This window comes from Thiocapsa sp. C2-2m, assembly GCF_041903745.1.
Taxonomy (GTDB): domain Bacteria; phylum Pseudomonadota; class Gammaproteobacteria; order Chromatiales; family Chromatiaceae; genus Thiocapsa; species Thiocapsa roseilacustris.
Genome location: NZ_JBBWVD010000009.1, coordinates 115,184 through 169,763, shown reverse-complemented (window position 1 = coordinate 169,763; position 54,580 = coordinate 115,184). Strand labels below are relative to the sequence as shown.

At 63.9% G+C, this 54,580-nt stretch carries 56 protein-coding genes (1 of these 56 only partly in view); 18 read left to right on the top strand and 38 right to left on the bottom strand.

What is annotated here, in order from left to right:
* Nucleotides 1-464: 464 nt before the first annotated feature.
* The 4 genes from AADX97_RS09130 to AADX97_RS09115 all read right to left on the bottom strand — a co-directional run bounded on the left by AADX97_RS09130 (nt 465) and on the right by AADX97_RS09115 (nt 3,100).
* Nucleotides 465-587, bottom strand: coding sequence for a hypothetical protein (locus AADX97_RS09130; RefSeq protein ID WP_374238552.1), 123 nt, complete (start codon nt 585-587; stop codon nt 465-467).
* Nucleotides 588-706: 119 nt separating this feature from the next.
* Nucleotides 707-1,477, bottom strand: a complete 771-nt coding sequence (locus tag AADX97_RS09125) for an ATP-binding protein (RefSeq protein WP_374233282.1) — start codon at nt 1,475-1,477, stop codon at nt 707-709.
* On the bottom strand, nt 1,474-2,097 hold the full coding sequence (locus AADX97_RS09120; protein WP_374233283.1) for a metallophosphoesterase family protein: 624 nt from the start codon (nt 2,095-2,097) through the stop codon (nt 1,474-1,476). The genes AADX97_RS09125 and AADX97_RS09120 overlap by 4 nt, the downstream gene beginning before the upstream one ends.
* A 4-nt stretch (nt 2,098-2,101) precedes the next feature.
* Complete coding sequence (locus AADX97_RS09115) at nt 2,102-3,100, bottom strand: zinc-dependent alcohol dehydrogenase family protein (RefSeq protein ID WP_374233284.1); 999 nt, start codon at nt 3,098-3,100, stop codon at nt 2,102-2,104.
* A 256-nt stretch (nt 3,101-3,356) separates the two neighbouring features.
* Between AADX97_RS09115 and AADX97_RS09110 the strand changes: the two genes are divergently transcribed.
* The 4 genes from AADX97_RS09110 to AADX97_RS09095 all read left to right on the top strand — a co-directional run bounded on the left by AADX97_RS09110 (nt 3,357) and on the right by AADX97_RS09095 (nt 6,331).
* Nucleotides 3,357-4,931: a GNAT family N-acetyltransferase gene (locus AADX97_RS09110; RefSeq protein WP_374233286.1), complete on the top strand. Its 1,575-nt coding sequence runs from the start codon at nt 3,357-3,359 to the stop codon at nt 4,929-4,931.
* A 25-nt stretch (nt 4,932-4,956) separates the two neighbouring features.
* Nucleotides 4,957-5,190: a GreA/GreB family elongation factor gene (locus tag AADX97_RS09105; protein ID WP_374233437.1), complete on the top strand. Its 234-nt coding sequence runs from the start codon at nt 4,957-4,959 to the stop codon at nt 5,188-5,190.
* A gap of 635 nt (nt 5,191-5,825) precedes the next feature.
* Nucleotides 5,826-6,053, top strand: a complete 228-nt coding sequence (locus AADX97_RS09100) for a DUF433 domain-containing protein (protein WP_374233287.1) — start codon at nt 5,826-5,828, stop codon at nt 6,051-6,053.
* Nucleotides 6,053-6,331 (top strand): DUF5615 family PIN-like protein, encoded by a 279-nt coding sequence (locus AADX97_RS09095; RefSeq protein WP_374233288.1) that lies wholly within the window; start codon nt 6,053-6,055, stop codon nt 6,329-6,331. Before AADX97_RS09100 ends, AADX97_RS09095 begins: the two co-directional genes overlap by 1 nt.
* Before the next feature lie 639 nt (nt 6,332-6,970).
* Here AADX97_RS09095 and cynS read toward each other — a convergent pair.
* The 7 genes from cynS to AADX97_RS09060 form a co-directional block, all read right to left on the bottom strand.
* Nucleotides 6,971-7,414, bottom strand: coding sequence for a cyanase (gene cynS / locus AADX97_RS09090; protein ID WP_374233289.1), 444 nt, complete (start codon nt 7,412-7,414; stop codon nt 6,971-6,973).
* 13 nt (nt 7,415-7,427) lie between these two features.
* Nucleotides 7,428-8,363, bottom strand: coding sequence for an ABC transporter ATP-binding protein (locus AADX97_RS09085; RefSeq protein WP_374233290.1), 936 nt, complete (start codon nt 8,361-8,363; stop codon nt 7,428-7,430).
* Between the two features lie 5 nt (nt 8,364-8,368).
* Entirely contained in the window at nt 8,369-9,211 is an 843-nt protein-coding gene (ntrB, locus tag AADX97_RS09080) for a nitrate ABC transporter permease (RefSeq protein WP_374233291.1), read from the bottom strand.
* A gap of 3 nt (nt 9,212-9,214) precedes the next feature.
* A complete protein-coding gene (locus AADX97_RS09075) occupies nt 9,215-10,576 on the bottom strand; it encodes a CmpA/NrtA family ABC transporter substrate-binding protein (RefSeq protein WP_374233292.1) in 1,362 nt (453 codons plus the stop codon).
* A gap of 44 nt (nt 10,577-10,620) precedes the next feature.
* The gene (locus tag AADX97_RS09070) at nt 10,621-11,307 is read right to left on the bottom strand and encodes a DJ-1/PfpI family protein (protein WP_374233293.1); all 687 of its coding nucleotides are present in this window, start codon (nt 11,305-11,307) and stop codon (nt 10,621-10,623) included.
* A gap of 127 nt (nt 11,308-11,434) precedes the next feature.
* A complete protein-coding gene (locus AADX97_RS09065; protein WP_374233294.1) occupies nt 11,435-12,070 on the bottom strand; it encodes a response regulator in 636 nt (211 codons plus the stop codon).
* The gene (locus tag AADX97_RS09060) at nt 12,067-13,173 is read right to left on the bottom strand and encodes a PAS domain S-box protein (RefSeq protein WP_374239290.1); all 1,107 of its coding nucleotides are present in this window, start codon (nt 13,171-13,173) and stop codon (nt 12,067-12,069) included. The genes AADX97_RS09065 and AADX97_RS09060 overlap by 4 nt, the downstream gene beginning before the upstream one ends.
* 643 nt (nt 13,174-13,816) lie before the next feature.
* Here AADX97_RS09060 and AADX97_RS09055 point away from each other — a divergent pair.
* Entirely contained in the window at nt 13,817-14,125 is a 309-nt protein-coding gene (locus tag AADX97_RS09055; protein WP_374233297.1) for a helix-turn-helix domain-containing protein, read from the top strand.
* A gap of 269 nt (nt 14,126-14,394) precedes the next feature.
* On the opposite strand, the gene AADX97_RS09050 is transcribed toward AADX97_RS09055, so the two are convergent.
* The 4 genes from AADX97_RS09050 to cysT are packed head-to-tail and all read right to left on the bottom strand — an operon-like array spanning nt 14,395 to nt 18,169.
* Nucleotides 14,395-15,330 (bottom strand): CysB family HTH-type transcriptional regulator, encoded by a 936-nt coding sequence (locus AADX97_RS09050; protein ID WP_374233298.1) that lies wholly within the window; start codon nt 15,328-15,330, stop codon nt 14,395-14,397.
* A 1-nt stretch (nt 15,331) separates the two neighbouring features.
* Nucleotides 15,332-16,420: a sulfate/molybdate ABC transporter ATP-binding protein gene (locus tag AADX97_RS09045; RefSeq protein WP_374233299.1), complete on the bottom strand. Its 1,089-nt coding sequence runs from the start codon at nt 16,418-16,420 to the stop codon at nt 15,332-15,334.
* A gap of 10 nt (nt 16,421-16,430) precedes the next feature.
* Nucleotides 16,431-17,315 (bottom strand): sulfate ABC transporter permease subunit CysW, encoded by an 885-nt coding sequence (gene cysW, locus AADX97_RS09040; RefSeq protein ID WP_374233300.1) that lies wholly within the window; start codon nt 17,313-17,315, stop codon nt 16,431-16,433.
* A complete protein-coding gene (cysT, locus tag AADX97_RS09035) occupies nt 17,315-18,169 on the bottom strand; it encodes a sulfate ABC transporter permease subunit CysT (RefSeq protein ID WP_374233301.1) in 855 nt (284 codons plus the stop codon). The genes cysW and cysT overlap by 1 nt, the downstream gene beginning before the upstream one ends.
* A gap of 339 nt (nt 18,170-18,508) precedes the next feature.
* On the opposite strand from cysT, the gene AADX97_RS09030 reads away from it, so the two are divergent.
* Nucleotides 18,509-19,516, top strand: a complete 1,008-nt coding sequence (locus AADX97_RS09030; RefSeq protein WP_374233302.1) for a sulfate ABC transporter substrate-binding protein — start codon at nt 18,509-18,511, stop codon at nt 19,514-19,516.
* On the opposite strand, the gene AADX97_RS09025 is transcribed toward AADX97_RS09030, so the two are convergent.
* Nucleotides 19,517-19,690: an adenylyl-sulfate kinase gene (locus tag AADX97_RS09025; RefSeq protein WP_374233438.1), complete on the bottom strand. Its 174-nt coding sequence runs from the start codon at nt 19,688-19,690 to the stop codon at nt 19,517-19,519.
* A gap of 13 nt (nt 19,691-19,703) precedes the next feature.
* Nucleotides 19,704-21,071 (bottom strand): aminodeoxychorismate synthase component I, encoded by a 1,368-nt coding sequence (gene pabB / locus AADX97_RS09020; protein ID WP_374233303.1) that lies wholly within the window; start codon nt 21,069-21,071, stop codon nt 19,704-19,706.
* A 235-nt stretch (nt 21,072-21,306) separates the two neighbouring features.
* On the opposite strand from pabB, the gene AADX97_RS09015 reads away from it, so the two are divergent.
* Nucleotides 21,307-22,590 carry a DNA cytosine methyltransferase gene (locus tag AADX97_RS09015; protein ID WP_374233304.1) on the top strand — a complete coding sequence of 428 codons (1,284 nt, stop codon included), beginning with the start codon at nt 21,307-21,309 and terminating at the stop codon, nt 22,588-22,590.
* A 44-nt stretch (nt 22,591-22,634) separates the two neighbouring features.
* On the opposite strand, the gene folK is transcribed toward AADX97_RS09015, so the two are convergent.
* The 9 genes from folK to AADX97_RS08970 form a co-directional block, all read right to left on the bottom strand.
* A complete protein-coding gene (gene folK, locus AADX97_RS09010; RefSeq protein WP_374233305.1) occupies nt 22,635-23,252 on the bottom strand; it encodes a 2-amino-4-hydroxy-6-hydroxymethyldihydropteridine diphosphokinase in 618 nt (205 codons plus the stop codon).
* 119 nt (nt 23,253-23,371) lie between these two features.
* Nucleotides 23,372-23,878: an Hsp20/alpha crystallin family protein gene (locus AADX97_RS09005; RefSeq protein ID WP_374233306.1), complete on the bottom strand. Its 507-nt coding sequence runs from the start codon at nt 23,876-23,878 to the stop codon at nt 23,372-23,374.
* Nucleotides 23,879-23,959: 81 nt separating this feature from the next.
* Nucleotides 23,960-24,379 carry a type II toxin-antitoxin system VapC family toxin gene (locus AADX97_RS09000; protein ID WP_374233307.1) on the bottom strand — a complete coding sequence of 140 codons (420 nt, stop codon included), beginning with the start codon at nt 24,377-24,379 and terminating at the stop codon, nt 23,960-23,962.
* A 7-nt stretch (nt 24,380-24,386) separates the two neighbouring features.
* Nucleotides 24,387-24,635, bottom strand: coding sequence for a plasmid stabilization protein (locus tag AADX97_RS08995; RefSeq protein WP_374233308.1), 249 nt, complete (start codon nt 24,633-24,635; stop codon nt 24,387-24,389).
* A 55-nt stretch (nt 24,636-24,690) separates the two neighbouring features.
* Nucleotides 24,691-24,858 carry a hypothetical protein gene (locus tag AADX97_RS08990; protein WP_374233309.1) on the bottom strand — a complete coding sequence of 56 codons (168 nt, stop codon included), beginning with the start codon at nt 24,856-24,858 and terminating at the stop codon, nt 24,691-24,693.
* A 25-nt stretch (nt 24,859-24,883) separates the two neighbouring features.
* Entirely contained in the window at nt 24,884-28,330 is a 3,447-nt protein-coding gene (locus AADX97_RS08985; protein ID WP_374233310.1) for an acyl-[ACP]--phospholipid O-acyltransferase, read from the bottom strand.
* A gap of 296 nt (nt 28,331-28,626) precedes the next feature.
* On the bottom strand, nt 28,627-29,328 hold the full coding sequence (locus AADX97_RS08980) for a cytochrome c (RefSeq protein WP_374233311.1): 702 nt from the start codon (nt 29,326-29,328) through the stop codon (nt 28,627-28,629).
* A 5-nt stretch (nt 29,329-29,333) separates the two neighbouring features.
* Nucleotides 29,334-29,978: a cytochrome c gene (locus AADX97_RS08975; protein ID WP_374233312.1), complete on the bottom strand. Its 645-nt coding sequence runs from the start codon at nt 29,976-29,978 to the stop codon at nt 29,334-29,336.
* Complete coding sequence (locus AADX97_RS08970; protein WP_374233313.1) at nt 29,975-30,187, bottom strand: hypothetical protein; 213 nt, start codon at nt 30,185-30,187, stop codon at nt 29,975-29,977. Before AADX97_RS08970 ends, AADX97_RS08975 begins: the two co-directional genes overlap by 4 nt.
* Before the next feature lie 105 nt (nt 30,188-30,292).
* Here AADX97_RS08970 and AADX97_RS08965 point away from each other — a divergent pair, with 105 nt between their 5' ends.
* A complete protein-coding gene (locus AADX97_RS08965) occupies nt 30,293-30,724 on the top strand; it encodes an acyl-CoA thioesterase (RefSeq protein WP_374233314.1) in 432 nt (143 codons plus the stop codon).
* Between the two features lie 24 nt (nt 30,725-30,748).
* Here AADX97_RS08965 and AADX97_RS08960 read toward each other — a convergent pair whose 3' ends face one another.
* On the bottom strand, nt 30,749-31,114 hold the full coding sequence (locus AADX97_RS08960; protein WP_374233315.1) for an acyl-CoA thioesterase: 366 nt from the start codon (nt 31,112-31,114) through the stop codon (nt 30,749-30,751).
* A 350-nt stretch (nt 31,115-31,464) separates the two neighbouring features.
* Here AADX97_RS08960 and AADX97_RS08955 point away from each other — a divergent pair, with 350 nt between their 5' ends.
* The 3 genes from AADX97_RS08955 to AADX97_RS08945 all read left to right on the top strand — a co-directional run bounded on the left by AADX97_RS08955 (nt 31,465) and on the right by AADX97_RS08945 (nt 35,048).
* Entirely contained in the window at nt 31,465-33,294 is a 1,830-nt protein-coding gene (locus tag AADX97_RS08955; RefSeq protein ID WP_374233316.1) for a sodium:solute symporter, read from the top strand.
* A gap of 202 nt (nt 33,295-33,496) precedes the next feature.
* Nucleotides 33,497-33,667 (top strand): symporter small accessory protein, encoded by a 171-nt coding sequence (locus AADX97_RS08950; protein ID WP_374233317.1) that lies wholly within the window; start codon nt 33,497-33,499, stop codon nt 33,665-33,667.
* The gene (locus tag AADX97_RS08945; RefSeq protein WP_374233318.1) at nt 33,657-35,048 is read left to right on the top strand and encodes an alginate export family protein; all 1,392 of its coding nucleotides are present in this window, start codon (nt 33,657-33,659) and stop codon (nt 35,046-35,048) included. The genes AADX97_RS08950 and AADX97_RS08945 overlap by 11 nt, the downstream gene beginning before the upstream one ends.
* 175 nt (nt 35,049-35,223) lie before the next feature.
* On the opposite strand, the gene AADX97_RS08940 is transcribed toward AADX97_RS08945, so the two are convergent.
* From AADX97_RS08940 to AADX97_RS08920, 5 genes are all read right to left on the bottom strand, one after another.
* A complete protein-coding gene (locus tag AADX97_RS08940) occupies nt 35,224-35,430 on the bottom strand; it encodes a hypothetical protein (RefSeq protein WP_374233319.1) in 207 nt (68 codons plus the stop codon).
* A gap of 123 nt (nt 35,431-35,553) precedes the next feature.
* On the bottom strand, nt 35,554-36,954 hold the full coding sequence (locus tag AADX97_RS08935; protein ID WP_374233320.1) for an NAD(P)(+) transhydrogenase (Re/Si-specific) subunit beta: 1,401 nt from the start codon (nt 36,952-36,954) through the stop codon (nt 35,554-35,556).
* A gap of 12 nt (nt 36,955-36,966) precedes the next feature.
* A complete protein-coding gene (locus AADX97_RS08930) occupies nt 36,967-37,263 on the bottom strand; it encodes a proton-translocating transhydrogenase family protein (RefSeq protein WP_093032059.1) in 297 nt (98 codons plus the stop codon).
* A gap of 120 nt (nt 37,264-37,383) precedes the next feature.
* Nucleotides 37,384-38,481 carry a Re/Si-specific NAD(P)(+) transhydrogenase subunit alpha gene (locus AADX97_RS08925; protein WP_374233321.1) on the bottom strand — a complete coding sequence of 366 codons (1,098 nt, stop codon included), beginning with the start codon at nt 38,479-38,481 and terminating at the stop codon, nt 37,384-37,386.
* Nucleotides 38,482-38,578: 97 nt separating this feature from the next.
* Nucleotides 38,579-39,394: a pyruvate, water dikinase regulatory protein gene (locus AADX97_RS08920; RefSeq protein ID WP_374233322.1), complete on the bottom strand. Its 816-nt coding sequence runs from the start codon at nt 39,392-39,394 to the stop codon at nt 38,579-38,581.
* Between the two features lie 206 nt (nt 39,395-39,600).
* Here AADX97_RS08920 and AADX97_RS08915 point away from each other — a divergent pair, with 206 nt between their 5' ends.
* On the top strand, nt 39,601-40,056 hold the full coding sequence (locus AADX97_RS08915; RefSeq protein ID WP_374233323.1) for a hypothetical protein: 456 nt from the start codon (nt 39,601-39,603) through the stop codon (nt 40,054-40,056).
* 184 nt (nt 40,057-40,240) lie between these two features.
* On the opposite strand, the gene AADX97_RS08910 is transcribed toward AADX97_RS08915, so the two are convergent.
* Entirely contained in the window at nt 40,241-40,486 is a 246-nt protein-coding gene (locus tag AADX97_RS08910) for a HypC/HybG/HupF family hydrogenase formation chaperone (RefSeq protein ID WP_374233324.1), read from the bottom strand.
* A 123-nt stretch (nt 40,487-40,609) separates the two neighbouring features.
* Between AADX97_RS08910 and AADX97_RS08905 the strand changes: the two genes are divergently transcribed.
* Nucleotides 40,610-41,080, top strand: coding sequence for a HyaD/HybD family hydrogenase maturation endopeptidase (locus AADX97_RS08905; protein WP_374233325.1), 471 nt, complete (start codon nt 40,610-40,612; stop codon nt 41,078-41,080).
* A 931-nt stretch (nt 41,081-42,011) separates the two neighbouring features.
* Here AADX97_RS08905 and AADX97_RS08900 read toward each other — a convergent pair.
* Nucleotides 42,012-42,593, bottom strand: a complete 582-nt coding sequence (locus AADX97_RS08900) for a superoxide dismutase (RefSeq protein WP_374233326.1) — start codon at nt 42,591-42,593, stop codon at nt 42,012-42,014.
* 177 nt (nt 42,594-42,770) lie between these two features.
* Here AADX97_RS08900 and AADX97_RS08895 point away from each other — a divergent pair, with 177 nt between their 5' ends.
* The 3 genes from AADX97_RS08895 (at nt 42,771) to grxD (ending at nt 46,713) form a co-directional block, all read left to right on the top strand.
* Nucleotides 42,771-44,321, top strand: a complete 1,551-nt coding sequence (locus tag AADX97_RS08895) for a hydantoinase B/oxoprolinase family protein (RefSeq protein WP_374233327.1) — start codon at nt 42,771-42,773, stop codon at nt 44,319-44,321.
* Nucleotides 44,322-44,472: 151 nt separating this feature from the next.
* Nucleotides 44,473-46,257 (top strand): N-acetylglutaminylglutamine amidotransferase, encoded by a 1,785-nt coding sequence (locus AADX97_RS08890; RefSeq protein ID WP_374233328.1) that lies wholly within the window; start codon nt 44,473-44,475, stop codon nt 46,255-46,257.
* A 132-nt stretch (nt 46,258-46,389) separates the two neighbouring features.
* On the top strand, nt 46,390-46,713 hold the full coding sequence (gene grxD / locus AADX97_RS08885) for a Grx4 family monothiol glutaredoxin (RefSeq protein WP_213460406.1): 324 nt from the start codon (nt 46,390-46,392) through the stop codon (nt 46,711-46,713).
* Between the two features lie 54 nt (nt 46,714-46,767).
* Here the strand turns inward: grxD and rnt are convergent, their stop codons facing one another.
* Nucleotides 46,768-47,403: a ribonuclease T gene (gene rnt / locus AADX97_RS08880; RefSeq protein ID WP_374233329.1), complete on the bottom strand. Its 636-nt coding sequence runs from the start codon at nt 47,401-47,403 to the stop codon at nt 46,768-46,770.
* Between the two features lie 173 nt (nt 47,404-47,576).
* Here rnt and AADX97_RS08875 point away from each other — a divergent pair, with 173 nt between their 5' ends.
* A complete protein-coding gene (locus AADX97_RS08875) occupies nt 47,577-48,473 on the top strand; it encodes a TraB/GumN family protein (RefSeq protein WP_374233330.1) in 897 nt (298 codons plus the stop codon).
* Between the two features lie 78 nt (nt 48,474-48,551).
* Nucleotides 48,552-49,331, top strand: coding sequence for a VacJ family lipoprotein (locus AADX97_RS08870; RefSeq protein ID WP_374233331.1), 780 nt, complete (start codon nt 48,552-48,554; stop codon nt 49,329-49,331).
* Between the two features lie 256 nt (nt 49,332-49,587).
* Here AADX97_RS08870 and ltrA read toward each other — a convergent pair whose 3' ends face one another.
* From ltrA to yidC, 3 genes are all read right to left on the bottom strand, one after another.
* Nucleotides 49,588-50,775: a group II intron reverse transcriptase/maturase gene (gene ltrA / locus AADX97_RS08865; RefSeq protein WP_374233332.1), complete on the bottom strand. Its 1,188-nt coding sequence runs from the start codon at nt 50,773-50,775 to the stop codon at nt 49,588-49,590.
* A gap of 870 nt (nt 50,776-51,645) precedes the next feature.
* On the bottom strand, nt 51,646-52,983 hold the full coding sequence (gene mnmE / locus AADX97_RS08860) for a tRNA uridine-5-carboxymethylaminomethyl(34) synthesis GTPase MnmE (RefSeq protein ID WP_374233333.1): 1,338 nt from the start codon (nt 52,981-52,983) through the stop codon (nt 51,646-51,648).
* Nucleotides 52,984-53,002: 19 nt separating this feature from the next.
* Nucleotides 53,003-54,580 carry the 3' portion of a membrane protein insertase YidC gene (gene yidC / locus AADX97_RS08855; RefSeq protein WP_374233334.1) on the bottom strand. Its footprint extends 114 nt past the window's final position, so the window shows 1,578 of its 1,692 coding nt (coding positions 115-1,692); the start codon falls outside the window, past its right edge; it ends in the stop codon at nt 53,003-53,005.

Here is a 54,580-nt window from a genome sequence, read left to right as displayed (position 1 = left end):
CCTATCTGTCCACCCTGCGCAAGCAGTCGATCGCTCTCTACCCCGCCCTGGTGATGACCTTCCGAGGTCAGCCCCCGATGCCGCGCTTGCCGTAAGGCGGTTGGCGACCTGAACAGTTACGAACGGAAAAGAGGTCCGGAACAGGGGCCCGGCTCAATTAACTCAAATCGAAGACGGAAGAAATGGGGCTAGCTGAATTCTTCAGGTCACGATTTAACCTGCAAGGTTCAAATCGATAAGGTCCGAGGATCGACCAGCGTGTAGGGGCAAATGAGATCGCCCCTACAGCCCCTACATGTCTTCCGGGCATGCGCAATCGGGATGCCTATTGAATGAGATCGCCTAAAGGCTCGTCGATGGCACGGGCCAGAGCACAGCTAAAATCGTCACCGAGATTCAATGCGGCCGGGTGCCGGCCCTTGCCGAAGCGTCGGTAACTTTCACGGGGTAGACCATTGGCGTCGTCACCAAGTCATGTCGTCGGCGGACCTTGGGGCGAGCAGAGGCAGGCTGGCACAATGGCGGGCAATCGCGTCGAGCTCATCTGCGAGTCGGGATCGTACGGACGCCCGCTCAAGGCGCTCCAGACGCTCGCGCAGGGCTAGGGTGACCGCCGTTGTCTAGTCTCGCCGGTCACGGCCACGATCCGCTCGGCGAGCCGCTCTGTCTCTGCATTGCGAATGCTGAGAACGCCAAACCGACCGTGTCAGGACTCGGAGCGACCCGGCTGCGGCAGCTCGCCCTCGACCATAATCGGCTTGAGTGCATGCAGGATGTTGGCGAAGAGATGACCATGTTCGGCCTCTTCGCGGGCCAACAGGGCCTTCATGTGCTCGCGACGGGTGGGCATGGAAAAGCAAGCTGGGCAGGAGTCCAGGACAATCGGGAGGCCGGCGCGCTCGGCATAGTCCGCGGTCTGGCGCTCGCGGCAGTAGACCAATGGGCGGATGATGCGCACATCACCGTCTTTGTTCCGGTAATGGGCCTTCATGGTGCGCAGTTGGCCGCCGTGGAAGAGCGACATTAGGAGACTCTCGGCCAGATCGTCGAGATGCTGGGCCAGGGCGAGCACGCCGTAGCCCTGCTCGCGGCAGATGCGGTACATGATGCCGCGCTTCATGCGCGAGCAATAGGCGCAGAAGGAGTCGCCGTCCATGTGCTCCTTGGCCTGATCCATCAGGGGCTGCTGCTCGTAGAACCAGGTCACGCCCAAGCGTGCGTAGTAGTCCTTCAGGTGCTCCGGATCGAATCCCGGCACCTGCGGATCCACAGTGAGCACCGCCAGATCGAAGCGCACCGGGGCGTAGGTCTGGAGGTGCTTGAGGATCTGCAGAAGGGAGAGCGAATCCTTCCCGCCCGAGACGCCGAGCAGGATCCGATCGCCCTCGCCGATCATGCGAAAGTCCGCGATGGCCCGGCCGACGAGGCGCAATAAAGACTTCGGGGGTTTGGGCTGATTGCGCTCGGACGGGCTCATACGCGGGTCGTATTCGCGCGCCGTGCACCTTGGCGGTTCAGGTCCGGCCCCTTCGAGCGGCGGGTTGCGAGGAAGGCGAACCGATGGACCCCGACCTGCCACTCGATCTCGCCGGCGGTCAAGAGGAGGCAGGAAGGTCCGCCGTAGGTTCGCGTCCGGCCGGCGGCGCCCGGATTCAACACCCAGGGCACCGTCTCCATGTCCAACACCAGCCGATGGCTGTGCCCGTAAACGATCGCCCGCGCGGTCGGGAAGCGGGCGCGCAGCCGCGCATGGCGGTCTCGCGCCGGACCCTGATGGCCGTGGATCACGACCAGGCAACCGCCCGGCAGCGCGAGCTCGAGCCACTCCGGAAGCTGGCGCAGCAGGTCATGATCCCGGTCCGGCCATTGGCGCGAGACATCGTTGTTGCCGAAGACGGCGAAGACGCGGCCGAGCCCTGGCTGCATCCGGGCGAGGATATCGGCATTGCCGATGTCCCCGCAGTGGATCGCCAGATCGCAGGTCGTGACCAACTGCTCGATTCGCACATCCAGATCGCCGTGCGTATCGGACAGGATCGCGAGCCGCAAGCTGCGGCCGGGTATCCGAGCGATCGCCCCCGCAGCGCCGGAGCCCATCGTCCTAATCCATCGTCAGTGCGAGCTTGCCGGTCACATGCCCCGTCTCGATGCGCTTGTGCGCCTCCTGAGCCTGCGCGAGCGGGAAGGTTTCGGAGACATGGATGCGCAGGTCACCCTGATCGATCAGCTTGGCGCAGCGGCGCAGGATCTCGCCCTGATGGGTTCGTGCACGCGGCAGATCGCGGAGCATCGGGGTCAGCATCAGCTCCAGACTGATCCGCAGATTGCGCACGCGGGCCTCCTTCAGGTCCAGATCCGGCCCCGGATCCAGGATGGTCACCAGATCACCGTAGTGCGCCATCGCCGGGACGGTCTTGCGGAAGACCTCGGGGCCGACGGTATCCAGCGCGATGTCCACGCCCTGCCCTTCGCTCCAATCCATCACCGACTCGACGAGATCCTCGTCCTTGTAATTGATGCAATATTCGGCGCCGAGCGAATGGGCGAAGTCGGCCTTCTCCGGGCTGCTCACGGTCGTGCAGACGCGTGCACCCGCCGCCTTGGCGAGCTGGATGGCGACATGCCCGACCCCGCCCGCACCGGCGTGGATCAGAACGCGCTGGCCCTCCACAAGACGCGCCCGGTCGTGCAGCGCCTCCCAGGCGGTCAGCAGCACCAGCGGCGCTGCGGCGGCCTCGACGAAACCGATCTCACGGGGCTTAGCCTGCGCCAGATGATTATCGAGCAGGATATACTCGGCATAGTTGCCGATCGGACCACCGATCCCGCCCCAGCAGAACCAGACCTCGTCGCCGGGCTTGAAGCGTTTGACCGCCTCGCCCGCAGCCTCGACCACGCCGGCCCCGTCGCAGCCCAAGACGGCCGGCAAGCCGTTGGGGATCAAGGGGCCATTCTTGCGGATCTTGGTATCGACCGGATTCACGCCGGCGGCCTTGAGCCTGACCAGGATGTCGTCCGGCCCGCCGATCTCGGGACGAGGCCGATCGACCAGGTGCAGGACGGCCGGCCCGCCGGTCTCGCGCATCTCGATTGCCTTCATGGACGTTTCACCTCGTGTCTTAAACCGCGCCCAGCGCGGTATGCGATGTTATTGGATGGGATCGGCTCCGGCAGACTTGACGACCGTTAGAGCTGGCGCGGTTCGGGTCTTCTGAATCCACTGCTGACGGCAGCGCTTCGGGGCATCCTAGCCCCATCGACAGGTTCGAGACAAACCGAGGACACGGTCAAGAGCTCGGCCCGGAATCGAGCCGAGCCCTGCCCCGATTGCCAGTCACCGCACCGGAGTATCCCGCATGTCCAGCACGGCCAAGACCAAGCACCCGAAACCGCCTTTGATCGTGCGCAATGCGCGCGTCAAAGACATCCCCCATATCCGTAGTTTGGTCTCCCGCGTCTATCGGGCAAGCGGCATGGGAACCTATTCACGGGCGATGCTTCTCGGCCAGATTCACAACTTCCCCGAGGGTCAGTTCGTCGCCGAGTACGAGGGCGCCATCGTCGGCTACTGCGCCACCTTCCTGATCAACGGTGACGTCGCACTCCAACCGCACACCTGGAACGAGATCACCGGGGGCGGCTACGCCTCGCGACACGATCCGAACGGCGACTATCTCTACGGCATGGAGGTCTGCGTCGATCCGGATTATCGTGGATTGCGTCTCGGCCAGCGGCTCTACGACGAACGCAAAAAGCTGGCCCGCTCCTGGGACGTCAAAGGCATCGTCTTCGGCGGGCGCATCCCCTCGCTCGGCAAGCGCCTGCGCCGGTACGGAACCCCGGAGGCCTATCTCGAGGAGGTCAAAGCGAACCGGTTGCGCGATCCGGTGCTGACCTTCCAGATGCGCAACGGCTTCGAGGTTCTGGGACTGCTGCCGCGCTATCTGCCCGAGGACAAGGAATCCGAGGGCTATGCCGTTCATCTGGTCTGGCGCAACCCCAACGCACCCGACGAGAAAGAAGAGCAGCGCGCCAAGAGCTACGGCGGACGGCTGCCCGACACCGTGCGCGTCGCGACCGTGCAATACATGCAGCGACGGGTCGGGTCATTCGAAGAGTTCACCGATCTGGTGCGCTATTTCGTCGACGTCACCGCCGACTATCGGGCCGACTTCGTCGTCTTCCCCGAGCTCTTCACCTTGCAGCTGCTCTCGATGGAGGATCAGGAGCTCTCGCCCGCCGAGTCGATCGAGGCCCTGACCAAGTACACCGAGCCGCTCAAGGAGGCGTTGCGCGACATGGCGGTGCGCTACAACATCAATATCATCGGCGGCTCGCACCCCACGCGCATGCCCAACGGTCGGGTCGAAAACGTCTGCTATGTCTGTCTGCGCAGCGGCGAGGTGCACGAACAACCCAAGATCCACCCGACCCCGAACGAGGTCTACTGGTGGAACATCGAGGGCGGCCACTCGCTGAACGCGATCGACACCGACTGCGGCCCCATCGGTGTCTTGATCTGCTACGACGCGGAGTTTCCCGAGCTCGGCCGTCATCTGGTCGATCAGGGCGCCAACATCGTCTTCGTGCCCTTCTGCACCGACGAGCGCCAGTCCTATCTGCGCGTGCGCTACTGCGCCCAGGCCCGCGCGATCGAGAATCAGTGCTATGTCGTCATGTCCGGCAACGTCGGCAACCTGCCGAAGGTCCACAACATGGACATCCAGTACGCCCAGAGCTGCATTCTCACGCCGTGCGACTTCCCCTTCGCCCGCGACGGGATCGCGGCCGACACCACGCCGAATGTCGAGACCGTCGCCTTCGCCGATCTACGCCTCGAGGCCCTGCGTGCCGCACGCAACTCGGGGACCGTGCAGAATCTGAAGGACCGCCGGCACGATCTCTATACGACCGTGTGGCGGGAGCGTTGACGACACGCCGGATCAGCGGTTGTCCGTGCCGGTTGGGTCCGGCTTGTCGCAGCCCACCTTTGGCATCGTCAGCCAGCATGCGCCGCTCGGCGGCGCCCTCCTAGGGGCGACGGTCGGTAAGATCGTCGAGGTGCATCTCCCGCAAGGGGTCGACCGCGTGCGAATATTCGACATCCGCTTCCCGTCCGCCGACCGACGGACCGGTCACGGCAACTACCGGACATTCAGGCCGTCGTGGCGGGCTTGGCCAAGGCAATAGCATAGCAGAGTAAGATCTGGACGCAGAGCGTGAGCGCTGGGCAGCGTCCAGACGCCGCGCCGGACGCCATTAAGCTGCTGCTGCCCGCCCTGCTGTCAAATCCTGACAAGATCCGCGGCGGGACGGGGCTTGCGCCACGTCCCGAACGCTTATTCCGTCGCTGACCGTTGGCATGAGCCCCCCAGTCCGGAAAAAGTTACGATCTGCGGCTACGGGCGCAGGTCCCTTCGACGGGCCAGTTGCTGCGTTGGCTACTGGGGCCGGGGACAAGGTCTCGGTGATCGGCGCGGCGGAACTGCGCCGCGTGGTAGCGGTGCGGCGGCGAAGATGGCGGCCATGGATGGTGCCGGGTGAGGGCGCGATGTTGATCGAGGCATGGTCTTCGCCGACCTGCGCTGGCCCGTGCTCGCCCTGGCCTATACTCGCCCCTTCCAGCGCCTTTGCAGTTTCGGCCCGCCGGGGTTGCTGCCCGAGCGACACTTCAGTCTAAGGCGATTTCTGCAAACTTCCATACCCGTAGGTTGTGCTGACGATAGGAAGCACAACTTGCGCCGAGGGTTGGTTGTGCCTCGCACGGCTCGGCACAACGTACGCCCTTGGTATGAAGGTTTCCGGAGTTCGCCTAAGGTCCCGTCATGCCAGATCTCAGCCGCATCACCCTCGATCCAGACATTTGCCACGGCAAGCCCTGCGTCCGCCACATGCGCTGGCCGGTAGAAGTCATCCTAGACCTTGTCTCCTCTGGCATGGCGATGGATGAGATCCTCGCCGACCACCCGGAACTGGAGCGAGAGGATCTCTTGGCCTGCCTGCACTACGCCCGCCTGCTAGTCTCCGGCGAGTCGCTGCGGCGCGTCGCCTGATGAAGGTCCTCTGGGACGTCCATATGCCCTACGGGCTGGTGAACCAGCTTCGGCAGCGGGGCGTAGACGCCACCCATGTCAATCGAATCCTCGACGGCTCCGAGACCAAGGACGCTGCCGTCGCGGCGTCTGCCGATGCCCACGGGATGGTCCTGATCACCAAGGACAGCGACTTCCGCGATAGCCATTTCCTGACTGGGACACCCGCCCGCCTGGTTCGTGTGACCCTGGGGAACCTCCCGAATACTGCCCTACTCGCCCTGTTAAAGGGGGAATAGGGGACGGACCACGGTTTCCTGAGGGAAATAGGGGACGGACCACCGTTTTTCGGGGATCATCGGAGCATCGTTCCCGCGGGACAACCACCGATCGGTGGGACATACTCAACGGCCTTCGAGATGCTACCAACGGTGGCTTCGTCTTGCGCAGTGAACGCTTTCAAAAAGCAGCTCGCGACGATGGTCGGTCGGCGCACTCAGCCCGGCACGTCCGGCCGACCGGGGGAAGAGTTGGCCGACACCGATCAGCTCGATCTGCCGATATAGCCCACAAACCCGAGTCTGTTCCTGGTCTACCCAACTCGCCAACAACCTTGGCGTTGGCCGTCACGAGCAACGTGAGGACGGCCTCCACGATCTGCCGGAACTGCCAATCCTCGATTCCGTCTATCCTCTCCACCGACTCCAGGTCGCCGGTAAGATCCTCGCGTGTGTGCGGCCTTGCTCGTAACTCCGGCCATCGTGGCACGTGGCGCAGAGCGCCACGGGGCATGCGTGACACCGCAGAACAGGTGTCATGAGCGACTGGTGTTTTGGGTGGCCGGTCTTACGAGCGAGGCCCGCAAACGCTGTTATGAGACCAAGGATGGAGGTGATTTGCAGAGCTTCCGGATATGAGTCGCCGGTAACCTGCACGCGCTAGTAGGTCTTATAAGGCAGGAATTTCCCGCTCATCTGGATCTGAACGCGGTCACCCTTGGGGTCGGGCTCGCGTTGGATATCCATGGTGAAGTCGATGGCGCTCATGATGCCGTCGCCGAACTCTTCGTGGATCAGCGCCTTGATCGATGTCCCGTAGACATTGACGAGCTCGTAGAAGCGGTAGATGAGCGGATCGGTCGGCACCGCGCTGGGTAAGGATCCTTTGTAGGGGACGATCTGGAGCTGGGTGATCGCCTCGTCGGGCAACCCGAGCGCGGCGCCGACGGCCTTGGCCTGGGTCTCGCTGAGGGTCATCTGACCCAGGAGGGCCGCGGTCGACCATTCTTTGCTGTGGCCGATGATCTCGGCGAGTTGGGACCAGCTCAGTCCTTTTTCGAGCTTGGCGGACAGGATGAGAGCGGTGACGTCGTCGCGTGTCATGGTGTGGTCTCCATCAGTTGGATGCGTTACGAAGGGCGGGGCCAGGGCTGGCCTGGTCCGATAGGGTCGGTGTTTTGGGAAGCGGGACAACCCGGGCGCCCCCGTCGAGTCCGGGACGGACGATCAGCGGGTGCACCGGGTCGTCGCCTTGCTCGCCCGCATAGGTCTTGGAGCGATTCACCAGGAAGTCGACCAGGTGATTGCGGATCCGGTAGTACTGAGGATCGTGATGGACGGTCGCGCGGGTGCGGTCGCGCGGCATGGTGATCTCGACGATCTCGGCGATCTTTGCGTAGGGGCCGTTGCTCATCAGCAGCACCTTGTCGGCGAGCAGGATCGCCTCGTCGACGTCGTGCGTGATCATGAAGACGGTCTGGTGCGTGGCCTGGACGATCGAGAGGAGCTCGTCCTGGATGGTTCCGCGCGTGAGCGCGTCGAGCGCTCCGAAGGGCTCGTCGAGCAGCAGCATCTTGGGCTCGATCGCAAAGGCGCGCGCGATGCCCACACGCTGCTTCATGCCGCCGGAAAGCTCGGCCGGCTTCTTGTGAAGGGCCGCGCCCAAGCCGACCATCTCCAGGTAGCGGATGCTGTGGGCCTCGATCTCTTTGGACGACCAGCGGGGCCAGCGTGAGCGCACGCCGAAGGCGACGTTCCCCAGGGCGGACAGCCAGGGCAGCAGGGCGTGACTCTGGAAGACCACGCCGCGCTCGAGCGAGGGACCTGCGATCTCCCGACCGCCCATGACCACGCCACCCTCGGTGGCCTCGTCCAGTCCAGCCAGGACGTTCAGGATGGTGGTCTTGCCGCATCCGGAGTGGCCGACGATACAGGCGAACTCACCCTTCTCGATCCCGAAAAAGATGTTTTCGAAAACCGTGAAGTCGGGCGCTCCGCCTGTGCCTGCAAAGCGTTTGGTCAATCCCTCGATCTTCAGAAAGGGCTGCGACATGCTGCTTATTCCTTGTAAGTGACCGCGCGAGCCAACTGCGCGAGCAGGGTGTCCAGCATCATTCCGACTAGGCCGATCAAGAGGATGGCGCTGATGATGTTGGTGATGGAGAGGTTGTTCCACTCGTTCCACACGAAGTAGCCGATCCCGGTGCCACCGACCAACATCTCGGCGGCCACGATGACCAGCCAGGCGATGCCGACCGAGATCCGCATCCCGGTCATGATGGTGGGCGCGGCTGCGGGAAGGATGACCTGGAAGGCGGTGCGCAGTGACGAGACTTCGAGGGTTCGGGCGACATTCAGCCAGTCCTTACGCACCGAGGCGACACCGAAAGCGGTATTGACCAACATCGGCCAGAGCGAGCAGATAAAGATCACGAACACGGCCGAGATGTTGGAGTCCTTGATGGTGTAGAGCGCGAGCGGCATCCAGGCGAGCGGCGAGATCGGCTTGAGCACCTGGATGAAGGGATCGAGCGCCTTATAGATCAACGGCGACATCCCGATCACAAAGCCCAGGGGGATGGCAACCAGCGCCGCGAGCGCAAATCCGATCAACACGCGCCCGATCGAGTAGATCAGCTGGGTGCCGATCCCCTTGTCGTTGGTCCCCCGGTCATAGAAGGGATCCCGGATGTGCTCCCAGAGCTTCGCGCCGACATCCAGCGGCCCAGGCATCGCCGACTGCCCGCCCGTGGCCGCCTGTGCGCCGATCAGGGCCGCGTATTCCGGATCCACCGTCACCTCGCCGAGGGTCTGCTGGGTCGAGAAATGCCAGACACCGACGAAGGCGGCGAAGAAGAGCACCGAGAGGATCGGTGCTGCCCAGAAGCTGGTTGGCTTCATCCGTCAGGTCCTCCGGATCGGGAAGCTCTCGATATAGGCCGCCGGCTCCGACGGATCGAACGGCTTGCCCATGACCGAGAAGGCCATCACCGGATCGGTCGGAACCTCCATGCCGACCTCTTTCATGAGACGGGCCGCATCCGTCGCCAGGAAGACCTCGCTTGCCACCTTCGCGTAGTCGACCTCGCCATCAATCTGACCCCACCGCTTCATCTGGGTCAGGATCCAGATGGCGAAGGACTCGTAGGGGAAGGGATCGAAATCGATCCGCTCTGGATCCTGCACGATATTCCCCAAGCCGTCGGCGAAGGTCCCGGTGAGCACCTGCTCCACCACCGTGACCGGCTGGTTGAGATAGTTGGCCGGGGCGATCGCCGCGGCGATCTCCTTGCGGTTCTCGGCTTTGCGGGCATAGGCGGTGGCGTCAAGGATCGCCTTGAGCAGGGCCTGGTAGGTGTTGGGCATGCTGGTGACGAACTCGCGGCTGGCCGCGAAGGCACAGCAGGGGTGTCCGTCCCAGATCTCTTTGGAGAGGAGATGGATGAAGCCGACGCCATCGTAAACCGCACGCTGATTGACGGGATCGGGCGCCAGGAAGCCGTCGATGTTGTCGGCGCGCAGGTTGGCGACCATTTCGGGCGGCGGTACGGCGCGGATCTGCACGTCCCGATCCGGATCCAGGCCATGCTCGGCGAGGTAGTAGCGCAGCAGATAGTTGTGCATCGAGTAATCGAAGGGGACGGCGAACTTGAACCCCTTCCAGTCGGCCGGGTCGCGCTTGTCCTTGTGCTTCATCGCGAGCGTGATCGCCTGGCCGTTGATGTTCTCGACCGCCGGCATGGTCCAGGGAATGGGGTTGGATCCCGCACCGATCGTGATGGCCAGGGGCATCGGGGAGAGCATGTGGGCTGCGTCGTACTCTTTCGCCAGGGATTTATCGCGCACGACGGCCCAACCGGCGGTCTTGACCACCTCGACGTCAAGCCCGTATTTCGCGTAATACCCCAACGGATGCGCCATGATGATGGGGGTCGCGCAGGTAATGGGGATGAAGCCAACGCTCAGCTTGGTCTTCTCGAGCGGCCCGTTGGTCTCCGCGAACACCTCCTTCGCAAGCCCGAGCGGGAAGATGCTCGAAATCGCCGCCAGGGCTGTTCCTGTCCCGACCGTCCTCAGGAAGCGACGCCGCTCCGCGTCCTGAGGAAAGAGCGCGCGCATGACGGCGCCCTCGACCAGCCGATCCTGCTGCTGCCGCTGATCCTGGGAACGGGCCTGCTCATGCTCGGCCTGGGTGCGATGATGTCCGCAGGAGCAGCCGCCACGGTGCAATTTGATGTCGGGATCGAAGGGATTGAGCAGAGACATGGTTGGTTCCTCGTTCCGGTGGGGGCCGATTGGAATATCAGGATTCAGGCCGAGATGAGCTTAGGAGCGCCGAGTGGCGAGTTGGCGTACTCGATGTCGTGCTCGTAAAGCGCGTAAGCACGTTGGTACTCCATCACCCGAGCGACGCTTTGGACGAAGGCGGCGTCATATCCGGCGCGCCGCAGCAGATGGAATCCCAGCTCCATCCCGGAGCTAATGCCGCCTGCGGTGACGATGCGTCCGGCATCGACGACACGGGCATGACTGATTCGACAGGCCGGGGCCAGCTCGGCCAGTCGGGCGATCGGCGTCTTGCCGAGGTGGGATGCCTCCAGCCGGTCGGGCTCCTTGCGGTTGGTGGCCGGCAGTCCGTCGAGCAGGCCCATGCAGGCGTAGATCCAGGAGCCGGTGCAGACACTCGTGAGGAGACAGGCGTCAGGGAGCCCCTGAACGAAGTCGTGCAGATTGCGGTTGTGCATCTCCTGACGTGTGCCGAACCCTCCCGGGATCAGGAAGGCGTCCATCGCCGGTCGATCGGTGAAGCCGTAATTGGGCAAGACCGTGATGCCGGCCTGGGTCTGGACAGGGCGCAGCGTCTCGGCCACCAGGAAGACGTCGATCTCGGGGTCGAAGCGTCGTGCCACCGAGAGCACTCCGCAGGGTGCGGCGTAGTCGATGACCTCCGCGTCCTTGAAGACGTAGACCCCGAGTCTGAATCCGGCTTGATGCATCTCATGCTGCCCCGGCTCTTTTCGATGGGTAGAGTATCGGGACCAACGATCGCACCCGGTATCGCGAAACGCATGATTTCGTTGTAGTGGAATCACGACAGAGATGTCGTCGTGCGCTGGGTATGGCTCAGGGCTCGAGCAGACCGTGGCGATTGGCATAGTTCACCAGCTCGACCAGGGTTCGGATGCCGAGCTTCTCGAAGACGCGGCTGCGATAGGTTGAGATGGTGTTGGAAGACAGGGCGAGCTGCTCGGCGATCTCGGAGACGGATCTGCCCTGGACGAGCAGGTTGAGCACCTGAAACTCGCGATTCGACAGGCTCTCGTGAGGCGGACGGGCGCTGTCCTCGCGGACGCTTCGCGCGAGCATCTCGGCGATGCCCGGCGTCACGAAGACACCGCCCGCGGCCACCTTGGTGATGGCCCCGAGCAGCTCCTCGGGCGAGCAGCCTTTATTGAGATAGGCGCCGGCTCCGGCTCGAATGGCGCGCACGCCGAACTGTGATTCGGGATAGACGGAGAGCATGACCACCCCGACCTTGGGGAACTCGCTCCTGATGACCTTCAGCGCCTCGAATCCATCGCGGTCGCCCAGGGCGATGTCGAGCAGGATCACATCGACCGGGGTCGCTCGTAGGATTCGCAGCGCCCCGGGGCCATCGGACGCCTCCTGGATCGACCCGATCCGGGCCTCCTCCGACAGGATCTGAATGAGACCCCGGCGGATGATCATGTGATCGTCGACCACGAGGAGACTGATCACGCGAGCACACCCCGCAGTCTCAAAGACACCCGGGTGCCCTCGCCGAGGGTACTGGCAATGGTGAGCTCGCCGCCGATGGCACGCGCGCGTTCATGCATCCCGAGCAGTCCGAAACTGATGGGCTGAGCCGGCAGCCGCATCCCGCGGCCGTCGTCGGCCATTGCGATCAACAGATCCCGGTCCTGTGCGTCGGTCGAGAGACAGACCCGGCGTGCGTCGGCATGACGCTGGGTGTTGGTCAGCACCTCCTGGACGATGCGGTACACGGCGATCTCCGCGTCCCGCCCGAGGCGGCAGCGCTCGACCTCGGCGGGGCAGATGAAGCTGCAGCGCAGGCCCGAGCGGGCCTCGGTCTCTTCCAGCAAGGACTCCAAGGCAGCCCAGAGACCCAGGTGATCGAGGACGCCGGGGCGCAGGTCATTGAGGATGCGGCGCAGGGCGTCCATGGCCCCACCGCCGATCTCGAGCGCCGCGTCGATATGGCGGCGGATCAGCGGGTCGTCGGTCAGGCGTTGGCGCAACCAATTGAGCTCAAGCTGCATGGCGGTCAACGAGGCGCCCAGATCGTCGTGAATCTCGCGTGCGATGTGTGCCCGCTCCTCTTCCCGGACCGAGTTGAGATGGGCCGAGAGGCGCAGCAGTCCGTCGTGCGCCTGGCTCAGTTGCAGATGCGCGGCAGACAGCTCCGACGTCCGCTCGACGACGCGCCGTTCCAGCTCGGCGCGGGCGGCATGGAGCGCCGCCTCGGTGCGCTTGCGCTCGGTGATGTCGGTAAAGGTGACGACCGCGCCGACGACCTCGTCGCCGTTGCGGATGGGGTAGGAGGCATATTCGGCCGGAAAGGGACTGCCGTCACGCCGCCACAGGACCTCGTCCTCGACCCGGCAACTGCAGCCCTCCTTGAATGCCCTGAAGATCCGGCAGTCCTCCACCGGCATCCGTGCACCGTTTCCGTGCGAGTGATGGATGAGATAGTGCATCTGGCGCCCGAGCACCTCATCGGGCTCGTAACCCAGCAGCTCGGCGCCGACCCGGTTGATGAAGATGCAGCGCCCGGCCAAGTCGATGCCGTAGATGCCTTCGCCGGCGGACTCGAGCAACATCTCGAGTTGGCGCCGCCAGGCCGCGTGGTGTGACAGGTGGTGGAGATTCGCAAACATTCGGAGACAGGATGGTCCGACGATGATTGTCGTCCCAGCAAAAAAGGGGCCTGTCCGAGCCGATGCCGACTCCCTGCCGCCCGGAAACGAGCGACATGCCACCCGCCGGGAGCCGCGGCGGTTCCGGGCGGTCGGGTCCGTTATGGTAACGGCCGGACCTTGATGCTTCCAAAGCAGGCGGGACAATCGCGGTGACGGCTGTAGTCTCGATGACTCTCTGCCCAGCGACTCAGAGCAGGCACTCAAGCGCTTTATGCGGCATTGACGTATAATCATGCCATGCTAACCGTTGTGGAAACACCCTCCTTTACGCGCCTTTGGCCCGACTACTGGACGGAGGACGAGCGTGGAGAGTTCTGCGCCTGGATTGCGGGCAGCCCGCTTGCCGCTGATGTCGTTCCGAGGACTGGTGGCGTGCGCAAGGTTCGTTGGTCCCGGTCCGGTAGCGGAAAACAAGGAGGCGTTCGGGTCATTGACTACAACCGGCTGGCAGACGGGCGCATCTGGCTCCTCTTGATTTTCGCCAAGAGCGCGCGAGGCAACTTGCCAGCGCATGTGCTCAATGCTGCGCGGGAGATGCTGGATCATGCCGAAGACTGAACAAGAGCTGCTCGCAAGAGACGCCGATCGTGATTTCGGCGCTGAATTGCTCGAGTCCATCCGCGAGATGAACTCCGAGAAAGTGGGCGCAATCCACGGCCCGGTGTCGCTCGCACGCTATCGCGTCAAGATGTCCCAAAGCGAGTTCGCGAGGCTCCTAGGCGTGTCGGTCAGGACGCTGCAGGAATGGGAGCAGGGTCGACGCGAGCCGAGCGGTGCGGCGCGATCGCTCATTCGTGTGGCACAGGAACGCCCGGAGGTTCTTCGCGAACTGTTTCTTGACCAGGTCGCCTGAAAAACCCTCCGTCCTCTCAATGATAGCCCGAGAGAGTGTCCGCTTTGGATGCCTTCCGGATTCCCTTCGCGAGCCGTCAGACCAGCCTGCGCATCTGGCTCCGCGTCCTGGACGGATAGCTTTGCGGGTAGGATGGGTAGAGCGACAGCGAAACCCATCCATCCCGCGCCAAGGGCATCGGACCGAAACCCGGCAACGCAGAGGTTTCGAGGATGGGTTTCGCTGTCGCTCTACCCATCCTACATCTTTCGGTTGTTTTTGAACCGGCGCTAAACCCCGCCGACCTTCGGAAACAGCGCGTCCTTGATCCCCGCCGCAGTCAGGTCGGGGGCACAGTCCATGATGAAGCGCAGCGCGTAATCGCGCAGATACCGGCCGCGTCGCAGCGCAAGGCAGGTGGTATTGATCTCGAACAGACCCGGGGCTTCGAGCAACTGCAGGCCGTCATCGCGGACCGGGTTGTAGGCCATTGCCGCGACGATCCCCACGCCCAGACCAAGCTCGACATAGGTTTTGATGACGTCGGCGTCGAGGGCGGACATGACCACGTCGGGCGTGAGGCCGGCACGCTCGAAGACGGTATCGATGCGCGCCCGAGCGGTGTTGCCGGGGTAGTAGGTGATGATGGGATAGTCGGCGATCGCCTTGAGCGTCAGGTGCTCGAGGCCGGTCAGCGGGTGCCCGACCGGGACGATCGGGGCATGCCGCCACTGGTAGTAGGGGAAACTGACCAGATCCTCTTCGCCGGCCAGCGCCTCGGTGGCGATGCCGATGTCGACCTGCCCGGCACGCAACTGGGCGACGATCTCGCGCGGGCCGCACTCGTGCAGCTCCAGATAGACCTTCGGAAAGGTCTGTCTGAAGCGCGTCACCACGGAAGGCAAGGCATAGCGGGCCTGGGTGTGGGTGGTGGCGATGGCCAGACGCCCCTCGTCCTGCCGGGCGAACTGCTCGCTCAGGTGCTTGATGTTTTGGGTGTCGAGCAGGATGCGCTCGACCATCGGCATGAGCTCCTTGCCCGGCTCGGTCAGGCCGAGCAGACGCTTGCCGCGGCGCACGAAGAGCTCCACCCCGAGCTCGTCCTCCAGATCCTTGATGTGCTTGGAGACCCCCGATTGGGCGGTATAGAGCGCGTTGGCCACCTCGGTCAGGTTGAAGTTGTGCCGGACTGCCTCGTGCAGGATACGCAGTTGCTGGAAGTTCACCTCAGGCGGCCTCGCGCGCAAAGACCCGGATCCGCGAGGCCGACAGGCGCACCCGTTGCCCCTCGGTCAAGGCGAGCGCCTGGATTCGCTCGCGCGGCAGGACGACCTCGTAATGGTCGGCGGACTCGCCGCGGCCCAATGCGTCGGGGAGCCGGTCGAGCTCGACCCTGACCCCGGAGCCGAAGGCGAGGATCCGCGCGACGACGGCATCGACGCCGTGCGGCGCGGCTGGATCGGTCAGGATGTCCAATTCGTGCGGACGCACGAATCCGATCGCATCCGCACCCTGGTCGGCGTCGGGCCCGTCGTAGGGCAAGGTGGAGCCGCCGACACGCAGATGCGCCCCGTCGATGCGCCCGTGGAACACATTGACCGCACCCAGAAAACCATAGACGAAAGGCGTCTGCGGGTGCTCGTAGACCTCGGCCGGGGTGCCGATCTGCTCGACGCGCCCTTGATTCATCAGCACCACCCGATCGGCGACCTCGAGGGCCTCCTCTTGATCGTGGGTGACGAAGATGGACGTCACATGCAGCTCGTCGTGCAGGCGTCGCAGCCAGCGGCGCAGCTCCTTGCGCACCTGGGCGTCGAGTGCGCCGAAGGGCTCGTCGAGCAGCAGCACCCGCGGCTCCACCGCCAGGGCGCGGGCGAGCGCGACGCGCTGGCGCTGGCCGCCGGACAACTGGGCCGGGAAGCGCTCCGACAGCGCGTCGAGTTGGACGAGATCGAGCAGACGATGAACGCGCGTCCGGATCTCGGCCTCCTTGGGACGGTCGCGCCGCTGCTTTACACGCAGCCCGAAGGCGACGTTCTCCAGGACCGTCATGTGACGAAAGAGCGCGTAGTGCTGAAAGACGAAGCCCACCCGGCGCTCACGCACATGGGTATCCGAGGCGTCCTCGCCGTCCAGGACGACGCGTCCCGAGTCCGCGGTCTCCAGCCCGGCGATCACCCGCAGGAGCGTCGTCTTGCCGCATCCCGAAGGACCCAGCAGCGCGGTCAATGCGCCTGTCGGGAAATCGAGCGAGACGTCGTTCAAGGCGACGAACCGGCCGAAGGTCTTGCTGATCTGCTCGACCTGGATACTCATCGGAGACTCCTCAATCGGGTTGCCTGATGCCTTGATCGGCCTTCCATTCGACGAAGGTCTTCAGCCCCAAGGTCACCAGTGCCAGCAGCGCCAGCAGCGAGGCCACGGCGAAGGCCGCGGCGAAATTGTATTCGTTGTAGAGGATCTCGACGTGCAGCGGCATGGTGTTGGTGTGGCCCCGGATATGGCCGGAGACGACACTCACCGCACCGAACTCCCCCATCGCGCGCGCATTGCACAGGATCACCCCGTAGAGCAGGCCCCATTTGATGTTGGGGAGCGTCACGCGCCACAGGGTTTGGAGACCGTTGGCGCCGAGCACGACCGCGGCCTCCTCTTCCTCCCGGCCCTGGGCCTCCATCAGCGGGATCAGCTCGCGCGCGACAAAGGGGAAGGTGACGAACACGGTCGCGAGCACGATGCCCGGGACGGCGAAGATGATCTTGATGTCGTGCGCGAACAGCCAAGCCCCGAACCAGCCGCGCGCGCCGAACAGGAGCACGAAGATCAGGCCCGCGATCACGGGCGAGACCGAGAACGGCAGATCGATCAGGGTGGTCAAGAACCGCTTGCCGCGGAACTCGAACTTGGCGATCGACCAGGCCGCGGCCACCCCGAACACCAGGTTTACGGGCACCGAGATGACCGCGACCAACAGGGTCAGACGGATCGCCGAGCGTGCGTCCGGATCGGCGATCGCGGTGATGTAGGTCAACCAACCTTTGCGCAGCGCCTCGACGAAGACCGCGATCAACGGCATCAAGAGGAACAGCAGGAAAAAGCTCAGGGCGGCGGTCAGGATCAGCCACTTCACCACCGAGGTCTCGCGCGTGGCGGCGTTGGTCTCGTAACGGCGGGCATCGCCCCGACCGTAAAGCGCTCCGATGGCAGCCATCAGCGATTCCTCCCGGTGCGTTTCGCGCTCCAAGCCTGCAGCAGGTTGATCGCGAGCAGCATGCAGAACGAGAAGACGAGCATGACCACGGCGACCGCGGTGGCCCCCGCGTAGTCGTACTGCTCGAGCTTGGTAATGATGATCAGCGGCGTGATCTCCGAGACCATCGGGATGTTGCCGGCAATGAAGATGACCGAGCCGTACTCGCCGACCGCCCGGGCGAAGGCCAGCGCGAAGCCGGTCAGGAGGGCCGGGAGCAGGATCGGCAGGATCACCCGCGTGAAGGTCTGCCGCCGGTCGGCGCCCAGACTCGCGGCGGCCTCCTCGAGCTCGGTCTCCAGATCCTCCAGAATCGGTTGAACGGTGCGCACGACGAAGGGCACCCCGATGAACACCAGTGCGACCAGCACCCCGAGCGGGGTAAAGGCGACCTTGATCCCGAGCGGCGCAAGCAGACTGCCGATCCAGCCGTTGCCGGCATAGAGTGCGGTAAGCGAGATCCCCGCGACCGCGGTGGGCAGCGCGAACGGCAGATCGACGAGCGCGTCGATCAGCTTCTTGCCCGGGAAGCTGTAGCGCACCAGGGCCCAGGCCAGCGCCAAACCGAAGACCGCATTGATGGCCGCGGCCAGCAAGGAGGCCCCGAAGGACATCCGGTAGGTCGCGACGACCCGGGGCGAGCTGACGATGGCCCAGAATTCTCCCCACGACAGGGTCGCGCTCTTGAAGAAGACCGCCGAGAGCGGGATCAAGACCATCAGCGAGAGATAGACCAAGGTGTAGCCGAGCGCGAGACCGAAGCCCGGCAGCACTCGGGTCTGGCGCGTGGGGTTGAAGAAGGCGGCGATCGTCATCGGCACTTGACCTGGACCCGCGCGGGGTTGTGCCCTCGGCGACCAACAGCCTCGGGCGGTGAAACGGACGGCTTAAGGCGCGTCCAAACCGGGATCTGCGGGGGTCGAGGTGCTTGAGAGGCCGCAGATCGGTCCGGACACGCTTGGAGCTTAGCGCGGTGCACTCAAGCCGCGAACGATCGATTTGCGGGGATGCTATTCGCTTTTTGAGATAAGGGATCCACGGCGGAACCCTATCGCCGGGGGCGATAAGGTTTGCAGGTTTTATTGGTTCGTTCCGCCGGTCCGCGGCGTTTCAATCGAGGCTCCACTCTCATCCGCACCGAGCAGGAGCCCGGCATGACCAGCCCCCGATCGCATCCATCCTTCTTCCTCGCTGCCCTGCTCGTGCTGTCCGCCCTCGGAACGGCCAGGGCCGAGACGACCCTCCTCAACGTCTCCTACGATCCGACGCGCGAGCTTTACCATGAAGTCAACCCCGCCTTCGGCAAACACTGGGAGGAGAAGACCGGCGAGCAGGTCAGGATCCAGCAATCGCACGGCGGTGCCGGCAAGCAGGCGCGCGCGGTCATCGACGGGCTGGAAGCCGACGTCGTGACCCTGGCGCTGGCCTACGACATCGATGCCATCGCAGCCCGGGGATTCCTGGCCGAGGACTGGCAGTCGCGACTGCCTCTGAACAGCTCGCCCTACACCTCGACCATCGTCTTCCTGGTCCGCAAGGGTAATCCGAAAGGGATCAAGGACTGGGGAGACCTGGTCAAGGAGGGGGTCGCTGTGATTACGCCCAATCCCAAAACCTCAGGCGGCGCGCGCTGGAACTATCTGGCGGGCTGGGCTTGGGCGGAGAAGGCATACGACGGCGACGAGGCCCGAGTGAAGGACTACATTGCGCGACTCTACAAGAATGTCCCGGTGCTCGATTCGGGTGCCCGCGGCTCGACCACCACCTTCGTGCAGCGCGAGCTCGGCGATGTCTTCCTCTCCTGGGAGAACGAGGCGTTCCTCGCACTCGAGGAGTTCGGCGAGGACAAGCTCGAGATCGTCGTCCCGTCCCTGTCGATCCTCGCCGAGCCGCCGGTTGCGGTCGTTGACCGCACCCTGGACAAGAAGGGAACCCGCGAGGTCGCGACGGCCTATTTGGAATTCCTCTACGCGCCCGAAGGCCAGGAGCTTGCCGCCAAACACTTTTATCGTCCCACCGACCCGGAGGTCGCGGCACGGTACAAGGATCGGTTCGTGCCGGTCGAGATGGTGACCATCGAGGACCTGGGCGGCTGGAAGGCCGCGCAGGAGAAACATTTCGCCGACGGGGGTATCTTCGATCAGATCTACAGCGTTCGCTGATCACATCGACATCGACAAGGACTCGATGATCGCCTCGGCCGAGAGGCGGATCGAGTCGATGCGGATCTCCGGGGCATCGGGCGGATCGTAGGCGCTGTCGATGCCGGTGAAGTTCTTGAGATCGCCGCGAGGGGCCTGCTCGTAAAGGCCCTTTTGATCACGGCGGTCGGCCAGAGCACATCACGACTTACTCAAATCTCAGTCGTTGCAGGAGATCCAGCAAAGGGGCAGCCTTATCGAAAGTCTCGCGATACTCCGCCTCGGGGTCGGAGTCGGCCACGATACCGCCGCCCGCCCAGAGGCGGACGACACCGGCCGAATGGACCAGGGTACGGATGGCGATGTTGGTGTCCATCGCACCGTCGTAGCCGAGATAGCCGATAGCACCGCAGTAAACCCCGCGACGGTGGGGCTCGAGCTCCTCGATGATCTCCATGGCGCGGAGCTTGGGTGCACCGGTGATCGAGCCGCCCGGGAAGCAGGCCCGCAGGAGATCCACTGCATTGCGCCCTTCGGCGAGACGACCGCAGACCGTGCTGACCAGGTGATGAACCCGCGTATAGCTCTCCACCTGGAAGAGCGTCGGGACATGCACACTGCCGATGGCGCAGACCTTGCTCAGATCGTTGCGCAGCAGGTCGACGATCATGAGGTTCTCGGCCCGATCCTTCGTGCTCTGGCGCAGTGACTCCGCAAGCAAACGGTCCTCGGCGGGATGGGTTCCGCGCCCCCGCGTCCCTTTGATCGGCTTGGTCTCGACCCGATCGCCGCGCACCTGCAGGAAACGCTCGGGTGAGGAGCAGAGGATCCGGCAATCGGGTGTCGCCAGATAGGCCCCGAACGGTGCGGGATTCAGCCGCCGCAGGCCCTTGTACGCCTGCCAGGCGTCGCCCTGCGCCGGGGCGGCAAAGCGTTGCGCGAAGTTGACCTGGTAGCAGTCACCCTCGTACAAATAGCTCCGGATGCGGTCGAATGCGCTCCGATAATCCCCGCGGCTCAGGTTGGATCGAACGGGCGCCAAGACACGGAAGACGCCGGCAGCGGGGGCCGGGGCAGACAGGACGCGGATCAGACGCCCGAAGACCTCCTCGAGACGGGCCGAATCCTGCGCGACGAGCCGTGAACGGCAGCGCGCGTGATCCACCACAAGCGCCCAGTCATAGATCCCGACGGCCATCTCCGGGATCCCCTCCGCATCTTCGGCCAGGTTCGGGAGGCGCTCCAGACGCCGGGCGAGATCATAGGCAAAGTAGCCGATCGCGCCGCCGCAGAAGGGCAGACCGGGGAGGGCTAATCGCCGGGGTCCAATCGCCTCGTCCAGCAACATGAAAGGATCCGCGGCGGATGTGCGTACGCCTTCCCCGTCTCGAATCTCGGTAAGATGCCCGCGCGTCACCAAGGTGACGCGCGGGTCCGCGGTCAGGATATCGTAGCGCCCCAGCGTACCCGCCGGCCGGCCGCTATCGAGAAAGACCGGCCAAGCGCGCCCGAGCAGGGTCTCGAAGAATGGACTGCTGTCGGGGCGATAGGGAAACTCGCGTATGCAGGGGGGCATCGACCTGAATCCGGCAATTGGAGAAGCTAAACCGCGCCCGACGCGGTATGCGATGTTTTCGGATGGGATCGGCCCCGGGAGACTTGACGACCGTTGGAGTCGGCGCGGTTTAAGTGACGGTTCAAAGAACAGCGTGTACAGATGCGCCATCGCAATCAGCCGTAGTTTGGGCAAAGCGCAGCGTGCCCAACCAACCCTCGCCGGGGATACTCCCCGCCATCAGGACCTCTTGCCGATGAGCCTAATCCGCCCGAGCGACAACCGCCGCCGCACCTTCATCGACATCTTCTCCGGCGCCGGTGGCATGAGCTACGGCTTCCGCGCGCACCCAGCGTTCCGGGTCGTCGCCGCATTCGACGGCGAACGGGGCAAGCCGAGCAGCGGGCAAGGCCGCTCGGGCTGCAACGAGACGTTTCGACTCAACCTGGATCTCGCGCCGATCTCCACCGATCTAGCCCGGGTCGACGATACCCTGATCGAGGCTGCGAGGCGCGACTTCCTCGCCGGGCTGGATTTGGACGTCTTGTCCGCCTGCCCGCCCTGTACCGGATTCTCAAGAGCAAACCCCAACAATCACCTTGATGACGACGACCGCAACAGCTTGGTGCTGCGCACGGCACACTGGGTGCGCACACTCAGGCCGCGGGTTCTCGTCATGGAGAACGCCCGAGAGCTCCTGAAGGGCAACTTCGCGCATCACTTCGACACGCTCCGGCAGCAGCTCGAACGAATGAGCTACGACGTCCGAGCGACCGTCCACATGCTCGACAGATTCGGTCTACCCCAGCGGCGGGAGCGCGCACTGGTCATTGCAACGAACCTCCCGGTCGGCCCGAAAGGCATCGAAGACCTCTGGCAAGGCTACGAGGTCGATCGAAAGGCCACCCATGTGCGCCGATGCATCGGTCACCTGCCGCCGGTGACCGCCGGAGAGCGCCATCCGGATGACCCCTTCCATGTCTCGCCGGGGATGAACGGCGCAACGCTCGCCCGCATCCGTGCGATCCCCGCCGACGGTGGCTCCTGGATCGACCTTCGGGACCATCCAGACGCCGACCATCTCATGACGCCCGCGATGAAACGCTACGTCGAAGCCAGGGACTTCGGGTCCCACCCGGATGTTTACGGGCGCATGGCCTGGGACCGACCGGCGGTCACGATCAAGCGCGAGTGCTCACACGTCGGCAACGGCCGCTACAGCCATCCCGAGCAGGATCGACTCTGCACCCTCCGCGAGCTCGCGCTGCTCCAAGGCTTTCCGGGGCATTACAGGTGCGGCGGTGTGTCCTTGTCCAATCAGTACCGCCACATCGGGGATGCGGTCCCGCCGCTGATCTCCCACCAGCTTGCCCATGTCGTTGAGTGGATGTTCACGGGCGAGAAACCGGCGATCGCGGACTGCGTGTTGCCCGGCACAAGCCTGCGCGCGGAGGATATCAAGCCGGCGCCGTGCACCACCCGGCCCGACCTCCGAGAAACCGAATGCGGAGCAGATGGCTCGCTTATGGCGCATGGGTAGCGCAGACGAGACAAGACCAGCGGGGTGAGGTTGGGAGCCCCTACCTACATGTCCCCGTTGTTTTTGCTGCGTTCCTCGCGGTGCCCGGTAGCGCCCGACCCGATCGACAACGCGCTCGCGCCTGCCGCCCGATCGCCCAAGGGCTCCACCCCGTCGCGCTCGCAGCGCTCGAGCAGCTCGGCCAGGATCCCGACGCCGGGCACCGCGAGATCGGGCGGCGCCACGTCGGCCAGCGGGACCAGCACGAAGGCACGTCGTGCCATCTCCGGATGCGGGATCGTCAGGCCGGGCTCCTCGATGCGCACGTCGCCGTAGATGAGGATATCGAGATCCAGGATACGCGGCCCCCAACGGGTGCCGTCGCGACGACGACCATGTGCCAGCTCGATCCGATGAAGCTCCGCCAAGAGTGCCCGCGGCGCCAGCCCCGTTTCGAGACTGGCCGCCGCATTGACGTAGTCGGGTTGACCGGACGGGCCGACGGGCGCGGTCCGATAGAGACGCGAGGCGGCTCGCAGACGGCTTTCGGGCAGCACGGCAAGCTCGCCGATGGCCGCCCTCACCTGCTGCTCAGGCTCCTGCAGATTGCTGCCGAGGCCGATCCAGACGGCGACCGGTGCATCGCGCGTCAACCGACCGGGGAAAGAGTCAATCCGGGACATGGATGCCGCCTCGAGCGCATCCGCAAAAAGACCGCCCCCGGAATCCGCTCTCATGGATGCCGGGGGCGGTAGCGCACACGCGATGGTGTGTGAACGGGCGCCCATGGCGCCTTGAAATGTTACGCAACCTCGATCCGCCGACGCTCGGTCTTCTCGGTCTTCGGCAGATGGACCTCGAGCACACCGTCCTTGAACTCGGCCTTGGCGTTCTCCAGGTCGACGTTCTCCGGCAATCTCAGCGACCGCACGAAACTGCCGCGGGCGATCTCGGACCGGTAGTAGGTGCCCTTCTCTTCGGTCTCCTCATGCTTTCGCTCGCCTTTGAGCGTCAACACCTGGCCGACCAGCTCGATCTCAAGATCCTGCTTCTCGACGCCCGGCACCTCGGCGCGCACCAGAAGCTCCTCCTCGCGGTCGATCAAGTCGACCTTCGGGGTCATCTCGACTGCATGCTCGAGGCGCGCCCACTCCGGCCACATCTCCCTGAACGGGTGCATCCAGCCGTGGCGCCAGCCGCGCGGCGCACCGCCCAGCATCAGGTCGTCGAATGCGCGATCCATCTCGTCGAAGAGTGTCATCTCCCGACGCGGGACCGCTTCGCCAATCGCTTTGCTTTTGGTTTTCATGGCAGTCCTCCTGTCCTCTGTTCCCACTTCAAGTATAGCTCAGATACCCGATTTTGCTTCTGTCCTCGGCCCCGATAAACATCACGGGAACCACGGATTGAGCGTGTCGAGACCGCAATGCTCGAAGTCGACGACATTACGTGTCGCCAAGCGACCTCCCCGGGATTGCGTGATGGCAGCAATTTGCGCGTCGAACTGCGAGATCGGACGGCCCATTCGCTGCCGCTCTGCCGCGATCTCGGCGTAGGCCGTCGCTGCAGCACTGTCGAAGGGCAGGACGCGTCCGTTGAAGTCCTGTGCGAATAGAGCTGCCACGGCCTTCTCCAATCGTCGGCGACGTCGTCCGTCCGGAAGCAACCCGACACCGTAAAGCATTTCCGCCTGAGTGACGGTGGTCGTGAACAAGGTGTCAATCGGCTGAGAAACAGTCCAATCAACGACGACAGGCTCCGGCTTTGCGCGCAGCAGCTCCGAGAGCACATTGGTGTCAAGGACGATCATCGGCAACTCAACCGCCTAGGACGGGCGGCTCACGCATGCATTCGCGCTCCGGTTGCGGGAGGTCGACGTCACCCAGGGGTCCGAATCGGGCACGAATGCACTGGACCAGATTGGTTCCCGGGGCCGTCTCCTGACCGAGCACGGTGCGCAGGATGGTGCGGGCTTCGTCTTCCATGGAACGTCCGTGACTAGCCGCACGCATGCGCAGCTTTGTCTTGATGGAATCGTCGAGGTTGCGGATCGTGATACTGGCCATCGCTCTTTTCCCGGCTTCGAAGATGATTCCATCGTAATCATTGATATCAATGAAATCAAACCGGGATCGGCAGGAGTCGTTTCGACGCGCCTGTGCCTTCGGCCTTGCCCATCAGACCGGCCCGCAGGAACGAGCGCCGTAGGCCAAGCGCAGCGCAGTCCACCAGCGCCGGCGCCGGGCTTGAACCGCTGGCCTTCAGGTCGGCGGAAGAGGTCGACTGCAAGTCGACGATCCCGGGGCTCGCCGCCTCAAGCCGTTAGCGCCAGCCGCTTCACAGCGCCGAAATCCGTCTTGCCGCTGCCGAGCTTGGGGATCGCCTCGACCTGCAGTACCTCGGCGGGGATGCTCAACGGATTCATCCCGGCCTCGATCAGCCGTTTGCGCAGACCATCGGCGTCGATCTCGCCGGCGACCAGGAGCAGGATGCGCTCGCCCTTGCGCTCGTCCGGCAGGTTGACGGCGGCCAACTCCAGCTCGGGTTGGCCGAGGATGCGACGAACCTGATCCTCGACCGCCCCCAGGCTGATCATCTCCCCTCCCAACTTGGCGAAGCGTGAGTAGCGATCGACGATGGTGAGGAAGCCGTCCGGGTCCAGATGACCCTTATCGCCGGTCTTGTACCAGCGCTGACCGTCCAGCTCGACCACCACGTCCGCCGTCTTTCCCGGATCGTTGAGATAGCCCTTCATCACCTGCACGCCACCGATGAGGATGAGCCCGTCCTCGCCGAGCGGCAGGGTGGCCAAGGTCTCGGGATCGACGATGCGGAAGCTGGTGCCGGGCAGCGGCAGACCCACGGTGCCGGGACGCGAGCCGGCCTGGATCTTCCAGGTCTCGGTTTCGAGTGCGTCCGGGACGTTGACGCTGGCGACCGGCGTGGTCTCCGTCGCACCATAGCCCTCGTAGATCGGCTTGTTGAACTTGAGCGCGAAGGCATCGCGGACCTCGGGGGCGAGCCGTTCGGCACCGGCGACCACCACACGCACGGACTGGAGCATCAGGGGATGGACGCGCTGATTGCGGATATAGAGCCGCAGGAAGGTCGAGGTGCTGCACAACACGGTCGCTCGATACCGGGCGATCGCCTTGGCGGTGCCGACCGCGTCGGTCGGATCCGGATGGCAGACCATCGGGATGCCTTCGAGCAGCGGCAGGAAAGTGGTCACCGTGAGCCCGAAGGCATGGAAGGGCGGCAGGTTGGCGAGGATGAGATCGTCCGGCTCGGTGTTCAGTACATCCGAGATCTGCCGCACATTGGCCATGATGTTGCGATGGCTGAGCTCGATCCCCTTGGGCGTGCCCTCACTGCCGCTGGAGAAGAGGATGGCGGCGGTGTCGTCGGGCCGGCTGGGCCGGCCGAACAACCAGAGCAACACGCCGGCGGGCAGGAGGATGCCAATGGCCAAGAGCGCCAACGCCTCCGCCTTGCCGATCTCGGCTCGCAGCTTCTCCATCGGATGCAGCGTCGCCTCGGCGAAGGCCGCGTCCAGGTCGATCCCGCGCTGTTGCAGCTTGGCGAGAAAGCGATCCGAGGTGATGACATGGCGCACACCGGCGTTGCGCATCCCGGCCAAGAGCGCCTCGCTGCTCGCGGTGTAGTTGAGATTGACCACCTGCTTGCCGACGAGCAACGCCGCCAGATTGGCGATGGCCGCCGCACTGCTCGCGGGCAACAGGATGCCGACGGCCGGCTCGGGGGCGAGACGCTTGATCCGACGCGCGAAGAGCAGGACCGCCGCGATCAGGCGCCGGTTGGTCAGGCGCGTCCCGATCGAATCGATCACGGCCACCTCGCCGAGACGCCGTTTCGCCGCCGCGAGCCAGGCCGCGGGCAGGGTCGGCAGGGTTGCGATGTGGGTCTGCCAGGAGGTCACCGACAGCTCGAAGACCGCCTGCTTGACCTGCTCCGCGCTCGCCTCGCGCGCCAGCGGCTGGCCGAAGGCGACCAGCACGTCGCGGGTTCGGCCCTCGCGGCGACTGGCCTTGAGCTTCTCCTTGGCGTAGGAGAAGCGGCTCCCCCACAGACCGCGCAGATAGAAGGGCAGGATGACGCCGGAGGTGGCGGCGCAGGCGGATTTCTCGAAGCCGCGCTTGAACTCGGAGAGCTGCCCGTTCTTGCTGATGGTGCCTTCCGGAAAGACGCAGACCACCTCGCCGGCGTCGAGCAACCGCGAGACGGTCTCGATCGCCTCGCGGCTGCGCCCGCCCGAGATGGGCACCACGCCGAAGAAGTCCAGGAACCAACGCAGATACCAACGCTCGTAGATCACCCGCTCCATCACGAAGCGCACCGGCCGCGGGCTGGCCATCTGCACCATCGCCCAGTCGACCCAACTGATATGGTTGCCGAGCATCAGCACGCCGCCCTGCGCCGGCATGTTCTTCAAGCCGATGACGTCGAGCCGATAATGGGTCGACATGGCGCGCGCCATCAGGAAGCGCACCATCGACTGGGGTAATTGATAGAGGGTGTAGATCGCCCCGAGGAGCGCAATGACGGCAAGCCCAAGCATCACCGTCAGACCGCCGATGTGCAGATAGGCCGCGAGCACCGTGAGTCCGAGGAAGCTCAGCATCACGATGTTCTGGATGAAATTGTTGGCCGCAAGCACGCGCCCCAGCCCTTTCTCGCCGGCGTTGAACTGGATCAGCGCATTGAGCGGCACCAGGAAGACGCCGCCGAGAACGCCGAGCAGCAGGAAGTTCAACCCGTGCGCCCAGGCCGACCCCAAACCCGGCAGGACAAAGAGCGCCGACGCAATGCCGAGCGCGCCGACCGGGATCAGACCGGTCTCGATATGATTGCGCGAGACCCGTCCGGCCAGAACCGAGCCCAGGATGATGCCGATCCCCGTGCAGGCGAGCACGCCCTGAATCACCACCGTGTTGGTCTCGCCGAGGGTCTCTTTCGCGAACGCGGGGAAGGCGGCGAGGATCACCTGCGCGATCGACCAGAAGATCGCCAGCCCCACGATCGAGAGCCAGATGACCTGGTTGTCCCAGGCCGCGTGCAGATTGCTCCGGAGATAACGACCGCTGGCGTAATCCGGCCAGGCAAAGCGCATCTCGGCGCCCGGAGCGCGCACGGGCAAGCGGTAGGCCAGCACGACCTCGATCAAGGCACCCGCGACCAGCACCCAGCCGAGCGGCGCCATCATCCCCATCACCTCGTCCGGCGTGCTGTAGCTCATGCCGGCCAGACGACCCTCGAACAGAATCGAGAAGACGAAGATCCCCGACAGGATTGCCGTCGTGGTCGTCGCCTGGACCCAACCATTGGCGGATGCCAGCGCCTCCTTGCCGACCAGCTCCTTGATGTAGCCGTATTTGGCCGGTGAATAGAAAGCACTCTGCATCGCCAGCAGGAAGGTCATGGCGAAGGCCGCCCAGAACCAGCCCAGATAATAGAAGCCCGTAATGGCGAGCGTGACGGCGACCGCCACCCAGGCGCTCACGCGCATCACCAGGTGCTTGGGGAAGCGGTCCGCCAGGTAGCCGGACGGCGTGAACAACAGGACGAAGGGCAGCAGGATCAGGGCATTGACGATCGCCGTCAGCAGGATCTGGGCATCGCCGTCATAGGTCTTGAAGAGCGTGTTCTGTATGATGATCTTGTGCCCCAAGTCCACAAAGGCATTGAGAAAGATCATGCCGATATAGGCGACGAAACCGGAGATGCGGAAGAGCTGACCCATGCGAATGCGCCCCCTGGCGTCGACCGAGATGATTGGCGTTGTCGGCCGTAGACCGCGTTATTGCAACGGACATGCCTCGCGCATCACTCCGGCCAACGTGGCATATGGCGACGAGTGCCAAGAAAGACGTGACACCGCGTGAGCGGTGTCACGAGCACGCCGGTCGGTTGCGTGAAAACGTAGGTAGTTTCCGGGAAAGAATCTACGGACATGTAGGGGCGACTTAAGTCGCCCCTTGCCTTAAAGGCATTAGCAGGGTCTAGCGATCCGCGCCGACCCTGTCGAAACATCGCCGATCACTCGGGACGTGATTCAGGGATAAGCCGGGACATGTAATCGCTCACCGCTGCGATATCCGCGTCGCTGTACCCTTTGATCGCCTTCACCATCTCGGGGTTCGCATTGCGCCGCCCACCGTCGCGAATGAGGCGGGATTCGTGATCGAGATAGCTGACGTGCTGATGTGCGACGCGGGGGTAGAACTCCACGGCATCGCCCTCGCCCTGCGCGCCATGACAGGTCGCACAGTCCTTCTCGTAAAGGGCTTGGCCGAGCGCCAGGTCCGTGCCGTCGCCCTTGAGATTGGTCGGCTGAATCGGGAGCTGCGAGAGATAGGCGGCGATGTCGGCGACCTCCTCGGACGACACGACCCACTCGGAAACAAAGGGATGCATCTTGGGGTTGTCGCGGCGCCCGGCGCGCACATCAACCATCTGCTTGATCAGCACACTCGCATGCTGGCCGGCCAACTGCGGATAGATGGCATCGCCACGACCCGCCCCATCCGCTTGATGGCAGCCGCGACAGACGGCGTAGGCCTCCTCGCCGTTCGCGGGGTCGGCACGATGGGCCAGCGCAATCATCTGATCCTCGTTTGGCGCATTCCAGACATAGCCGGGCGATTCGATACCGGGCGCATGGGGTTGCGCCGGCGGAGACGCGGTCGCACTGCCCGCCGCGAGGGCAAGCGCTCCGACGCAAACGAGACGGGTCATCATGGCGTTCATTCCTCCTCCGTTTCGAGGACCATCAGGCTAGCAACGTATTGAGCCACGGCCAGTGTCTCGGCCTCGCTCATGCGATCGGCCACCGTCTGCATGAGTCCTCGGTCGTTGGTCCTCTCGCCGACGGCATAACGACGCATCTGCTCGACGGTGTAGCCGACGTCCTGACCGGCAAGCCGCGGGAAGCGACGCGTACCTTCACCCTCGTCGCCGTGGCACCCCGAGCAGGACGGTATGCCGCTGCCGGGATTGCCGTCGTCGTAGACCTTTCGGCCGAGCGTCAGCAGCGAGGGATCGGTCACCACGCCCGGTCTCGCCTTCTGAGCGGCATAGAAAGCGGCGACATGCGGGATCTCCTCGTCGGTCAGTCCGCCGATGAAGTTGCCCATCACCTCGCTGGTGCGTCGGCCCTCTCGATAGTCCTTCATCTGCTTGACGAGATAGGTCGCGTGTTGGCTGGCCAGCCGAGGCGTATTGGGCATGGGGCTGGTCCCGTCCTCGGCATGACAGGCCACACAGACCCGCGCCGCGATCCCCGCACCGATCTCCGGATCGCCCTTTGTTTGAGCAAACAGCGGCGGTGCGATGGGAATCCCGACGCAGGCGGTCAGGACAATGAGCGATTGAATGGCGAGCAATCTCACTGCGGTTCCTCGAATTTGATCGTACCCCAATCATGTCGCACGCGGCCGCGCGTCGGCAAGTCTGCCGCGAAGGCCGCGCCGCTGATACCGAGCCCATTCGCGCCGACGGGGCGGAAGGCGAAGGCGTCACCGTGGAAATGTCTCAGCGCAAGCGCGCGGCGCGCCCCCTCTGGCGCACCGATAGGCTGTCCGGTGGTGAGGATCAGCATCCCCGGAGACTCCGACGGCAGCATCAGCCTAGTAAGCACGAACGGACGCGCCGTCATCGGCTCAGAGTTAAGATGGATCATCGCTACCAGCTTCCGGAGTCAGACATGGATCCAAGCCGCTTCGCCTATGCCTTCAGCGTCCGCCTGCACGACACGGACGCCGCTGGGCGGCTCTTCTTCGGCCACCTCTTCCGTCATGCACACGATGCCTACGAGGCATTCATGGCGCAGATCGGCCTCCCGCTCGAGCGCCTCATCCGCGACGGCGAGATCCTGCTCCCGCTCGTGCACGCCGAGGCGGACTATCATCGACCGCTCTGCCAAGGTGATCGGGTCCAGGTCGCAGTGGCGATCGAGGAGATCCGCACCCGCTCGTTTGCGGTCGGCTATCGCTTCGAAACGGAGGATCGAACGCTCGCCGCAACGGCGAAGACGGTCCATCTCCAGATCAATCGGGACGGCTCACCCGCCTTGAGTATCGACGACGCGATTCGCCGCGCAATCCTGCCCTACCTGCACGCGGACCGCCCGCTGTGACGAGACGGACGCCCGCGTGGTCTCTCAGGCGCCGGGCCCAGACAAAGGAATCTTCCGCCCCTGCTCGTCGACCCTTACGAAGGTGATGCAGGTCGTGAAGATCGGCTCCTCGTTGCCGGTCGTGAGATCGTCGGCGAAGACGTGCACCGAGTAGCTGATCGAGGTGTTGCCGCGACAACTCTCGATCGCGTCGAAACGCAGCACGGCGCCCTGTTTCACGCTGCGATGGAACTCCACGCGGTCCATCGCGATCGTCACGAAGCGGCACCCCGGATGGTCACGACTAGCCGCGATCCAGGCGATCTCGTCGACCCACTTCAACAAAAAGCCCCCGAACAGATAACCGTAATGGTTCAGAAACTCGGGGCGAACGACTTTAAAACTCTCCACGAACGGGCCTCCTGGTCATCGAAAGGTCGGCGATTGGTCGTTAGCTCCCTATGCCGCAAGTCTTGAACAAGCCTTCGCAGAATTTTTCGTTGTCGTTGTCGTAATCGGATTTCCAGAAGACATCGAACACGACAACGACAACGACAACGACAACGACAACGACAACGACAACGACAACGAGCAGAACCTTCGACCACCCTTCTTGGTTCCGGCTCTGCCGGGCTAGGATGTCAAAAACCGCTGTTTTACTGCGCTGGATCTATATAACGGTACGAACGTCCAGGTTATTTTTCGCCCCCGCGCGTCCTGACAAGACAACAACGAACAATTCGGGATCCTGAGGGGGACTCATGACGGGGCATTCTTCCGTAGGCTGGGTCGACATCGTCGTCATTCTGGCCTACCTCTTCGCGACCGGCTATCTCGGCTGGCTCGGCTATCGGGGCACCCGCTCGGCCGCGGACTTCCTGGTCGGCGGGCGTTCGGCTCACCCGATCATCATGGCGGTCTCCTACGGGGCCACCTTCATCTCGACCGCGGCCATTGTCGGCTTCGGCGGGGTCGCGGGACTCTTCGGCATGAGTCTGCTTTGGCTCACCGTGCTCAACATCGGGTTCGGGATCCTGATCGCCTTTATCTTCCTGGGCGAGCCCACGCGGCGACTCGGGCATCATCTCGGCGCCCACACCTTTCCGGAGCTGCTCGGTCGACGTTACCAGAGCCGCGGCATCCAGATCTTCGCCGGTGCGCTGATCTTTCTCTTCATGCCGCTCTATGCGGCCGCCGTCATGACCGGTGGGAGCATCTTCGCGGCCACCCAGTTCGGGATCGACTTCGAGGTCGCGCTTCTGATCTTCGCGCTTATCACCGCCGCCTACGTGATCCCGGGCGGCATCAAGGCAGTGATGTATACGGACACCATGCAGGGATTCGTGATGGTCTTCGCCATGATCTTCCTGTTGATCTTTACCTATATGAGCTTGGGTGGCGTGACCGAGGCTCACCGCACCCTGACGGACATGGCGGATCTGGTCCCCGCGCCGCTCGCGCAGATGGGTCATCAGGGCTGGACCGCGATGCCAACCTTCGGCTGGGGCGCGACCACCTACGACCTCTGGTGGACCGTCATCACCGCGCTGGTGCTCGGCGTAGGGATCGGCGTGCTCGCCCAGCCGCAGCTCGTGGTGCGCTTCATGACGGTACGCAGCCGTCGCGAGCTCGACCGGGCGGTGCCGATCGGCGCCGTCTTCATCCTGCTGATGGTCGGAACGCCCTTCGTCGTGGGCAGCCTCTCGAACGCCTGGTTCGCACAGCACGGCCCGCTTCTTCAGGGCAAGGTCGTCGAGGTGATCGACGCCGAGAAGGACCGCGCGCTGGTCGAGCTGATGCAGAAGGGCGAATCCGGGACCTGGACCTCGATCCTCAACCCCAAGACGCAGGCACCGGCTCGGGCGCCCATGATCATCAGCGAGCGCACATCGGCACAAGACGGAGTGGGTGCGACCTTCGAGCTGGTCGCCGGGCGCTCCATCGCCGCGACCTACACCAAGGGCGACGCCGACAAGATCATCCCGGCCTTCATCATTGCGGCGATGCCGCACTGGTTCGGCGTGATCTTCTTTCTCGCACTGCTCGCCGCGGCCATGAGCACTATGTCGAGCCAGTTCCACACCATCGGCACGGCCGCCGGACGCGACCTCTATGAACGCATCTCGGACAAGGGACATCAACGCGAGCCGAGCATCCTGGTGATGCGACTGGCCATCATGATCGGATTGATCATTGCCGTGACTATTAGCTACACGGTGCGACAGGAATACGTCATCGCCCGCTTCACGGCCATCTTCTTCGGACTCTGCGCGGCGAGCTTCCTGCCCGCCTACATCGGCGGACTCGTCTCCAAGCGCGTGACCCGAGCCGGCGCGCTCGCCTCAATGATCGTCGGCATGAGCATCTCGCTCTTCTGGCTAGCCTTCATCAAGGCGCGCGAGGCCAGCGCCATCGGGCTGGTGCAGTGGGTCACGGACGGCAAGACCAGCCTGCTCGCGGATTACCCCAATTGGCCGTCGGTGGACCCGATCATCATCGCGCTGCCGGCCTCCCTGCTGACCTTGATCCTGGTCAGTGCGGTGACGCGACCGCCGGATCAGGCGCATTTGCGACGGTGTTTCCCTCATTAAACCGCGTCTCGGTGGGATATGAATGGATTTCGGGTGGCTGCCACTTTTTCACCATCAATGAATCTTGGCTCGGACGCGGTTTAAGTTTTTTAATTTTTTTGAATTGCGTCGGCTAGGATTTCTTTAGTGCCCCCCGATGGAACCCACTTGCACCGGGACTCAGCCGTAGCCTCGGACGCAATTCAATTCAGGAGCACATGTGATGCTGGGTATCGATGATCCCTATGTCCTCATGGCCTATCTCGGCGCCATCTCGATGGCCGTGATCGGCATCATCTACGGGCTCGCCCGCCGCAACGCCGCGCGCGACGAGGTCACCCCGGAGGATCGCCTTTGGGCGCTGGACGAGAAGAAGGTGGACGATGATTTCTAGACAGGCATCGACATGGCTGGCGGCACTGACCGCAGCGCTGTTCTCGGCAGGTGCATCGGCCGGCACTCAAGAGGCCGATGCGGTCTCGAGCTTCAAGCCAGGGGCGGATCTGCGTCTGCGCCAGGTCTTCATCGGCAACGTCGGCCTGAACGACCAAAGCCCGATCGCCGACCGGACCTTTCAGCGGTATCGCGGGCGCATCTGGGGGATCTACGCGCCGACCGACCATATCGTCGGCACGGCGCGACTCATGTGGGAAGGCCGTCACTACGATAAGCCCAAGGAGAACCAGTGGCCGGTACCGGGTTTCGAGACCTGGTACAGCGGCGGACTCTTCTTCGATCTGCTCGAGGTCGCCTTCAACGGCATCGGCGGCTCGCCGCTCTCGGTGAGGCTCGGCCGCCAGGAGATCATCCTCGGCAACGGCTGGCTGGTGCTCGACGGCACGCCGCTCGACGGCTCGCGGACCATCTATTTCGATGCCGCCCGCGCGACCTATAACCTGGAGTCCATCGGAACCACGCTCGACCTCATCTACATCAATCAGGACGCCGACACCGGGCGCTTCCCGAGTCCGCTGAACGGCGAGATCGAGGATCAGATCGAACAAGACGAGACGGGCGCCATTCTCTACGCCCGCAACAAGAGCCTGGTCAAGGCCACGGACATCGACGGCTATCTACTGTACAAGAGCAGCACGCCGGACAACACGCCGGGCAACATTCGGGTCAACAACGGCGCACCTTTCCCCTCGCCGCCGGACTCGGGTGTGGCCTATACCGCGGGCGTGCGTGCGGAATCGAAGCTCTTCCCCCAATGGGCATTGCGTGCGGAGGCGGCCTACCAGTGGGGTACCCGCAACAATGCGGATCTGGATGCCTTCGGGTTCAACGGACGTGCCACCTACAGCCTGAATGATCCGCTCGCCAATCGGTTTCATCTCGGCTACGAGTTTCTCTCCGGCAACGATCCCGACAGCGACGGCACCCAAGCCTTCGACCCGCTCTGGGGCCGCTGGCCACAGTGGAGCGAGTTGATGATCTACCAATGGCCGCTGGAGAGCCGCGTCGGCGAGGCGACGAACCTGAGTCGTCTGAATCTCGGCTGGGGCATCCAGGCCCACCCGACCACCTTGGTCACGGTCGATTATCATGCACTCTGGGCCGACGAGATGACCACACGCACCCCGGCGCAGTTGATCAACCTCAGCGGAGAAAGCCGCTTCCGCGGACATCTCGCCGCCGTCTGGATCAAGACCAAGCTCAGCAAGCACGTCGCCGGACACCTGGTCGCCGAATACCTCTGGCCCGGTGACTATTACGCCGAGAACCGGCGCGACGAATCCTACTTCGTCCGTGCTGAGCTGAATCTCACCTGGTAAGGGTGGGCAGTACAGGCAATCGCCGCCGAGCGGCGCCCCCTGGGATAGTCGACTTGCAGTCGACCCGTTCCGCCGGCCGAAAGACCAGCGGGTCGACTGCAAGTCGACTATCCCAGGGAAATCCGTACTTGTGTGTCGAGAGGATCCAATCAGCGCTGCGTCCGTTGAGGTCGACTCAGTCCGCGTTGCCGAACACATAGGCCAGATCGATCTCGACGGCATCGAACGGTGGCACCCGAACGCGTCCGGGTACCGTACCGAGCGGGTATTCAGCGGAGAGCTCCATCGGGCGCTGAACGATGTCGCCATCGATCAGCTCGACGCGCTCCTCTCCCGGCCAGGCCAGGAGATCGTCGATCGTGTGGAGTCGTCTGGCTTCCACCGAGTCCCCCTCCTTGTCGACCGCACTTGACGAAACGCGACGCGGTCGAGCCTCGATCGAGTCTAGCCGGGAACGAGGCGCCCGGAAAGCCGGCCCCGCATCCCGTGCGGGCTCGGCTCTGGCTCAGTGCCCGCCGCCCTTCAGCGCGCTGTTCATCCCCTCGATGGTGTCCTTGGCGTCGCCGAAGACCAGCGAGGTGTTCTCCTGGTAAAAGAGCAGATTGTCGACGCCCGAGTAACCCGGACGCATGGAGCGCTTGAGGAAGTAGACCTGACGGGCGCGACCGGCCTCCAAGATGGGCATGCCGTAGATGGGACTGGTCTTGTCCTCCTTGGCAGCGGGATTGACGACGTCGTTCGCACCGACGACCAGCACCACGTCGGTGCTCGGGAAGTCGGGGTTGATCTCGTCCATCTCGAGCACGCGGTCGTAGGGGATGTCGGCCTCGGCGAGCAGCACGTTCATGTGTCCGGGCATACGGCCGGCGACCGGATGGATCCCGAACTTGACCTCCACGCCGCGGGCTTCGAGCAGCTCCATCAGCTCCTTCAAGGCATGCTGGGCTTGAGCCACGGCCATGCCGTAGCCGGGGATGATGATGACGCGGTTGGCATCCTCCATCCAGTAGACGGCATCCTCGACCGCGGCCGATTTCACGCCCTTCTCGGCGGCGACCGCGCCCGCGCTGTCCGCACCGCTGCTGTCCGAGCCGAAACCGCCGAAGACCACGTTCAGGATCGAGCGGTTCATCGCCTTGCACATGATGTAGGAGAGGATCGCGCCGGAGCAGCCGACCAAGGCACCGACGATGATCAGCAGGTTGTTGTGCAGCGTGAAGCCGGTCGCCGCCGCAGCCCAGCCCGAATAGCTGTTCAGCATCGAGATGATGACCGGCATATCTGCACCGCCGATCGGGATGATCAGGGTCACGCCGAGGGTGAATGCGAGCAGGGTCATGAGGGTCAGCGAGATCAAGCTGCCGGTCATGGCGAAATGCACGGCCAGGGCGAGGGTTGCGATCCCCAGCAACGCATTGAGCAGATGCTGGCCCTTGAACTTGACGGGGCTGCCGCTCAGAAGACCTTGCAGCTTGCCGAAGGCGATCACCGAGCCGGTAAAGGTGATGGCACCGATGACCACGCCGGCGGAGATCTCGCCCATCAGCAGCGCGTTCAACTCGCCTGCACTGCGCTTGGTGAGGAAGGTCCCGATGGCGACCATGACCGCCGCCATACCGACGAAGCTGTGCAGGGCCGCGACCAACTGCGGCATGGCCGTCATCTGGATGCGCAGGGCCACGATGACGCCGATGATGGCGCCAAGCGCCATCCCGACGATGATGAATCCGTAGGATTGAACCTGATTGCCCATCAGGGTCGCGACGACGGCGATCAGCATGCCGAGCATGCCGTAGAGGTTGCCGCGCCGGGCCGATGCCGGATGGGTCAAGCCCTTAAGGGCCAGGATAAAGAGTACGGCGGAGACCAGATAGGCCACCGCCTGGAGATTCACTGAAAGCGTCATGACGGCCTGTCCTTACTTTTTCTTCTTGAACATCGAGAGCATCCGGTGTGTCACCAGGAAGCCGCCGAAGACATTGATGGACGCCAGGAGCACGGCGATGAAGCCGATGATCTGGGTAAAAAGCCCCGCCTCGGGATCGCCGGCGACGAGCAGGGCGCCGACCAGGACGATACCCGAGATGGCGTTGGTGAGCGCCACCAGCGGGGTGTGGAGCGAGGGCGTGACGCCCCAGACCACCCAGTAGCCGATGAAACAGGCCAGGACGAAGACATAGAGGGCAACGAGTGAAGGATCGAGTGCCTCGGGCATAGGGGTAACTCCGGTTGGACGGTGATCATTGGCGCGTCGCCGATGATCAGTGGTCTGTCATCGCAGAAAAGGCGCTTGAGCCGCAAAGGTGTCTTTGCGGCTCGATGTCTCGAACCGACCTCAGGTTGCGGGTTTCACGAGCATGGCCGCCGTGATGTCGTCCTCGGCGAGGTCCTTGAGGACCGGTCCTGACGTGCTCGGGGTGACCATGATCTCGATCAGATTAGCGAGGTTGCGGGCGTAGAAGGCGCTCGCATCCGCCGGGACTAAGGCGGGAAAGTTGGTCAGACCGACGATGGTCACGCCGTGGCGCTCGACGATCTCGCCTGCGACCGTCAGGGGGCAGTTGCCGCCGTTGGCCGCGGCCAGATCCACGATCACGGAGCCCGGACGCATGCGCTTCACAACCTCTTCCGTGACCAGGACGGGGGCCGGGCGGCAGGGAATCAGGGCGGTGGTGATAATGATGTGGGCCTTGGCGAGCTGGTCGCTCAAGGCGGCTTGCTGCTTGGCCTTCGCCTCCTCGGAGAGTTCCTTGGCGTAACCGCCCTCGCCCGAGCCGCTTTCACCCAGATCCAGCTCGATCGGCTTGGCGCCCAGGGAGCGGATCTGTTCTTGGGTCTCGGGGCGCACGTCGTAGGCGTAGACATCGGCGCCGAGTCGACGCGCAGTGGCGATCGCCTGCAGACCCGCGACACCCACACCCAAGACGACCAGACGGGCCGGCTTCGCGGAACCCGCGGAGGTCATCATCATCGGCAGGAAACGGCCGTAGCGGGCCGCCGCCTCGAGGGTCGCGCGATAGCCGGCGATGTTGCTCTGCGAGGACAGGGCATCCATGGATTGGGCGCGCGAGGTGCGCGGCATCCGCTCCATCCCGAGGACGCGGACGCCTTTGGCGAGCATGGCCGAGAGGATCTCGTCTTCACCGCAGCTCTCCAAGAGACCGATATAGAGTCCGCCCGGACGCAGCGCCTCGACGTCCGCCGCATCGGGCCGACGGACCTTGAGCAGGAGATCGACGTCGAAGGCGCCCGCACGGTCGGTCAACTGCGCACCCGCCACTGCATAATCTGCGTCGGGGTAGCCGGCACGCACACCGGCGCCCGCCTCGACCATCACCTCGAAACCCTTACCGGTCAATTTCTTGACCACTTCCGGGATCGAGGCCACGCGGGTCTCGCCGAGGGCGGTCTCCAAGGGAATTCCGATCTTCATCGCTCTATCGTCCTATCCGCAGGTCGGCCGCCCACAAGCGGCAAAAAACGGCGCATTATGGGTTGGAGAACCGGTCGCCGCAACCACCCGCACACCCTCAGCGCTCCCCGCTCCCGCGCAGCGCCTTGATGATGTGCGAGGAGATCTCCTCGATCGATTGGCTGGTGGTGTTGAGCACCGGGATCTGGAGTCGCTTGTAGATCTGAGTCGCCATCCGGATGTCCTCCTGACAACGTTCCAAAGACGCGTAACCACTGCCGGGGCGACGCTCTTCGCGGATCAGCTGCAGGCGCTGCGGATCGATGGTCAGCGCGAAGAGCTTGTGGCGACAATCCCAAACCAACTGAGGGACATCCCCTCGCTCGAAGTCCTCCTCGGTGACCGGATAGTTCGCCGAGCGCAGACCGTAATGCATGGCGAGATAGAGACAGGTCGGCGTCTTGCCTGAACGCGAGACACCGATCAAGACCACGTCCGCACGATGAAAATTATCCGGCCGGACCCCGTCGTCGTTGGCCATGGCGAAATTGATCGCCTCGATCCGCTTGGTGTAATAGCTTGGCTTAGTGATGGCGTGACTGCGTCCGGGTTTGCGGCTCGGCGGAACGCCCAGCTCAACGGAGAGCGGCTCGACGAAGCCCTCGAAAAGCTCGACGTAGTAGCAGTTGCCGCTTTGCAGGATCTCGCGGATCTCGTTGTTGAGCATGGTTGCAAAGACGACCGGGCGAACCCCGTCGCGGTCCGCAGCCTCCTGCATCCGCTGCGTCAACGCCTTGGCGCGCAGGTCGGTGTTGATGTAGGGCATGTAGACCTGCTCGAAGTCGATGGTATCGAACTGCGACAACAGGCTGTGGCCGAGCGTCTCGGCGGTGATGCCGGTGCTCTCCGAGACAAAGAAGACGGTACGGTTCATAGGCTCCGAGGGAATGATGCAAGTCAATGCAGTCTATATTGGAATTTGGTGATATAGAGAAACGCTGATCACGACAGCGTGTGGGCGCGACCGAGATACCGGCTACGCCGCACGTCCCGAGAACGGTTTCGGTCCGCATCGCGACCGATCTTCGCCGAGCCGGCACGCCACCCGGCCGGCCCACCGATAGGCCGAGGAGCTTCCCCATGCCCAAGATCAACAACGACCGCGCGCTGCGTGACGCCCTCAACGGACTCGACGCGCAGCAGCAACGCATTCTCGGCTCTCGCTTCGCCCAGCACGTCATGCAGCTGAGCAAGGACGAGCGGGTCAACCGCTCCATCGAAACCGGGATGCGCGACGAGGTCGCCCCCGGCGAGCTGGAAGACGCCTTCAAGGCGGCCAAGGCCTACGCAACCAAGACCTACACCGACTGCGGCAAGGACACCGACTGGCTGGCCCAAGCCGACCACTTCGTCGCCGCCGCCGCGGCAGCAGCCCTGACGCCGGATGCACTCCTGAGCGAAAAACAAAACCGCGCTTGGAAGGCCGCCATGCAGGCCCGCATGGCCGTCAACTGCACCCTCATCGAGGAAGACGACGCGCCCGAGACGTCCGAGGCCGAACATCAATACGCGCTGGCCGAGGCTTTCTTGGGCTAAGGCGATTTCTGCAAACCTCCATACCCGTAGGTTGTGCTGACGATAGGAAGCACAACTTGCCTCTACGGTTGGTTGTGCCTCGCACAGCTCGGCACAACCTACGCCCGTGGCATGAAGGTTTCCGGAATTCGCCTAAGACCGCATGGCGGTCGGTTTGCCCGCTCGGGCATCCCGGCCCGCCGGGTCAGACCTCGACCCGGCCGCCGTCCTGCGCCGCGAGGATCGCGTCATAGATCTCCCAGGCTGCGACCGCCTCCTCCTCGCTCATCCGACTGATCGCATGGCCCAGGTGCACGACCACATAGTCGCCGACGCCGATCGTCTCGTCCTGCAGCATGAAAAGATTAACCTCACGCTCCGCGCCTTTAGCCGTGCAACAGGCCAGGAAGCCGTCGACGGACTGGATCTGCATCGGGATACCGAGACACATGGACAAGCCCCCAAGGGAAGTCGATCATTGTTCGGCAGGCTAAGCCGCGCCGCGCGCACCTGCAAGGACGCAGATCAAACGATCGTCCGATCACTCATCATCAGCCCGAGAAGGTCCACCGCCGTGCAACCAACCACACTCATCCTCGGCCTCGGCAATGTCCTCATGACCGACGAGGCAGTGGGCGCCGAAGTGGTTCGCCGACTCGAGCAGGAAAGCGATCCGGACGCATCCCTCGTGTTCATAGACGGCGGAACCTTGAGCTTCACGCTCGCCCTGCCGATCGGGGACTGTCCTCGGCTGATCGTCGTCGATGCCGCAACGATGGGCGAACCGCCCGGCAGCGTCCGGGTCTTCGAGGGCGAGGCGATGGATCGCCAGCTCAGCATCAATGCCAAGACCGTTCACGAGGTCAGCCTCTCCGACCTGATGGACATCGCACGCCTCACCGACACCCTCCCGCTCCAACGCGCATTGGTCGGCATCGAGCCCGCATTCGTCGGCTGGGGCGACCGTCTCACGCCCGCGGTCGAGGCGGCGATCCCCGACGCCATCGCGCGGATCCGCTCGCTCCTTGATTGTTGGAACGCCTAACGGACGCGGCACGGCGAGAAGTGCACCGTCCAGGCGCTCGCTGACACACCACGGCGCACGTCCTCCGATTGCGCAGGCAACCATCGACCGACTCCCCGCTGCAACCAAGCGACATCCCGTCGCTCCGTCCTCGCCAGGCAGCCGCCAGATCGATGCAGTCGAGACGGATTCGGCCTGAGATCGCTTTCGCCATCCTTGCTTTGTGTACGATTTAGTTCTATCGTTCGAGAGCACGCTACGTTTACATTTGTAGCGTGCCATCATCAAACCACAAACTAAGGAATAGCCGACATGCGACCCACGACGATTCGCTCCCTCTCGGTCTGCGCACTTTGCGCAGTCACAATCACCTTCGCGATCAGCGGCCCGGTCTTCGCCGCATCCGCATGTAAGGGCCTGGAAGAGGCGGTATGCGGGACTACGGAGGCGTGCCGCTGGCAGGCCGGTTATACACGAAAGGATGGTATCGAGGTCTCCAGCCACTGTCGCAGCACGGGAAAAGCGAAAGCGGCGGCGCCGCAGGAATCGGCCCCGGATGCGGCAGCCTCAAACGATGCCGACAAGCCGTCCTGACCGATCGCCCGGGCAGCTCCGGCCGCGTCGCTGAATCGCAACGGTTGGGTGGACACGCGTAGCCAAGTGCAGTCCACCCGACCGGCCGGTCGGAGTAGTGAGCGGGGTTCGTAGCGGCGTTGGGGCGGATGTTTGAGCTCCCCTGTTGCCGGACGCTGAAACTTGCGGGCCGCGGCCTCGATCAGGCGCAGTCCGTCAAGTGCTTCCGAAAACCGGGGCATCGCCGCGAGGCAACCCATCCGCTCAGAATCCATCTGCGAAGCACGATGGCCCAGCGTTGCGCTGGGCCATTTCGAATGCCTATCTCTTCAAGTGCTCGGCAAAGGTCGAGGCGAAACGATGAAGAAATCGCGCTTGATCAAGAGGCAAGGTTGGCTGCCACGAACTCCCAGTTGATCTTGTCCCAGATCGCCTCGAGATACTTCGGACGGGCATTGCGATAGTCGACGTAGTAGGCGTGCTCCCAGACGTCGACCGTCATGAGCGCGGTCTTGCCCTCGGTCATCGGAGTGCCTGCGTTGGAGGTGTTGTGAATGTCGATGGAGCCGTCGACGTTCTTGACCAGCCAGGTCCAGCCCGAGCCGAAGTTGGTGGCCGCAGCTTGAGAGAACTGCTTCTTAAATTCGTCGAACGAGCCGAATTTTGCGTTGATCGCGTCGGCAAGTGCCCCGGTCGGTGCACCGCCGCCGTTCGGACTGAGACAGTTCCAATAGAAGGTGTGATTCCACACCTGGGCTGCGTTGTTGAACAATCCGCCCGAGGATTTCATGATGATGTCTTCGAGGCTCATGGTCTCGAACTCGGTGCCGGGGATCAGGTTGTTGAGGTTGTTGACGTAGGTCTGGTGATGCTTGCCGTAGTGGTAGTCGATCGTTTCGGCGGATATCACAGGCTCAAGTGCATTCTTTTCGTAGGGTAACGCCGGAAGTTCATGGGCCATGGTCAAGCCTCCTCGAAGGTTAAAATCGACAGTGGTCTAGGGTCACCCGAGATGTTGGACCGCGATCGGGTATCTCAACCCGCGAATGCGGTGCCCGAGCGAGGGATGCGAAACTTTCGCAAAACGACGCGGTCGCCAGCGGCCCGCTGCGTACGAAAGCCCGGAGGCTCCGACAGCATGAATGCCATCGACTTGGGGCTTTTCGCCAGCCGGCTCGAGTCGGTCTGCGAGGAGATGGGCGTGGTTCTGCGTCAAGCGGCCTTCTCGACCAACATCCGCGATCGGCTCGACTTCTCGTGCGCGATTTTCGATCGCGACGGAAACCTCTGCTCCCAGGCCGCCCACATCCCGGTCCACCTCGGGAGCATGGCCTACGCGATGGCGGACATCGTCGGCGCGCTCGACTGGGCCGAAGGCGACATGGTGGTCCTCAACGATCCCTTCCTCGGCGGGACCCATCTGCCGGACGTGACGCTGGTGGCGCCGCTCTTCGCGAAGGGCCGGCTGGTCGCCTTCATCGCCAATCGCGCACATCATGCCGACATCGGCGCGAGCGTACCGGGGTCGATGCCGGTCTCGCACACACTCGACGAGGAGGGGCTGATCATCCCGCCCGTGCGGCTTGTCAGAGAAGGCGAAATCGACCGGTCGCTGCTGACACACATTCTCGATGCGACCCGCAACCCGGAGGATGCGCGCGGCGATTTTTTTGCACAGATCGGCGCGAATCGCGCCGGTTTGACCCGACTGCGGGGCCTGATCGACGGCCTCGGCGTCTCGGCCTATGTGTCGGCGATCCGCGCACTCGACGACTACGCCGAGCGCCTCGCACGCTCGGCCCTAGGCACGATCCCGCCGGGACGCTACGACTTCGAAGACGTAATGGACGACGACGGCCAAGGGACCGAGGCGATCCCGATCCGGGCCACCCTCGACGTGACGCCCGAGACGATCCAAATCGATTTCACAGGCACCGCACCGCAGGTCGCCGGCAACATCAATTGCCCGCTCTCGGTCGCCGCGGCCGCCGTCTTCTACGTCTTCCGCTGTCTGATGCCGCCTCAGACGCCCGCGTGTGCCGGAACCTTCCGCTCGATCGGCCTGACCGCCCCGCTCGGCTGCTTGCTCAATGCGCAGCGCCCGGCAGCGGTGGCGGCGGGCAATGTCGAGACCAGCAGCCGTGTCGTGGATGTGGTGCTGGGTGCGCTGGCCCGAGCGATCCCGGATCGGATCCCGGCAGCCAGCCAAGGCAGCATGAACAACCTGGCCGTGGGCAGCGCCGAGATCGGCGCGGCCTGGGATTACTACGAGACCATCGGCGGCGGCATGGGCGCAGGGGCGACCGGCGGCGGTTGGTCGGGCGTCCAGACCCACATGACCAATACGCTCAACACGCCGATCGAGGTGCTGGAGACGCGCTTTCCCCTGCGCGTGTCTCGATATGCCTTGCGGTCCGGGTCGGGCGGGCAAGGGGCGCGCGCGGGCGGCGAGGGCTTGATCCGCGAGTTGACCTTCCTCGCACCGGCGGTGATGACGCTGCTCACCGAGCGGCGTCGGGTCGCGCCTTGGGGCATCGCCGGCGGCGGCCCTGCCCGGCCGGGTCGTAATCGACTCAACGGTGAAGAGCTGCCGCCGAAGGTCTGCCTTCGCGTCGAGGGCGGAGATCGCCTGACCGTAGAGACGCCAGGCGGCGGGGGCTGGGGCACGCAACCGACGGGGGATGGATGAGCCTCCTGCCTCCCGCCTCGTCTATTCACCACTCATCACTCACCGCTCATCACTATAATGTCCTTTGCGTCCTTCGCGCCTTTGCGGTTCAAATCCAGGATCACAAAACGGGATCGCCGACGAGCGATCTCGACCTCACGGGAGCAACCCGATGTGCGGTATCTGCGGTGAATTGAGGCTCGACGGCGCGCCGGCCGACCTGGAAACCATCCAGGCCATGATGGGCGAGCTGATGCGGCGCGGGCCGGACCACGGCGGGAGCTACAGCGACGGGGCGCTCGGGTTCGGGCATCGACGTCTTTCCATCATCGACCTGTCGGTGCGCTCCAATCAGCCGATGGTCGATGCCGAGCTCGGCCTCGCGCTGGTCTTCAACGGGACCATCTACAACTATCGGTCGCTGCGTGGTGAGCTGGAAGATCACGGCTACCGCTTTTTCTCCGAGGGCGACAGCGAGGTCATCCTCAAGGCCTGGCACGCTTGGGGAACCGACTGCTGCGCGCGCCTGCACGGCATGTTCGCCTTCGCCGTCTGGGATGCCAATCAGCAGGTGCTCTTTCTCGCACGCGACCGCTTCGGGATCAAACCGCTCTACTGGTCCGAGCAGGGCGGAACGCTGCGGTTCGCCTCCAGCACCCAGGCGCTGCTGGCGGGCGGCGGGGTGGATACGACCATCGACCCGGTCGCGCTGCATCATCTCTTCAGCCTACATGCCGTGGTCCCCGCGCCGCGCACCATCCTGCGCGGGGTGCGCAAGCTCACGCCCGGACACTGGCTGCGGTTCGACGCGCGTGGCGGCCGGACCGAAGGCGTCTATTGGCGTCTTAACGCGACGCGCCCGGCCGAGCCCCGAAGCGAGGCGGACTGGCTGGAGGCGATCCACGTCGCGCTGCGCCAAGCGGTCAAGATCCGCAGCGAGGTCGCCGATGTGCCGGTGGGCGTGTTGCTTTCGGGCGGGCTGGATTCAAGCCTTCTCGTTGCGCTGCTCGCCGAGGCCGGTGTGTCGGACCTGCGCACCTTCTCGGTCGGCTTCGAGGACACGCCCGAAGAGGCCGGGAGCGAGTTCCAGTACTCCGATCTCGTCGTGGAGCGCTACGGCACGCGGCACCATCGCTTCCTGGTCCCCAACGCGCAGGTCCTGCAGCGCCTTCCCGAGGCGATCGACGCCATGACCGAGCCCATGTTCGGTCAGGACGCCATAGCCTTTTTTCTCTTGGCCGAGCAGGTCTCGCGCGAGGTCAAGGTGGTGCAATCGGGTCAGGGCGCGGACGAGGTCTTCGGCGGCTATTTCTGGTATCCGCGCATCGCCGCCGAGCGCGAGGGCGCGCCGGTCGAACGCTTCGCCAAACACTACTTCGACCGCGATCACGACGAATATCTGCGGATGGTCACCGACAACTATGCAGGCGAGGACCACACCTCGGCGTTGGTCGCCAAGCGCCTGGCCGAGCCCGATGCAGACGAGCTGTTGGATGCTGTCCTGCGTCTGGACGCGACGACCCTGATCGTCGACGACCCGGTCAAACGGGTCGACAACATGACGATGGCATGGGGACTGGAGGCGCGCGTGCCCTTCCTGGATCACCACCTGGTCGAGCTGGCCGCGCGGTGCCCGCCCGAGCTCAAGCTGCGCGAGGGCGGAAAATATCCACTGAAGGCGATGGCCCGCGGACTCCTCCCGGATGCCGTCATCGACCGACCCAAAGGCTACTTCCCGATGCCGGCACTCAAGTACGTGCGCGGCCCCTTCCTCGAGCTGATGAGCGACGTCCTCGCATCGCGCGCGAGCCGCGAGCGCGGCCTCTATCGGCAGACCTATGTGGATCAGCTGCTCGCCGCACCGGACATGCACCACACCCGCATCCAGGGCAACAAACTGTGGCATCTCGCCCTGCTCGAGCTTTGGTTGCAGCGCAACGTCGACACACTCGGCTGAACGCTCGACACCCCCGGGAATGACAAGCACCCGACCGGGAGACATGACCACTCCCATTTAGGGGTAGCTTGAAAAGTGCCTCACCGTCCCGACCCTTGTCGGATCGGTCCTAACACGAGATAGAGGTCAACGATGGATGTCTTGGAGCGAATCGGCGAGCAGGTGAAGACCAACCCAGTGGTGATCTACATGAAGGGGACACCCCAGTTTCCTCAGTGCGGCTTCTCGATGCGAGCATCGGCCGCGCTGCAGGAGTGCGGCGTCCCCTTTGCCTATGTGAACGTCCTTCAGGATCCCGAGATCTTCGAGAATCTGCCGCGCTATGCCGACTGGCCGACCTTCCCGCAGATCTACATCGACGGCGAGCTGGTCGGCGGCTGCGACATCACGCTGGAGCTTCACGCGGGCGGCCAGCTCAAGACCATGATGGAAGAGGCGGCTGCCAAGCAGGCCTGAGCGGTCGGACGCGGGGATCGGCTCGATTCGCCCCCCGATCGTCTTCGCGCGGGTTCAGATCGGCTCCTTCTCTTCCCAAACCCTTACCGGGTCGAGCTCGCGCCAGCGATTCACGACGGTGCAAAACAGACGCGCGGTCTGCTCGGCGTCGTAGATCGCCGAGTGGGCCTCGCTGCTCTGCCAACCGAGACCTGCTTCTTTCGCCGAGCGCGCCAACACAGTCTGGCCGAACATCAGGCCGGCCAAGGTCACGGTATCGAAGACACTGAAGGCATGGAACGGGTTACGCTTGAAACCGGTCCGCTCGACCGCCGCCTTGACGAATCCAAGGTCGAAATGGGCGTTGTGCCCAACCAGGATCGCCCGATTGCAACCGGTCGATTTGACTGCCTTGCGGATCGGCGTGAGGATGCGCGTCAGGGCATCCCATTCGGAAATCGCGTCCCGGAAGGGGTGGTCGGGATCGATGCGGTTGAAGGCCAGTGCGCTCGGGTCGATCTCCGAGCCGACGAACGGCAGCACGTGGCAGGCGATCGGCGCAGCCGGCTCGAGGCGACCGTCGGGAAGCATTCGGATGATGACGGCGGCGATCTCCAGCAGGGCATGCCGCTGAGCATCGAAACCGGCCGTTTCGACATCGACCACCACCGGCAGAAAGCCGCGAAAGCGCGCGGCGATCCCCTCTCTCATTTTGGGTTCCTGATTCATGGCGACAGCATAAGTGGCGCGCGGATGAATGCCAAACACAGTGATCGTGACGGCACGCCGCCGGGGTCGAGTTTCACGGCAGATCTGGAAGTGGCAAGCGCCACCGAGGCTCCCGCAGCCGATCGTTCCGTCTGCCACACCCGGCACGGCGCACGATGATCGGCCGACTCCTTCTCGCCGCCTGGCTCGTAACCTGCGCTTGCGCTCGGGCGGAACCCTCGACAACACTCGACGCACCCGCCGGGTCCTCCGCGACACGCGGAATCCTCTACGAGATCCGCCCCCCGACAGGCACTCCGAGGAGCTTTCTCTTCGGCACGATCCACAGCGACGACGCTCGTGTCGCGGAGATGCCCATACCGGTGCGCGATGCTTTCATCGCGAGCCCGGGCGTCGCCCTCGAGGTGGTTCCGGATGCCTCCGCGATCATCCGCGCAATGGTCACCATGGCCTATACCGATGGCCGCCTGCTGCGCGACGTTCTCCCGGCAGATCTCTACCTGGAGACCTCCCGCGCGCTCACGGAGACCGGAATGCCCGAGGAGGCGTTCAAGGACCTCAAGCCCTGGTCCGTCGTGACCCTCCTGAGCAGCCCGCCCTCCGAGACAGGCGAGTTCCTGGATATGTTGCTCTTTGATCGGGCGGTCGCGGACGGCAAGCAGGTCGAGGGCCTGGAAACCATGACCGAGCAGCTCGCTGTCTTCGACGACCTCTCCGAGGACGATCAGATCACGCTGCTGCGCGAGACCCTGGCCACGCGCGAGCAACTGCCGCTCGTTTTCGAGGCACTGATCGCCGCCTATATCGAGCGCGATGTCGATAAGCTGCAGCACCTGAGCGAACAGCACCTCGCGGAAAGCGACCCCCGTCTTGCCGCGCACTTCCAAGAGGTCGTCATCGATTCACGCAACCGCCGCATGGTGGAACGCATGGTGCCTCTCCTCGCCGAGGGCGGCTGGTTCATCGCGATCGGCGCCCTGCATCTTCCCGGCGATCAGGGGATCCTTTCCCTGCTGCGTAAACGCGACTATATCGTGACGGCCATTTTCTGAGATGCGCCTCGGCACGGACCGAGCAAGGCACGCGCTGTGATAGCATTTGCACAACGTGTCGCGAGAGATCAGCTACGCATGAAGGACCGTGATTTGAACGCCTATCGACAACTGACTTGGCTGGGGATCTTGGTCGTCCTGTTGCTCGCTGCGGGCTGCACCTCCTCACCGAGCCGGATCTCGGAGCCCAGCGACCCGCTGGAGCCCTTCAATCGGGCCGTCTTCCGTTTCAATACGGATTTCGACAAGGCGTTTTTCCAGCCGGTAGCGAAAGGCTATCAGGCCATCACGCCGGACCCGGTCGAACGCGGCGTGACCAACTTTTTCGGCAATCTCGCCGACGTCACCTCGTTGGTCAACAACACACTGCAGTTCAAGATGTCGCGCGCCGGCAGCGATGTCGGACGGATCTTCATCAACTCGACGGTCGGCGTCCTGGGTTTCGTGGACGTCGCCACCAACGTAGGCTTGCCCAGCTACAAGGAGGATTTCGGTCAGACACTCGGCTACTGGGGGCTCGACTCGGGCGCCTTCATCATGTTGCCGCTCTTGGGACCGAGCAGCGTGCGCGACGCCTTCGGCGATGTCGGCGATCTATTCACAGACCCCTTGTTCAACCTCGATCCCCTCTTCGACATCGACAGGGACCACATCTACTGGGGTCTGATTGCGCTTCGGGCGATCGACCGCCGTGCCAACTATTTAGCGACCAGCCAGATCCTCGAGGACGCGGCCATCGATCCCTACATCCTGCTGCGCGACGCCTATCTGCAGCGCCGTCACTATCGGGTGCACGACGGCAATCCGCCGAAGATCGAAGGTGAAGAGGATTTTTGGGACGAGATCGAGTTCGACTAAACCGCGTCGGCAGCAATTGCTTTGGTTCGAGCGGGCCGTTGACCTATGACCGATCAACGAGGTCCGGAGCCGACGCGGTTTAGGGGGAGATTCGGGGTTTCCGGGAATAAGGCGATTTCCGGGAAAGGAACTACCGACGTGTCTGTGCGTCCGGCGTAGGGACTCCGGTTACCCGGAGCCCCCACCACAGACCCGGACGTGCAGTTTTCCCGCATCCGGTTCCTCGGTTGTACTCGCTTTCGCGCAAGCAAAAGGTTCAAACAAGCACCAGTTCGCGTTGCACAATCGGCGGCTCCGTGATGCGAGGACGGGCGGCGCCGAGCCGCTTCAGGGCTCGAAGAAACACCTCCCGGGTGAAGCTTGCCCGCTGTCCCCCGCGTCGATTCAGCCACTTGTACGCTGCGACGACGGCCGCATGGTAAAAACGCCACAGGCCCGACGCGTTGCCGCGCAGCCCGTAGTCGTTGTAATGTCCAATCAGCCGTCGGTTCAGCTCCTTAACGAACTCCTTGCCCGGCAGATGCCGGTGGCTCCTGATCCAGTCCGTGATGCTCCGCACGGCGCGTTGCAGTCGCTTGCGTGCCGTCCGACGCATGAGCCGTACCGACCCCTTGAAGGTGCGGTGCCAGTTCAACTCGAAGCCGAGGAAGACGATCCGCGTACTCGGGTCCGGCCGCAAGCGGCTGAACGCCAGGATCTGCGTCTTCTCCGGCGCCACCTCCAGGGCGAATTTCTCCAGCCGTTTCGGCAGCGCACTGTAGAACCGCTCGGCGTCTGCACGACTGGAGAACACACACACGAAATCATCCGCGTACCGGTACAACCGCACCTGACCCCGGCACCGGGGCTTGACCACGCGCTCGACCCACAGGTCCAAGGCATAGTGCAGGTAGATGTTCGCCAACACGGGGGAGATCCCGCCCTGCGGGGTTCCTTCGCCGGGCTCGTACACCGATCCGTCGGTGTCCAGTATGCCGGCTTTGAGCCATTTGCGGATCAGCCCGAGAAAGGCTCGATCATCGATCCGCTCGCCGAGCATCTTGACCACCCATTCATGGTCCATGTGGTCAAAGAAGCCCCGGATGTCGGCTTCGACCACGTGGTGGTCGGGACCGCGCTCCAGCTCGCGCGCCAGCTCGATCACCGCCTGCTTGGCGCTGCGGCCCGGCCGATAGCCGTGGCTGCAGTCCAGGAAGTCCTGTTCGTAGATCGCGCTCAATAACGTCGCGCAGGCCAACTGCACGAGCTTGCCTTCCAGTGCCGGGATGCCCAGCGGTCGCTGTTTTCCGTTCTCTTTGGGTATCAACACGCGCCGGTAGCGTTTCGCCTTCACGCGCTCGGCTAGATCGGTGATGTTCGCGTCCAGGTTGCGTGCGTAGGTCTCTGCCGTCAGTCCGTCGACGCCACTGGCCGCATCCTTGTTTAGGTCGTGCCAGCAGTGCATCAACAGCTCGACATTCACTTCTGCGTAGAGGTTGCGAAAACGATGGTGCTTGCTCTGCCTCGCTCGATTGGCTATTCCCCGCAGTGAGGTTGGCACGTGGTGACCCGGTCCTGCTCGTCCGGCACGTGTTTCCTGTGCGGGCTGCGTACTCCCGTCGGGTCCTTCGCCGTGTCATGGGCTTTCCCCATCGCTGACGACTATGCCCGATAAGACACCCCGTCGGCTTGCGGCGTTCTCCCGCCTACCTGTGCGCTCCATGGTCAACGCCTCCACCCGAGCGCACGCCGTCGCAGGGCTCTTCACCCGTTCGTGTCCCAGCTCAGTCGGTTTCATGCCTTCACCTCCTCACAGGAGCCTGCGGGGCTTCCCGAGTTCTCCGGCGCCTCTCTTCCTGCATGCCACGGCCTGCCGACTCCGACCGACATCCACACACTCGCCCTTCACGCGTGCTTCATATCGGCTTCCAGGTTTATTTCCCTGTCGCCATCCGCGGGTTTGCGATCTCGAAGCTGTACCAGCACTTCAGGGAGCGCGACCTCCCCTACGGCCTACAGGATTCTCTGTGTACGCTTGCCCTGTCTCTTGTTCGCGACTTACGCCGCTCCGCAACAGGACCAACACTCGATACGGGTGGGTGGCTAGCCCTTGCCCGACCGGGACTTCCACCCGGCAAGAGACGTCGAGCTTTGCTCGGCGCTGAATAAATTCGCACCTACACGCCGGCGCCGGTAGTTCCTACTCCCCCTTTGAAACTGATCTGTGCTAAGCGCCCATCCGTCTGCTGCGTGATCGGCTTTTAGAGGCAAGGAATGAGAAGAACCGACGGATCTTGTCGACATCGCAACGCATTCGGATCCTCAGGACCCGATTTTACTTTCCGATACAGAAGCTCGAGAAGATCCGCCCAAGCAGGTCTTCCGACGTGAAGCGGCCGGTGATCTCGCCGAAGGCATGCTGGGCCTGAAGCAGATCCTCGGCCACAAGCTCCGCGCCTGCTGCCTGCGCGAGTGCTTCTCGGGCCGATTGCAAATGACCGAGGCCACGGTACAGGGCGTCAAGGTGGCGCCGCCGCGCAACGAATGCGCCTTCGGTCAGTGCGCCGAGACCCGCTCGGGTCTTCAGGTGCGACCGGAGCAGGTCGAGACCCTCTCCGGTCTTGGCGGAGAGGGCTATCTCAGTACCCGTCTCCACCTCGCTCGATCCGGGCGACAGGCCGCAGACGTCGATCTTGTTGCGGACGCGGGTGACCGGGACGTGTTCCGGGAGGTTCTCGCGGGTCAGCGGATCCGGGCCCTCGGCGGCATCGTAGACCCAGAGTACCAGGTCGGCTTGGTCGATCTGCGCACGCGCTCGCCGCACGCCCTCGCGCTCCACGAGGTCCTCGCTGTGACGTAGTCCCGCAGTATCGACGATTCGAATGGGCAATCCGTCGACCTGGATATCGAGCTTCAGTAGATCGCGCGTGGTGCCTGGGATCGGGGTGACGATGGCTGCATCCTGACCTGACAAGGCATTGAGTAAACTCGACTTTCCGGCGTTAGGCGGACCCGCGATAACGACCGCGAGACCATCGCGGATCACCTGACCCAAGTGTGCGGCGTCCATGACTTCGGTTGTGAGGTCGATGAGGTTCTGTAGATCGTCGGAGATACCGAAATCGGCCGAGAGACCGAGCTCTTCATCGGGAAAGTCGAGCGTAGCCTCGATGTAGGCTCGCATGTGGATGAGGCGCTCGATGAGGTCGTCGATCCTCTGCGAGAAGACACCTTGCAGGCTGCGTCCGGCGAGCCGGGCCGAGAGCGCGGTCGAGCTCTCGATCAGATCCGCAATCGCCTCGGCCTGCGCGAGATCGATCTTTCCGTTGAGAAAGGCGCGTTCGGAGAACTCTCCGGGGCGGGCAGTGCGGGCGCCGAGCTCCAGGCAGCGCTGGACCAGGAGATCCAGAACGATCGGGCCGCCGTGGCCCTGAAGCTCGAGGACATCCTCGCCGGTGAAGGATGCCGGGGCGGGAAAATAGAGGGCGATGCCTTGGTCGATGAAGCCGCCGCCGGCGTCGCGGAAGGTCGCGAGGATCGCGGATCGCACAGCAGGGAGCCCGCCCAGCACGGCTGTCGCGATCTGTGAAACCCCGCTGCCGCTCACACGGACGATGCCCACCCCGCCGAATCCAGGCGGGGTGGCCACGGCTGCGATGGTGTCGGTCACCATCGCACTCGACCGATTCCGTTTACCTCTTGCGTTTGGCAGCGACGGCCTGCTTCTCGATCGTGCGTGTGATATGCCATTGCTGTGCGATGGACAGAAGATTGTTGACGGTCCAGTAGAGTACCAAGCCCGACGGGAAGAAGGCGAAGAAGACCGTGAAGACGAACGGCAGGGCCATCATGATCTTCGCCTGCATCGGGTCCGGCGGCGGTGGATTTAGCTTCATCTGCACGAACATGGAGACACCCATGATCAGCGGCAGGATGAAGTAGGGATCCGGCGCCGACAGGTTGTCGAGCCAGAGGACGAAGGGCGCATAGCGCAGCTCGACGCTTTCGAGCAGCACCCAATAGAGCGCGATGAAGACCGGGATCTGGATCAGGATCGGCAAACAACCGCCGAGCGGGTTGATCTTTTCGGTCTTATACATCTCCATCATCGCCTGATTCAGGCGTTGCTTGTCGTCGCCGTAGCGATCCTTCAAGGCTTGCAGGCGCGGCGTCAACTGACGCATGTTGGCCATCGACTTGTAGCTGGTTTCGGAAAGCTTGTAGAAGGCGAGCTTGATCAGAATCGTCAGGAAGATGATCGACCAACCCCAGTTTCCGACCACCCAGTAGATCTTGCTGAGCACCCAGAAGATAGGCTGTGCGATGACGGTGAGCCAGCCGTAGTCGACCGCCAGCTCCAGCCCCGGAGCCACGCTTGCCAGTTTGTCTTGAAGCTTCGGACCCACAAAGAGCTCGTTCTCGAAGACGTGGGTGGCGCCGGGCGCGATGCTGACCGCGGGTGAATACTTGCCGATGATGTAGCGCGAATCGGCGAGGACGTTCGTATAGAAGGTCTCGAGCAGGCCCGCCGGTGGGATCCAGGCCGCCAGGAAGTAGTGCTGCATCATCGCGATCCAGCCATCGGCAACGCTGCGGTCGAGCTTGCCTTTGCGCATCTCGTCGAACGACACCTTCTTGTACTTTTCGTCCGGGCTGTAATACACGGCACCGGTATAGGTATGAACGAATTGGGACTCGTTGGGATCGATAAGCTCGGTGCGCTGAAGCTGGTTGTACTGGCGCGCGACGAGAGGTGAGTCGGTAGTGTTGGTGACCGATTGGCTGGTGCGCACCACATAGCTGCCGCGCTCGAAGGTGTAGCGTTTGCGGACCTCGATACCGGCATCGTTGACCCAGACCAGGTCGACTTCGAGTGTGTTGTCGTCAGGCCCGAGCTGGTAGAGGGACTGAGACGCCTCGAAGATCGCCTCGTGCGTCGGGAGCGTTTCAGGGACTTCGCCCAGCAGCCCCGATTGGGCAACGAACATGTTGGGTGGAACGGGCTTAAGCAGCTGGAAGGGATCTTCCGGGCGCTCGGCAACGGTCGCGTAATCCACGAGCCAGGCCGCGGAAATGGTACCGCCGCGCGGGGAGATCTCGATATGGAAGACGTCCGTCTCGACCCGGATCGGGCTCTCCGCGGGAGACGTCGACGCCTCGGCGGCAGACATCCCCGGGGTGACGGTATCGGGGGTCGTCGCGACCTGCGGGACATCCGGCGCCGCTGAGGAAGAGGCGGCGGAGGAGGGTGCATCGACCGCCAGACCGCG

Coding starts and splice junctions, on each gene's coding strand:
- AADX97_RS09125 (WP_374233282.1), bottom strand. CDS start 1,477: ATGAGCCCGTCCGAGCGCAATCAGCCCAAACCCCCGAAGTCTTTATTG.
- AADX97_RS09120 (WP_374233283.1), bottom strand. CDS start 2,097: ATGGGCTCCGGCGCTGCGGGGGCGATCGCTCGGATACCCGGCCGCAGC.
- AADX97_RS09115 (WP_374233284.1), bottom strand. CDS start 3,100: ATGAAGGCAATCGAGATGCGCGAGACCGGCGGGCCGGCCGTCCTGCAC.
- AADX97_RS09110 (WP_374233286.1), top strand. CDS start 3,357: ATGTCCAGCACGGCCAAGACCAAGCACCCGAAACCGCCTTTGATCGTG.
- AADX97_RS09100 (WP_374233287.1), top strand. CDS start 5,826: ATGCCAGATCTCAGCCGCATCACCCTCGATCCAGACATTTGCCACGGC.
- AADX97_RS09095 (WP_374233288.1), top strand. CDS start 6,053: ATGAAGGTCCTCTGGGACGTCCATATGCCCTACGGGCTGGTGAACCAG.
- cynS (WP_374233289.1), bottom strand. CDS start 7,414: ATGACACGCGACGACGTCACCGCTCTCATCCTGTCCGCCAAGCTCGAA.
- AADX97_RS09085 (WP_374233290.1), bottom strand. CDS start 8,363: ATGTCGCAGCCCTTTCTGAAGATCGAGGGATTGACCAAACGCTTTGCA.
- ntrB (WP_374233291.1), bottom strand. CDS start 9,211: ATGAAGCCAACCAGCTTCTGGGCAGCACCGATCCTCTCGGTGCTCTTC.
- AADX97_RS09075 (WP_374233292.1), bottom strand. CDS start 10,576: ATGTCTCTGCTCAATCCCTTCGATCCCGACATCAAATTGCACCGTGGC.
- AADX97_RS09070 (WP_374233293.1), bottom strand. CDS start 11,307: ATGCATCAAGCCGGATTCAGACTCGGGGTCTACGTCTTCAAGGACGCG.
- AADX97_RS09060 (WP_374239290.1), bottom strand. CDS start 13,173: ATGTTGCTCGAGTCCGCCGGCGAAGGCATCTACGGCATCGACTTGGCC.
- AADX97_RS09055 (WP_374233297.1), top strand. CDS start 13,817: ATGCCGAAGACTGAACAAGAGCTGCTCGCAAGAGACGCCGATCGTGAT.
- AADX97_RS09045 (WP_374233299.1), bottom strand. CDS start 16,420: ATGAGTATCCAGGTCGAGCAGATCAGCAAGACCTTCGGCCGGTTCGTC.
- cysW (WP_374233300.1), bottom strand. CDS start 17,315: ATGGCTGCCATCGGAGCGCTTTACGGTCGGGGCGATGCCCGCCGTTAC.
- cysT (WP_374233301.1), bottom strand. CDS start 18,169: ATGACGATCGCCGCCTTCTTCAACCCCACGCGCCAGACCCGAGTGCTG.
- AADX97_RS09030 (WP_374233302.1), top strand. CDS start 18,509: ATGACCAGCCCCCGATCGCATCCATCCTTCTTCCTCGCTGCCCTGCTC.
- pabB (WP_374233303.1), bottom strand. CDS start 21,071: ATGCCCCCCTGCATACGCGAGTTTCCCTATCGCCCCGACAGCAGTCCA.
- AADX97_RS09015 (WP_374233304.1), top strand. CDS start 21,307: ATGAGCCTAATCCGCCCGAGCGACAACCGCCGCCGCACCTTCATCGAC.
- folK (WP_374233305.1), bottom strand. CDS start 23,252: ATGTCCCGGATTGACTCTTTCCCCGGTCGGTTGACGCGCGATGCACCG.
- AADX97_RS09005 (WP_374233306.1), bottom strand. CDS start 23,878: ATGAAAACCAAAAGCAAAGCGATTGGCGAAGCGGTCCCGCGTCGGGAG.
- AADX97_RS09000 (WP_374233307.1), bottom strand. CDS start 24,379: ATGATCGTCCTTGACACCAATGTGCTCTCGGAGCTGCTGCGCGCAAAG.
- AADX97_RS08995 (WP_374233308.1), bottom strand. CDS start 24,635: ATGGCCAGTATCACGATCCGCAACCTCGACGATTCCATCAAGACAAAG.
- AADX97_RS08985 (WP_374233310.1), bottom strand. CDS start 28,330: ATGGGTCAGCTCTTCCGCATCTCCGGTTTCGTCGCCTATATCGGCATG.
- AADX97_RS08980 (WP_374233311.1), bottom strand. CDS start 29,328: ATGATGACCCGTCTCGTTTGCGTCGGAGCGCTTGCCCTCGCGGCGGGC.
- AADX97_RS08970 (WP_374233313.1), bottom strand. CDS start 30,187: ATGCTGATCCTCACCACCGGACAGCCTATCGGTGCGCCAGAGGGGGCG.
- AADX97_RS08965 (WP_374233314.1), top strand. CDS start 30,293: ATGGATCCAAGCCGCTTCGCCTATGCCTTCAGCGTCCGCCTGCACGAC.
- AADX97_RS08955 (WP_374233316.1), top strand. CDS start 31,465: ATGACGGGGCATTCTTCCGTAGGCTGGGTCGACATCGTCGTCATTCTG.
- AADX97_RS08950 (WP_374233317.1), top strand. CDS start 33,497: ATGCTGGGTATCGATGATCCCTATGTCCTCATGGCCTATCTCGGCGCC.
- AADX97_RS08945 (WP_374233318.1), top strand. CDS start 33,657: ATGATTTCTAGACAGGCATCGACATGGCTGGCGGCACTGACCGCAGCG.
- AADX97_RS08935 (WP_374233320.1), bottom strand. CDS start 36,954: ATGACGCTTTCAGTGAATCTCCAGGCGGTGGCCTATCTGGTCTCCGCC.
- AADX97_RS08930 (WP_093032059.1), bottom strand. CDS start 37,263: ATGCCCGAGGCACTCGATCCTTCACTCGTTGCCCTCTATGTCTTCGTC.
- AADX97_RS08925 (WP_374233321.1), bottom strand. CDS start 38,481: ATGAAGATCGGAATTCCCTTGGAGACCGCCCTCGGCGAGACCCGCGTG.
- AADX97_RS08920 (WP_374233322.1), bottom strand. CDS start 39,394: ATGAACCGTACCGTCTTCTTTGTCTCGGAGAGCACCGGCATCACCGCC.
- AADX97_RS08915 (WP_374233323.1), top strand. CDS start 39,601: ATGCCCAAGATCAACAACGACCGCGCGCTGCGTGACGCCCTCAACGGA.
- AADX97_RS08910 (WP_374233324.1), bottom strand. CDS start 40,486: ATGTGTCTCGGTATCCCGATGCAGATCCAGTCCGTCGACGGCTTCCTG.
- AADX97_RS08900 (WP_374233326.1), bottom strand. CDS start 42,593: ATGGCCCATGAACTTCCGGCGTTACCCTACGAAAAGAATGCACTTGAG.
- AADX97_RS08895 (WP_374233327.1), top strand. CDS start 42,771: ATGAATGCCATCGACTTGGGGCTTTTCGCCAGCCGGCTCGAGTCGGTC.
- AADX97_RS08890 (WP_374233328.1), top strand. CDS start 44,473: ATGTGCGGTATCTGCGGTGAATTGAGGCTCGACGGCGCGCCGGCCGAC.
- grxD (WP_213460406.1), top strand. CDS start 46,390: ATGGATGTCTTGGAGCGAATCGGCGAGCAGGTGAAGACCAACCCAGTG.
- rnt (WP_374233329.1), bottom strand. CDS start 47,403: ATGAGAGAGGGGATCGCCGCGCGCTTTCGCGGCTTTCTGCCGGTGGTG.
- AADX97_RS08875 (WP_374233330.1), top strand. CDS start 47,577: ATGATCGGCCGACTCCTTCTCGCCGCCTGGCTCGTAACCTGCGCTTGC.
- AADX97_RS08870 (WP_374233331.1), top strand. CDS start 48,552: ATGAAGGACCGTGATTTGAACGCCTATCGACAACTGACTTGGCTGGGG.
- ltrA (WP_374233332.1), bottom strand. CDS start 50,775: ATGCACTGCTGGCACGACCTAAACAAGGATGCGGCCAGTGGCGTCGAC.
- mnmE (WP_374233333.1), bottom strand. CDS start 52,983: ATGGTGACCGACACCATCGCAGCCGTGGCCACCCCGCCTGGATTCGGC.